The organism is Paenibacillus protaetiae, from assembly GCF_004135365.1.
Taxonomy (GTDB): domain Bacteria; phylum Bacillota; class Bacilli; order Paenibacillales; family Paenibacillaceae; genus Paenibacillus_AP; species Paenibacillus_AP protaetiae.
Window position 1 is genome coordinate 922,742 of the sequence record NZ_CP035492.1, and the last position, 57,671, is coordinate 980,412.

Below are 57,671 nucleotides of genomic sequence, written 5' to 3' on the forward strand. Positions count from 1 at the left end.
CGAACAAGTGTATATTATTTGCCGCAGCGGCGGCAGAAGCGGCAAAGCATGCGAGTTTTTGCAAGCTGGCGGCCTGTCCGTTGTTAATGTAAAAGGCGGCATGCTTGCATGGCAGGGAGACGTCGTGCAAGGCGCTTAAGCGATACCAAGTTTACGATTCAAAAGACGCTGGACCGGACATACCGGTCCCGGCGTCTTTTTTTTCGTTGAAGCGGCATTCATGAAACCGAGCAAAAAAAGCATATAGATTACAGCGGGGACATGTACGGCTATCCTTGGCGCTACGAATGGAAAGCAGGTGAGGGCTTGAACCAGGCGGAAACATCATCCGATTTTATTGTGCAGGGCATGAGCTGTACGGCATGTGCGGCCAGAATTGAAAAAGCGGTCGGCAAAATGGGCGGCGTCCGTTCCGTTGCCGTCAGCTTCCCGTCCCGCACAGCATGGGTGCAATATGATCCTGCCGCAGTTCATCCGGGTCAAATTGCAAAACGGATTGAGCAGCTGGGTTTTACAACGGCGGCGCCCGAACGGGCAAAAGAAAGCATGGAGCAGGAAAAAAGAACGCTGCTGCTGCGGCTGATCGTATCAGCACTGTTGACGCTGCCGCTGCTGGCGACGATGCTGCAGCACTGGTCATGGCCCGGAAGCATCAGCCTCCCGCCGCTGCTGGCTAATCCGTGGCTGCAGCTGCTGCTGGCTACCGTTATCCAATTCGGCATCGGACTGCCGTTTTATTTTGGAGCCTATCACGCGCTGCGGCAGCGGACCGCCAATATGGATGTGCTTGTTGCGATCGGCACATCGGCCGCTTATTTGTACAGCCATTATGTTGTATTCCAGACTGTTGGTTCCGGCACCGCTGCCGCGCAGCATACGCTGCCGCTTTATTTTGAGACGTCAGCCGTTGTCATTACCGCTGTTTTGCTTGGCAAATACATCGAAGCGGCTGCCTCCGAAAAAACACAGCAGGAAGCAACCGGCTTCAGCAAACTCCATGCACGAGAAGTAGAAATTGAAAGAGCGGGCACTATGCGTACCATGCGCATTGATGAAGTCCGTGCAGGCGATTATGCGTTTGTGCGGCCGGGAGAAACAATACCTGTGGACGGCATTATTGTTGTCGGACAGTCGGATGTCGACGAGTCGCTGCTGACCGGCGAAAGTTTGCCGCAGGCGAAACGGCCGGGCGATAGGGTGTTCGCCGGCACATTAAACGGCGGCGGGCGCTTGCGCGTCCGGACGGAAGCAGCCAGCCAGCATACGATGCTGCACCGGATCAGCGAGCTGGTGAAGCAGGCGCAGCGGTCGAAGTCGGCCATTCAGCGCCAGGTGGATGTAGCTGCAGGTTTTTTTGTGCCGATTATGCTGTTTTTTTCCGCTATTACATTTGCGTTATGGATGTTTATTGTAGAACCGGGCAACTGGCAGCGGGCGTTCAGCTGTGCGATTGCCGTTATGCTCGCTGCATGTCCATGCGCGCTTGGGCTCGCAACGCCTATTTCGCTTGTGATCGCATCCGGCGTATTGTCACGCAAAGGCATCGTCGTGAAGGAAGCGGGAGCGCTGGAGCGGTTATCGCGGCTTCATACGCTTGTGCTGGATAAGACCGGGACGCTAACGGAAGGCAAACCTCGCGTTACTGCTATTTATGCCGAGCGCGGCGGCAAAACCGCTGTGCTGCGGGTGGCGGCGGCAGCGGAAGCCGGTTCTGCCCATCCGCTGGCCAAAGCCATTCGCGATGAGGCGGCGGCAGCGGGGCTTGTTGCTCATGCTGCGGATAAAACGGTGTTTACGCCCGGCAAAGGGATTGAGGCGTCATTCGAAGGCAAACCGATTGGCGTTGGCAATGTAAAGCTCGCTGCGGAGAAAGAATGGCGGATTACGCCGCCGGCGCTTGCTTTTGCAAGGAAACGGGAAGAGGAAGGGGAGACTGTGATCTACGTGATGGAAGCGTCCGGCTGCATAGGCGTGATCGCAGTAGCGGACCCGGTGAAACCGTATGCCCGGGATACCGTCCTCAAGCTGAAGGAGATGGGGGTGGAGGTATGGCTTGCGACAGGCGATCACGCTGCCCCGGCTGCGGCTGCGGCAGAAGCGGCGGGCATTGACGGCGTGTATTCCGGCATGCTGCCCGAAGGGAAGCTGGAACTCGTCCGCCGCCTGCAGCATGAAGGCAAACGGGTAGGCATGGCCGGAGACGGCTGGAATGACGCGCCGGCTTTGGCGGCAGCGGATGTAGGCATTGCCATGGGAGACGGGACTGATGCCGCGCTGACGGCCGGCCATATGACGCTGCTGCAGCCCCGGCTGCGGGCCATTCCGGAAGCGCTCCGCATCAGCCGATTAACGATTCGCAACGTGCGGCAAAATTTGACGTTTGCATTTTTTTATAATGCGATTATTATTCCGTTTGCGGCCTGCGGCTTGCTTCAGCCTTGGATGGCCGGCACAGCAATGGCGTTAAGCTCCGTCTCCGTAGCTTTAAACGCGCTGCGGCTTAAAACCGGCCTGCTGAAAGACAGCGGGGCGCTCTAATGCTGCAGCAATGGGCGTTAGTTGTCGTGACGGGACTGCTCAGTGCGCCGCATTGCATTGGCATGTGCGGGGGGATTGTTACATCGGTGAATTTAAACGCCAGCCTTCCGGCCAGGCGGACAACACTGCTGTACAACAGCGGGCGAATTTTCTCGTATACGCTTCTTGGCACCTTGATGGGAACGATTGGATCGTTTGTAGATGTAGCGGGAAAGCTGGCCGGCGTGCAGGGGCTGGCTTCCATTATCGGCGGCGTTTTTTTGCTGTTGTGGATATGGCGCAAAATCCAGCTGCCGTTTATGACCCGCATTTCCGGCAGGCTGCACAGCCGCCTTGCGGCTTCAGGCGGGTTAAGCGCCCGCAAAGAGTCGCTTCATATTCTGGCGACTGGCGTGGCGTTTGGGTTTCTGCCATGCGGGCTGACATACGCGATGCAGATGAATGCAGCTGCCACAGGCACAGCGCTGGGCGGGGCGGCCACGATGGCCTTGTTTGGCCTGGCGACGTTTCCCGCACTTGCGCTTGCGGGATGGATGGCGGTTGCGGCCAATCGCCGCTGGAGACGAGTGATGCGAAAAGCGGGGACGGCAGCTGCAATTATTGTCGGCTTAATATCCATATTAAGAGGCCTGGAAGCGAATGGAGTCATCCCTTCCATCACGCCGTGGTTATGGTGAAGACGGGTTAACGGAACACGGTAAACGGATGAGCCGCTTCCTGCGTCTCTCCGTTGTACGTTATTTTGACATCGGCTGACCATTTGCCGTTCATAACCGGCACGAAGTCAGCTGTATATTCGCCCGGCGCGATTTCTGCCATCGGTACCGGCTTGAGGCGGTGTTTCATCTCGAGCATGTCGATGCTTAAGATCAGCTCCGCATGTTCCAGCGGCCGTCCGTCCAGCCCATGCAGCATAACGGTCATTTGCCCGGTTTGCAGCGCTTTAACCGGCTGGTCTCCGGTGCTGATCTCGGCGCTTATGCCGCCTGCCGACCACTCGGTTGGCGGTGAAGCCGCCGGCGGTTTGGCTTTGAAAATGCCCGTATACATTGCAGCAAAGATGAGCGCTGCAGCAGCAAGAACCGCTGCAGCAGCGTATACCGCTGTTTTTGGCGATCGTTTCACAAGCGTCAATCCTCCCGTTTCCATGGATGCAAACTATTGTTACCTATGCGCGGCGGGCGTCGGCAAGAACTATTAACGAGAGCTCGTGCGGCTAATAAACAGCCGCTGCGGGCGAACAGGCTGCCCGAATTTTGCGGTGGCCATGGGTAGACAACCTGTTCCTGCAGATGATATAGTACAGAGGATATTTTTGTATACAACGCAATCAGGTGCTTTGTCCGCCGCCGTCTTTAAGAAAGATCCGGCAGTCAGAGCTTAAAAGGGAAGTCCGGTGAAAATCCGGCACGGACCCGCCACTGTAAGGAGCCGGCATGCCCATGTTACGCTGCGGTATGCCAGGCAAAGCGCTACACGTCACTGTACACCGGTATGGGAAGACGCGCTGCTGCCGCTCCAAGTCAGGAGACCTGCCTGTTACTGCTTAACATCGTATCCTACGGGAATTGGGGACGTGTTGGAACCGTTCAATTCAGCCCGCCTGTATGTTCAGGCAAGCGTTTAAACGGCATTTCCGGCACTTTTGCCGGCAATGCCGTTTTTATTTTATACATTGAACTAAAGGGAGAGGAAGAAACATAATGAAACAGAAACAAAGGGGCTGGCTGAAGCAGTCGGCAGTTCTGCTGCTCATTGCGATGCTGCTCGTGCTTTCGGCATGCGGCGGAAATCACAACAGCAATAACGGCGCCGCAGCCGGGGAAGCTTCGGCTTCGCCGACGGCGGAATCAAACGCTTCTGCGCAGCCATCAAGCGATCCGGCGCAAACGGCGTACCCGTTAACAGTAAAAGATGCTACCGGCACCGAGCTGACTTTTGACGCGGCGCCGCAAAGGGTCGTTACCTTGCTGCCAAGCGAAACCGAAATTGTATATGCCATCGGTTCGGGCGACGAGGTTGCCGGCGTAGACGCCTACAGCAACTATCCGCCGGAAGCGGCAGACAAGCCGAAAATCGGCGATATGACAACGAACATTGAAGCGGTAGCCGCTTTAAATCCGGACCTCGTGCTGGCCTCTTCGACGATGAATACGGACGCAGTGCAAAAGCTGCGTGATCTTGGCTTGACGGTGTACGCGTCGGACCCGAAGACATACGACGCTGTGATCGACAAAATTAAAGTCATTGGCCAAATTATGAATAAACAAGCCGAAGCGGATCAAATTGCGAAGCATATGCAAGAGGTGAAGCAGCAGGTTGCGGATAAAGTGAAAGGCGCAGCCCCGGTCAAAACGTATTTGGAATTTTCGGAAGGTTATACGGTAGGCAAAGGCGAATTTTTGGACGAGCTGCTAACCATTGCAGGCGGTCAAAATACGGCGGGGGACCAGTCCGGCTGGTTTGAAGTCGACGCCGAAAAAATCATTCAGGAAAATCCGGCCGTAATCGTATATCCTGCGCTGCAAGACGCAAATCCAAATCCGATTCTGGAAGGCATTAAAAAACGCGCCGGCTGGGATGCCATCGACGCGGTCAAAAACAACCGGATCGTGGAAGTATCGGATGACCCGCTCGTCCGTGTAGGTCCGCGGCTGGCGGACGGCCTGCTGGAGCTGGCGAAGGCGATCCATCCGGAGCTGTTTTCTTAAATGGTCAAAACCAAATTAACGATGTATGGAGGAGCAGGCATGCTCCTTCTTGCTGTTTCCATCGTCATTAGCTTATCTATCGGTTCGGCGGGACTATCGATAGAGGACGTATGGGGCATATTGCTCCACCAGCTTCCGGGCATGAGCCCGGCGGAAAACCACTGGGGCAAAGGCGACATCGCGATTGTTACGCAGGTGCGCTTGCTGCGGGTGCTGCTTGCGGTGCTTGTAGGCGCGTGCCTGTCGCTTGCCGGAGCAGGGATGCAGGGCGTGCTGCGCAATCCGCTTGCCGATCCGTATACGCTAGGCGTTGCTTCCGGCAGCTCGGTAGGCGCTGCGTTCCTTATTTTGTTCGGGCTGCAGATGGCGGTTGGCATCTGGACGGTTCCGGCCGTTGCATTCGTAACAGGCGTGCTTACGCTGCTTGGCGTATTATGGCTCTCCCGCAGCGGGAACGGCGGCGGCATGCACCTGGAGACGATTATTTTGTCCGGCGTCATCATGCAAGCGTTCCTTGGAGCATTCGTCTCATTCATGGTGTCGCTGTCGCAGGGCGTCGTCAATCAGATCATGTTCTGGCTGATGGGGTCGTTAGCGATGCGAAGCTGGGAGCATGTGTATATGCTGCTGCCTTTTCTGGCTTTGGGGCTGCCTGTATTGCTCGTTTTCAGCCAGCCGCTCAACCAGCTCGTGTTTGGCGAAAAGCATGCGGCGCATATGGGCGTGGCGGTAGAGCGCACCAAGCTGATCGTCATGCTGGCTTCCACGCTGCTGACGGCGGCGGCTGTATCGGTTGCCGGCGTCATCGGCTTTGTCGGCCTTGTGGTGCCGCATTTGATCCGGCTGATGGCCGGACCCGACTACCGGCTTATCGTCCCGCTGTCTGCTATAGGAGGCGGCATCTTTGTCCTGTGGGCCGATACGCTCGCCCGCATGGCGCTTAGCCCAAGGGAAATTCCGCTTGGCGTGGTGACGGCGCTGATCGGCGCGCCGTTTTTTGCCTATTTGCTGCACCGCAGCAAAAAGGAGGGGAAAGCGTAATGGTTTTATTCGAAGCGGTACAGGTCGGCAAGACGGTGGGGGCGCGCCAGGTGCTGGACGGGCTCTCTTTTACCTTCCGGACCGGCCGTTTGTATGGTATTATCGGCCCGAACGGGGTCGGAAAGTCTACACTGCTCGGGTTGTTGTCCGGTGTTGACAGCCCAACGTCCGGCCGGCTGCTGTTTAACGGAGAGCTCGTCCAACGCATCCCCCGCAGGCAGCTGGCGAAGCAAATGGCCGTCCTGCAGCAGTCCGGATTGCCGCCTGCCGGCTTTACGGTTCGGGAAGCGGTTGAGATGGGCCGGTTCCCGTATCAGAACTGGCTTGGCGACGAACGGACAGACGCGGGCCCGATTATCGATAAAGCCATCGCGTCAATGGGGCTTGCTTCGCTTCAGCACCGCAAGCTGGATCAGCTGAGCGGCGGGGAGCGGCAGCGGGCGGCTTTCGCCAAAGTGATCGCCCAGGAAACGGATATTATGCTGCTGGACGAGCCGACCACCCATCTGGATATCGGGTATCAGATCCAAATGTTGGACATGGTGAAAAACTGGCAGCGTGAACGCGGCCGGACTGCCATTGCGGTACTGCATGATTTGAATCTGGCGTCGCTTTATTGCGACGAGCTGCTGGTGCTCCATAAGGGACGTGCGGCCGCATTTGGCAAACCGGCCGATATTGTGACGGCGAAGCTGATTGAAGAGGTCTATGAGACGAAAGCAGCCGTAGTTGACCATCCGCAAGACGGCAGCCCGCAAATTTTACTCGTGCCGGATTCCGCGGGGCAATGAAGCGGCAGCGGGTGCGGCTTACATCAATGAAAAGTTTGGGACAAGGGGAGACGAATAACATGCCTAACGAATATAAAGCGATTGTGGATGCGGCGATCATGCGAATCCGTCCGTTTAACGAGCAGGCTGCCGAGCAAGCGGACCGCCACTCGGACCATTTGACGAAGCCGCCGGGAAGCCTTGGCAAGCTGGAACGGATTGCCCGCCAAGCTGCCGGAATAACCGGCGAGCTGTGGCCGGATTTGTCACGTAAAGCTGTTATTGTGATGGCGGCGGACCATGGGGTATGCGAAGAAGGCGTCAGCGCTTTTCCGCAGGAAGTGACCGGTCAGATGGTCTTTAATTTTTTAAGCGGGGGCGCAGCGGTTAATGTACTGTCCCGCCATTCCGGCGCGGACGTTTTTTGCGTCGATATCGGGGTGAAAAGCGACTTGGAGCATCCGGCGTTAATCACCAGGAAAGTCCGGTATGGAACCGGAAATATCGCCAAAGGCCCGGCGATGGAGCGCGATGAGCTGATGCAGGCGCTGGCAGCCGGCATCAACCTTGTGGATGAGCTGTACGCGCAAGGTTACAGGCTGTTTGCAACGGGCGAGATGGGGATCGGCAACACGACGCCAAGCGCGGCAATTGTATCGGTATTGGCTGGACTCGCTCCCGAGCAATCCGTTGGCAGAGGAACCGGCATTAACGAGCAAAGCTGGCGGACAAAGGTCGGCGTAGTGAAACGGGCGATTGAAGTCAACGCCCCGGATGCGGGCGATCCTTACGATGTTCTGTCCAAACTAGGCGGACTGGAAATTGCCGGACTTGCCGGCGTCATTATCGGTGCGGCGGCCAACGGCTGCCCGGCTGTCATTGACGGCTATATCTCGTCTGCTGCCGCTCTTGCCGCCATGCGGATGACGGAGAGGGTGTATCCCTATATGATCGCTTCGCATTTGTCGCAGGAACAAGGACATGCCAAGCTGCTGGAGCTGATGGGTTTGACGCCGGTCATTCATATGGATATGCGGCTTGGAGAAGGAACCGGCGCTGTGTTATGCTTCCCGATCATCGACGCTGCGATCAAGCTGATGCGCGAAATGGCGACCTTTGACGGCGCCGGCATATCGCGGGAGTAAAGCGATGGCCGTACTCATTACAGGCGGCGCGCGCAGCGGCAAAAGCGCTTTCGCGGAACAATACGCGCGCCGGATCGGCAGCCGCGGCATTTATATGGCAACCTCGCGTATTTGGGATGAGGAGATGGAAGAGCGCGTTGCGCTGCATCGGAGCGGCAGGGAAACGTCGGGTTTCGAGTGGCATACGATGGAAGAGCCGCTGGAGCTGGCGGACGCGATTGCGCGTGTGGGCGCGGAGCATGCTGCCGATGATCCGCGGCTGGAGCCGGGGGCAGAGCTGGATAAGGAACTGGAACTGGAACCGGGACTGCGGGGGGAGCCGGCTGCGGAACGAAATGCGGAATCAAGTCCCGCACCGGAAGCTAAACCGCCTGTCGTGCTGGTGGATTGCTTGACGCTGTGGCTTTCCAACTGGCTGATGAAGCTGGAGGAAGAACAGCTGCCGGAGTCTGTTCTTGCCGAGCAATATGAGAAGCTGGCTGCGGCTGCGGCCGCTTGTCCTTACCCTCTGCTGTTCGTCACGAATGAAGTGGGAGACGGAGTGGTGCCTGCCTATCCGCTGGGCCGCAAATTCCGCGATGAAGCCGGCAGGCTGAATCAGCTGATGGCGAGGCAATGCGAACGGGTATTTCTGGTCACGGCGGGAATTCCCGTCGAGCTGAAAGCAATCGCTTTTCAATGGGAGAACTTGTAATGTTGTATTCATTTCATGAAATGCTGCTCATGACAGCGGCTGCGATCGCAATTGACTGGATCATTGGCGATCCAAAATGGCCAACTCATCCGGTCATATGGATAGGCCGGCTTATTCGCATCCTGGAGCGCAAACTGCTCACCGGGAGGCAGTCTCCCAAGCAGGCGAAAGCTGCCGGCATCGTGCTGGCGCTTGTTACGCTGGCAGTCTCCTGGGGCGTCATGCAGGTGATTGCAGCGGCGGCTGACTGGATCCATCCATGGCTTGGATACGCGGTAAGCGTATGGTTTATTTCGACGACCATCGCGGTCAAAGGGCTGAAAGACGCCGGCATGCATGTATACCGACCGCTTGTGGAAGGGCGGCTGGATGAAGCGCGTAAGTATGCGGGTTACATCGTAAGCCGCGATACGGATCAATTGACCCCTGCCGATACGGCGCGGGCTGCAGTGGAAACGATTGCGGAAAATACGGTTGACGCTTTTGTATCGCCTGTCGTATTTGCCCTGCTTGGCGGTGCGCCGCTTGCGATGCTGTACAGGGCTGCCAATACACTGGACTCGATGGTTGGTTACCGCAATGAACAATATATTCATTTTGGCTGGTGCTCGGCCCGGACCGATGATGCGCTTAATTACATCCCGGCACGGATTGCCGGTTTATTGATGAGCTTGGCCGCCCTGGTGCTGCCGCGTTTGTCTGCGGTTAACGCGGTGAAGGCGGCAGCGATTTTTGCGCGGCGCCATCCCAGCCCAAACAGCGGCATTCCGGAGTCGGCGGCTGCCGGTGCGATGGGTGTCGAGCTTGGCGGCGTCAACTATTATTTTGGCGTTGCAAGCGAGAGGGCGCGTATGGGCTGGAAGCGACGTGAACTGCAGCCGGACGATATTAAAGGGGCGATCCGGTTATTGTATGCAACAAGTATATTGGTATGGGCAGGGGCGTTGATCGGATGGGCACTTGGACTATAAAAATAAAAGGGCATGTACAAGCCGGCGTAGCGGCCATGCAGTTTCTGACGCGGTTTCCGATACCGATTACGGTGCCTTTTGAAGCGCAAACGCTTGCCCGGAGCGTCATCTATTTCCCGCTGGCAGGACTGGCCATCGGCGCGGTGACCGCTGCGGCGTTTAGCCTGCTTGCGCTGCTGCTGCCAGCCTGGCCGGCCGCTGTGCTGGCGCTTGCCGTATGGATTGCGCTGAGCGGCGGGCTGCATTTGGACGGCTGGATGGATACGGCCGATGGGGTACTCAGCCACCGTTCCCGGGAAAAAATGCTGGAAATTATGAAAGACAGCCGGGTGGGGGCGATGGGGGTTATAGCCGCCGTCCTGCTTCTGCTGTTCAAATTTTCGCTGCTGGCGGAATATGCGCAGGGGGATGAAGGTTTAACGTTCGGCAGGCTTGCCTTGCTGGCTGCAGTGCCGGTCTGGAGCCGCTGGTGGATGTCGGCGGCGATTGCCGGTTTCCCCAATGCGAGGCAAGGGGAAGGCATGGGGGCGCTGTTTCATGCGGTACGCCCGCGCCATGTCATCGGCGGAGGGCTCGGAGCAGCCGCCATGACGGCGGTTATATGCGCTGCGGCGCAATGGTCCTGGGCGGAAACGGCGGCGCTGACGGCCGGCGCAGTCTGCTTGTCCGCAGCTGCCGGATATGCGGGAGCCAGGTGGCTCACCCGCAGGCTGGGCGGCTTGACCGGCGATACATACGGCGCATTAAATGAACTGGTGGAAGCCGTCTTGCTGGCTGCGGTTTATTATGCTGCCTTTTGACAAGGGGAAGAGGGGAATGAGTGATGCTGGAAAAATACGGACATGGCGGCGACTTATTGACTGCTTCCTCGGCGTATGGGCTGCCGGAGGAGCAGTTTCTTGATTTCAGCTCCAATATGAACCCGCTTGGCCCGCCGCCTGCCGTGCGGGAGGAGCTGCTTCGTTATGCGGACCGGATCATGCATTATCCGGACCCTGCGGTTCGCCGTCTGCGCGCGAAGCTTGCCGCCAAACACGGCATCCGCGCCGAATCGATTCTGGCCGGCAACGGAGCGGCCGAGCTGATAGACCTTGTTGTTCGTGCGATTAAGCCGGCGAAAGCGGGAATTGCGATACCGTCTTTTGGCGAATACGGAGATGCATTGCGGAAGCACGGAAGCGGGATTATTCCTGTGCTGTTGAAGCCGGAGAACGGATTCGCGCTGGACGAGGCGGCTATATCGGACTCCCGCGAGCTTGCGGAAGCGGACTTATATATAATCGGCAGTCCCAATAATCCGACAGGACGGCTGGTCCGGCCGGAGCTGCTGTTAGCTTTAGCCGAGCAAGGCAAAACCGTCGTCGTGGACGAGGCGTTTATTGATTTTTTGCCGGACGAGACGTCGCACACCTTAATTCGCGAAGCGGAGAAACGGCTGAATTTGCTGGTTATCCGTTCGATGACCAAATTTTATGCCATACCGGGCATTCGGTTAGGCTATATCGCTGGCCATCCTGAACGTATTGCGCAGCTGCAGCAGCTGCAAATTCCGTGGAGCGTCAATTCGCTTGCCCAGCGGATCGGTGAAGCGGTATTAGACGACGAAACGTTCGCACAGCGTTCGATCCGGTGGCTGCAGCAGGAGCGGCCATGGCTGGAAAGCCGATTGCGCGGGCTTGGCGCCTCGGTATATCCGGGTGCCGCTAACTATTTGCTGGTGCGCCTGCCGGACTGGAAAGGATTGACGGCTGCTTCCCTGCAGCAAGCAATGGGGAAACAAGGCGTCTTAATCCGCGATGCTTCGAGGTTTGAAGGGCTGGACAGCCGGTATGTGCGCGTGGCGGTCAAACAGCGCCCTGATAATGAGCGTCTGCTTGCCGCGTTTAAGCTGGCGATGCAGCAAATCGCCGGCGATAGGAGCGATTGAACGGGAAAAGAGGCGAAGGAATGAGTCAGCCGTTTCGGAAAGGCGTTATATGGAACTCGCAAGTGTGGGAAGGAGCCGTATTCCGGTTTTGGCCCGACCGGATTGCAGCGGAATGCCCGGTGATGATGCGCACCTTAAGCAATGCGGTACATCTCGGCGGATTTGCCGAAGCGGACCGCATCGTCAATTGGAAAGTGCCGCTTACATATAGCGGCGGCGATCCGGCGTCCGAAACGGCCGGACAGCTGTTAGGCTGGGGCATCGCTCCCGACCGGACCGTCGGCTTGCTGACGGCGGCCAAGCTCACCCACGCATCCATTGAGGAGATGGCGGGAGACCGGTTCGCCGCCGTGTGCTGCACGACAGCCGGCACGCGCAACGCAGCTTGTGCAGGCAGTGACCGGCACACCTTTTCCGCTTACACGCCGGGAACGATCAATACGGTCTTATTGATTGACGGGCAGTTGACCGATGCCGCGATCATTAATGCGGTGATGACGGCAACGGAAGCCAAAAGCGCCGCGCTTCGCGATTTGGGCATTCGGGATGAAAGCAACGGGAAGCTGGCGACCGGAACGACAACCGATGCCCTTGTCATCGGTGTGAGCGGCAGCGGCAAGCACGGGGCCATACATGCTTATGCCGGAACAGCGACCACGCTTGGAGACGGAATAGGCCGGCTTGTGTACCGAACCGTACTCGAAGCGGCCGGAACGCAGCATGAGGATTAGACAGGGGATAGATCAAAGGATTGCGATGATCAATTTTGCCTTTTTATGCGGGTAAGCCAAAAAGCCCCATCTTCCGGAATTAGCTGCACCGTTGCAATCCGGTGCGGCGTTTCCAGTCATATGCGGCTGATGTTCCGGGAGGGGGGGGCGGGTTACCGTTCCATTCGCTCGTTTAGCAGCGCCCAGCGGGTATGGTCCTCCCATTGTCCGTTTATTTTCAAATAGTTGCGGGATACGCCTTCATGGTGAAAGCCAAGCTTTTGGACGACACGCAGGGAAGGCATATTGGCCGGCATAATGGTTGCTTCAATCCGGTGCAGGTCCATCCCGTCAAAAGCATAACGAATGACCACTTGCAGCGCTTCGGTCATGTAGCCTTTATTCCGTTCTTCCACATCCAGCTTATACCCTAGCCTGCAGGACAAAAAACAACCTCGCTCAATCTGCTCCAGTGTAATGCAGCCGATAATCGTCTGCTCCGCTTCATCCTCTTTGCGGAACAGCCATACGCGAAACAACTCGCCTGACTGTATTTTTGACATGCTTGTCCGTATCAGATCCTGCTGAAATTCCACTGTGTAATATTCATCTGCACGAAGCGGCTCCCATTGCTGCAAATTGCTGCTGTTGCGCTGCAAAAAATCAAGCACCCGCCCGGCGTATGATTCGTCAATCATTTTTAAAATAAGCCGTTCTGTTTTAATAATCGTTGATGGCTCCATCGTTCTCATCCTCTTAATCGTTCCAAATTTGATCCAGCTTGTCTGCGTAAAAAGCAATTGCCCGCCGATATTCCCGAATGCCGGGATCCGAACTTGTTTCAGACAGTTCAACCAGCAGCAGCTCCATTGCTTTGGCATGCTGGCCCAGATTGTATAAGGTCATGGCATAAAAAATCCGAAATTCGCGGCGCTCCGGATATTTGGAAACCGCTTGGCGAAACATGCTGGCAGACTGCTCGTATTGCCCAAGCGTCCGGTAGGTGCTGCCAAGTCCTAGCATAGCGCCGATTTCATCTTCCTGAGGCAGCCCAAGCCGAATGGCCTGCTCATAGTACGGGACTGCTTCGCTTTCCTGGCCAAGGGTGTCGCATGTCCAAGCCAGCTGGTATAAAATATGCGCTTGGCCGGGCTGCTCTGTATTTAATACCATTAATAATTGCTTGGCTTCTTCTTTGTTCCCTTGCTCTCGAAGTTTAACGGCATGTTGAAGTTTCATTCTGCGATCCCCCAGTTTATCCAAGCAATGATTTCATCTTCTCTTCTGTAATGACGATCGGCTCCTTGGGGAGCGCCCCCAGCTCAAACCGCTCGATCAGCTGCGAAGCCGCAATGCTTTCGCCAGGCTCCGCCAAACCGGCCAGTGCGGCAAGCCAGCCTGTAATCCGTTCCGGCGGAATCCCCTTCGCATGAAGCGCTGCGATGGACAAGTCGCCGTGCCGTTTAGCCAGCCGCTTGCCGTCTGTTCCCATAAATAAGGGGACATGCGCAAAGCGTGGGGCGGTATAGCCAAGCGCCCGGTAAAGCATAAGCTGGCGCGGGGTGGAGTCCATTAGATCGTACCCGCGAAGGACGTCGGTAATGCCCATTAACGCATCATCTACGACAACGGCAAGCTGGTAGCTGATAATGCCGTCCGCCCGTTTGACAACAAAATCGCCGCCTGCGCCTGCCGGGAAATGCTGCAGCCCGGCGATGCCGTCGTCTACCGTTACCGGCTCGTCCGGCATGCGAAACCGAAGGGAAGGCGTTTTGCTTAACGCTTTTTGCCGTCGCTCTTCGTCCGACAAATGTCTGCATGTGCCGGCATAGGCAGGACCTTCCGACGATAGGCCATGCGGAGCGCTTGCTACAGCAAGCAGTTCGGCCCGGCTGCAAAAGCAAGGATACAGCAGCCCGTTCTGCTCCAGTGTATGAAGCGCTTCTTCATAATAGGGCAGCCGTTCGCTTTGTGTGTAAGGGGAACTAGGGCCGCCTATATCCGGTCCTTCATCCCAATCCAGCCCTAGCCAGCGCAGGTCGTCCAGCGCCTGTGCGGCTAAATGGGGGCGGGACCTCGGTTTGTCGATATCTTCCATCCGCAATATAAAGGTGCCGCCCGCGCGGCGGATTTGCAGCCATGCAAGCAGCGCTGTCCACGCATTGCCGATATGCATTTCTCCGGACGGCGTTGGCGCAAACCGTCCTCGCACACGGTCAGTCATCGTAGTTCTTCCTCTCCTGTCGTTTATGCGTTCACAAGCGGAAAAACGAGCAGAAGATAAATTCTCCTGCTCGTAACGTATTCGTATAAGGTCCAAATGACTTATAAACCGATGGTATCATGCGGCTCCTGCAACATGCAACTAAATTTGATTTTGCAAGTCTATATATACGAAAATACGTATGTTAAGGTAAATAAAGGAATGGGAGGGATTGCATATGGCTAATGAAACGGTAGAGTCCTGGAACAATGAACTGGAACGGCTGCGCGACCTTCTGGCGACGCATAATCAGCTGGAGCGTAAATCACAGCAAATCCGGCAAAGGCTGTTCGATGAAAACCGGAAAGTCGCCGAGCTGTCGGAAGCGCTGCAGCAGGAAGAAGAGGATGTGCATAAGCTGCTTGGTTTATCCTGGAGCAATCTGGTCCATACGCTGCTCCGCAACAAGGAGGAACGCCTTGCAACCGAGCAGGAGGAGGCGGCTGCCGCTGCATTAAAGCTGCAAAATGCAAAAAAGACGGTAGCCGATCTGGAAAAGCAGCAGGCTGATATTTTATCCGCAATGGCCGAATCGGTTGGCGCGGAGGCGGCTTATCATGCACTGTTACAGCAAAAGGAGCAGTTTATTCGCGGCGGCACATCGGAAGAGTCGAATAAGCTTGGCGAGCTTGACGAGCAGCTGCGCTTGCTAAGATCGGAAGAAAAGGAACTGCGTGAAGCGAATAACGTATGCACTCGCCTCGTTGGTGCGTTAAGCCAAGCCGGCGACAAGCTGGAGTCAGCCAAAAACTGGGGCACCTACGATATGCTCGGCGGAGGGTTCCTCAGCACTGCCATGAAGCATTCCAGAATCGACGAAGCGCAGGATTCCGTATATGAAGCGCAGTATCTGCTGAAGGAACTTCGGTCGGAGCTCAGCGATTTGAAACGCACGACAGACATTGAAGTAAACTTAAGCGATCGCGCCCAGTTTGCGGATTATTTTTTTGACGGATTTATTGTAGACTGGATCATTCAGGATAAAATCAAATCGTCGATCGGTGAAGTGGACGACCAGCTGTCGCAGGCAGTTGCACTCAATCAGGCGTTAACCCGCCAGGTTGAAGCCTGCGTCTCCCAGCAGCAAACCGTCATCCAGCAAAGGAAGGCAATTATCGAGCAGTTTGCTTAATGCGGCTATGTAGCGGGAAGCGGGGAAGGCGCGTTATAATACGTTATAATAGAGGTTAAACCAAAGGCGGATTCCCCGCCTTGTTTTTTTGGAAGCTGATTATTTAGTAAAAGCGTGCGGCCGATGATAAAACCGTAACAATACTGCTCGGATGACCTGAAATCGAATAGGGGTCAGGGGGATGAACGTCAATAAAACGTTCAGGATGGCGCTAGGCATGGGGGATGCGCGGGAATACTCCTGACGCTGCTTGCTGGACGGCTTGGTTTATTCATAAAGGAAAATGACCGGCTGCGACAGGAGCAGCTGCTTATGATAGATAGAATAGGAGAATGTAACATCATGCATCAGCTACCCGTTGAACTTGTATTGCCCGATCTGCTTCAGGCGATGCGTCAAGGACGGAACGCCGTTCTGGTTGCCGAGCCCGGTGCAGGCAAAACAACGAAAGTGCCGCTTGCTTTGCTGGAGGAGCCATGGCTGCAGAGCAAAGCCATTATAATGCTCGAGCCGAGGCGGCTGGCCGCGCGTTCGGCCGCTGCGTATATGTCCCGCCTGCTTGGCGAACAGGCAGGCGGAACCGTTGGGTACCGCGTCCGGATGGATACGAAAGTTGGGCCAAACACGCGTATTGAGGTGGTCACTGAAGGCGTGCTCACCCGCATGCTGCAAGAGGACCCGGCTCTGGAGCGATACGGCGCGGTTTTGTTCGACGAGTTTCATGAACGGCATTTGCACGGCGATCTGGGACTGGCGCTGACGCTGCAAAGCCAGCAGCTGTTCCGTGAAGATCTGCGTCTTCTCGTCATGTCGGCGACTCTAGATGCAGGCCGTGTGTCGGAACTGCTCGGCAATGCGCCGGTGGTGCAGAGTAAAGGACGGGTATTCCCGGTCGAAACAATCTATGCCAATGCTGCGGCCAGAACGAATGAGCCGATTGAAACGGCAGCGGCCAAAATGATTAGACGTGCGCTCATTGAGCAGCCGGATGGGGATATGCTTGTTTTTTTGCCGGGCGTTCGTGAAATTCGGCGTACCGCCGCAATGCTGCGTGAAGGGGCGGGACTTGGTCCGTCCGTGCTCATAAACGAGCTGCACGGCACAATGCCGCTTGCCGCGCAGCAGGAAGCGATTGCCCCTTGTGAGCCGGGGCGCCGCAAGGTGGTGCTGTCGACGGCGATTGCCGAATCCAGCCTGACGGTTGAGGGCGTCCGCATTGTCGTCGACAGCGGCTTGATGCGCGTGCCGCGTTTTTCGCCGCGCACTGGTATGAGCCGTCTGGAGACGATACCCGTATCCCAGGCATCGGCGGACCAGCGGCGCGGCCGCGCGGGACGGACAGCGGAAGGCGTATGCTACCGTCTGTGGACGGAGCATGAACGGCTGAAGCCGTTTACGGCGCCGGAAATTCAGGACGCCGACCTCGCGCCGCTGGCGCTGGAGCTGGCGGTATGGGGCGCTGCCGGTCCGCAGGAGCTGGCGTGGCTGGATGAACCGCCGCAAGCGGCGTACCAGCAGGCGCTGCAGCTGCTGCGCCTGCTGCATGCACTCGATGCGGACGGCAAGCTAACGCCGCATGGGCGGCGGATGGCCAGCCTAGGCGTTCATCCGCGGCTTGCGCATATGCTGCTGGCGGCAGAGCTGCTTGGCGCTGCGGATGAAGCCAGCGAGCTGGCCGCCCTGCTCAGCGACAGAGACCCGCTTGTGGGCGAGCGCAGCGCGGACATTGAGCTGCGGCTGCAGGCGCTGCGCACCGGCCGCGGGATCGAGCGCGGCGCAGCGGACCGGCTGCAGCAGCTGGCGCGGCAGCTGCGGGGCATGCTGCGGGAGACTGCGCAGCCGGATAGCGGCGCAGCCTCTATAAGGGCTGCCGCTTCCGGGGCTGCTGTCAGCACAGGGCTTCTGCTCGCGTACGCCTACCCGGATCGCGTCGCGCAGAAAAGGCCGGACGGCAGCTACTTGCTGTCCGGCGGCCGGGGAGCTGCGCTTCCTTATGCGCAGCCGATTTCGCGCGCCGCGTATTTGGTCGCGGCGGAGCTGGACGATGCCGGAACGGAAAGCACAATCCGGCTGGCGGCCGAGCTTTCCGAGGAGGAATGGGCGCGCGGGCTTGCAGACGATATAGTTGTAGAAGAAACAATCGAATGGGACAAAGCGGCGCAAGCAGTACGGGCGCGCAAGCGGACAAAATTTGGTGCGCTTGTGCTGAAGGAGCAGCCGTTTGCTGAGCCCGATCCGGAACGCGTGGCAGAGGTGCTGATGGCCGCGATCCGGGAATCCGGCCACTCAGCGCTTCCATTCAGCAAGCCAGCCAAACAGCTGCTGGACCGGATGCGCCTGATGGCCCAATATAACGCGTCGTGGCCGGATGCCAATGAGGCGGCGCTGCTTGCTTCGCTGGAGCAGTGGCTGCTGCCGCATCTATACGGTATCCGAAGCTTGGCGGCGCTGCAAAAGCTGTCTATGATGCCGATTATCGAGGAGCTGCTGACCTGGCAGCAACGAAGAGAGCTGGACGAGCAGGTGCCGACCCACATTACGGTGCCAAGCGGCTCGCGTGTGCCGGTCGATTACAGCGATCCGGACAATCCGGTATTATCCGCAAGACTGCAGGAGCTGTTCGGCTGGAAGGAGACGCCGCGTATTGCCGGCGGCAAGCTGCCGGTTACGCTGCATCTGCTGTCGCCGTCCCAGCGGCCGGTGCAGGTGACGCGCGATTTGGCCAGCTTTTGGCGTGATGCGTATTTTGAAGTGAAAAAAGATTTAAAAGGCCGTTATCCGAAGCATTATTGGCCGGATGATCCGCTTATTGCGGAACCGACGAATCGGGTGCGCCCGCGCAAGCCGCAGCCGTGAAGAGCAGCCGGCAGCGCAGCTATCCGCTCAAGCGGCCTGCGGTGTCGCCGCACGCGGCTTATGCCGGACAGGTGGTCAGCCGACCAGACAAGCCAGGCGCTATACCCGCCAAGCAGCCAGCGGCGCAGGAGACGCTGCTTGCCCAGCGGATACCGTCACCGGCATCCGCTGGGAGCCTATACAAAAGCAGGGCAGCTTGCCTAAGCCAACCGGCATTAAACAAGCTGCCCTGCATTTTCTTACATTACTTAAGCGATGAACCGTTACAGTAAAAATAAATTCGTTGCCAGCAGCACATAAATAACCGCTTCGGCGATTGCAAGCCGGGGCGCCCATTTGGACGAGCGGCCGGTTGCAAACCCGCCTGCCAAGCTGGACAGTAATGACACGCAACTGAAGATGATTAGTGCTTGAATAATGAACAGCACGCCAAGCTGAATCATTTGAAACGGGACATTGCCTTTATCTTCAGCCACAAATTGCGGCAGCAAAGCAAGGAAAAACAGCGATACCTTCGGATTAATGACGTTCATCGTAATGCCGCGGCGGTACAACGCTGCAAAGCCTATTTCCCGCTGAGAAGCACCAGTCTCTTGCTCTGGCTCCGGTGTTGTGCCGCCCAATTCCTGTCCTGCGGTCCCGGCAGGCGAGCTGCTTTTTTTCCGGCCGGACCAGGTTTTCCATGCCAAATATAGCAAATAGAGCGCTCCAAGCACTTTTATGGCCATAAAAGCCTTATCAGACGACAACACAATGGCGGAAATGCCTAATGCGGCAAGCGTCGTATGGACAAGCAGCCCGGTGCATAAGCCAAGCGTAACGGCCAGCCCGCTTTTGCGGCTTTTGGTCATGCTTTGCGCCGCAACAAACACGATATCGGGCCCTGGAATAAGCGTCAGTACAACGGCTACTGCCAAAAAACCTAACATTTGATGAAAATCCAACATGATGTGAATAAGTCCTCCTTGAAAGGAAGGGTGTTCCCCTTTGAATGATTACCTAGCAATTCTTTATTTCTTAATTATAAATGCCATTTCTTTTATTACGATGGGATACGACAAGCAGCGGGCGAAGCATCACGAGTGGCGTGTCCCGGAAAAAAGGCTGTTTGGTCTTGGCGCAATCGGCGGCGCGCTTGGCGTCTGGATGGGCATGCGCGTCTGGCGCCATAAAACGAAACATCGTTCGTTTACGGTTGGCGTGCCTTTGCTGTTTCTATGGAATGTGGTGCTCGGCGCTGCTTATGTGCAATGGTCTTAACAGCGGTTGCATGCGGATACAGCCTTGGCGTATAATGGATGTTCGCTTTTCCATTATGATCAAATGTGCCTTGAGGAGGTAACTGACATGACCGTTCAAAGTGCCTTACAAGAAGAACAACAGCGTTTAGGCATGACCGTGCGCGAGATCGAAACACAGCTTGCTGCCATTGGTCCAGCCTACACGGGTAATGATTTTACCGAACAAATGCTGGATTTACAACGTGAGGAACGAAAAAAAAGACTGGAAATCGCCTATAAAGAGCCTTATTTTGGCCGGATTGATTTTCAAGAGCTGCCCGGAAACGAAGTGAAACCGCTATATATCGGCAAAGCCGGTGTTGCCAAAGACCGGACCAATGAGCTGCTTGTCGTGGACTGGCGCGCCCCGGTGGCCAGCTTGTTTTATTCGTTTACCGGCGGAGACGCGGCCGTAACTTACGATTCGCCGGACGGGGAAGTGGAAGGGCATGTGCATCTGAAGCGGAACCTGATGGTTCGCCAGCGTGAGCTGGTCCGCCTTGTAGACAGCTTTACAAGAGGGCAGGAGGAAGACGCGGTTACGGATGAATTCCTGCTGTACCGGCTGGGCGAAAACAAAGATAACCGGCTGCGCGACATTGTTTCGACCATTCAGCAGGAGCAGGATTTGATTATACGTTCCGAACGGAACAAAGTATTGTTCATTCAAGGGGTTGCAGGCAGCGGTAAAACGACGGTCGCCCTGCACCGGCTTGCTTTTTTGCTTTATCAATACGCCGGCCGGATGCGTGCCGAGCGGATGATTATTTTTGCGCCGAACCGGATGTTTCTCGAATATATTTCCGGCGTTCTGCCGGAGCTGGGGGTTGGCGATATTCAACAGACGACATTCGCCGACTGGTCGCTTGAGCTGCTGGAACATGAAGTGGCGCTGCGCGGCGCCGAGGAGCAGCTGGCATACTGGTTTGAGCAGTCCCATACCCAAGAAGAGCTTGACCGCGCGCCGGGCAGGCTGAAGGGCGGAGCGGCGTTCAAAGCGGAAGTGGATGAACGGATTGCCGAGCTGGAACGGACATTGGCGCCTGCTGCGCCTTTTGAGCCGGTAGACGGGCTGGTGCTGAAGCCGGAAACAATTCTGGAGTGGTTCAACACCGACTACGGCGAGGAGTCCGTCATGCGCAAGCGGGAGCGGCTGGCAAGCCGGATTCGCCGCTGGTTCGAGTCGGAGCTGAAGGTGCGCCGCATCGCGGACAAAAAAGTGCGCGCCAAAGCGTTAACCAGACTGAACGCGTATATTAAAAAAATTCCTTCCTATACGGCGCCGCAGCTGTATGCGACGCTGTTCCAAGGAAAGACAGCTTCCGCTATCATACCGAAGGAACTCGCGAAGGAAACGGCGGCACGGCTCAAAAACGGAGAGGTTTATCCGGAGGATCTGGCTCCGCTTGTATATATCCATCTCCGATTGTTTGGCTTATCACAGCCGATGTATGACCATATCGTCATTGACGAAGCACAGGATTATTCGCCGTTCCAGCTTGAAGCGCTTAAGCTGTGCCAGACAATTCCGTCGATGACGGTGCTTGGCGACCTGCAGCAGGGCATTCACAGCTATACCGGCATTGGCCGTTGGCAGGAGCTGATGGGACTGTTTGGCGAAGAACAGACCGGTTTTTTTGAACTGAACCGCAGTTACCGCTCTACGATGGAAATCATCGAGTTCGCCAATCGCATATTAGGCGCTATGGAAGGCGTTAAACCGGCAGTTCCGGTATTCCGGAGCGGCGATCCGGTCCAGCTGCAAGCTGTTGCAGACAACGAGTGGCTGGATGAAATCGCCCGCAGCGCCAAGGCGTTGGAGCAGGAGGGCGGACTGCAGACGATATCGGTTATCGGGCGTACGGCGGTGGAGTGCGAAATGATCCATGCGCATTTGGCAGCAGCTGGAATCGAAGCGTCGCTGATCCAAAGCAAACAGCCGAATTATAACGGCGGACTGTCTGTTGTCCCGGCGTATTTGTCGAAAGGGCTGGAGTTTGACGCGGTGCTGATTGCCGATGCGGGAGCGGAAGCTTACGGCAAGCTGGACGCCAAGCTGCTGTACGTCGGCTGCACGCGCGCCCTTCATAAATTGAAAGTATTGTACCGCGGGACGCCTTCGCCGCTTGTACAGCCGGCGTAACGGTTTAGCCAAGGCAGCATGAGTGCGGCGGTAAGGCAGGCGGTACTCAGACTCATAGGAAGGTTTAGAATGATAAAAAGGCAGCCATGCGGCTGCCTTTTATACATACGGGTTATGCTCCGGATTTCTCTCTTAATATTCCGCCATACGGCGCTCGAAGTCTATTATTTTATGACAGTATTAAGTCAATTCATATGAATCGCTTGACTTCATCTTCATATGTTACTACGCTGGTTACAGAATGCTTCCTACAGGAAAGGATGAAGCCCGTGAGTCAAAAAAAACGCGGCAAAAAATCTAAGCCGCAGCATAAGCCTTACAGCTCGAAGACGAACACATCCAGCTCCAGTAAAGGACTAGTTTGGCTGACGCTGATTATCGCGGCGGTTGTTGTCGTGATCGTACTCGGCATTAACAACCAGAACAAGCCGCAAAGCTTCGATTATAACGAACTGCCTGTGATGGGCAGCGCGGATGCGCCCGTGAAGATCGTGGAATTCGGCAACTTCAAATGCCCGAACTGCAAAGATTTTGCAACGGCGGTGAAACCGCAAATTGATAAAGATTACATCGAAACCGGCAAAGTTGCATTCTATTATATCAACTACAGCAATTTCCTCGGCCCGGATGCGTATACAGCGGCATTGGCGGCACAAGCCGTCTTCCATCAAAATAATGATGCGTTCTGGGACTATTATAAAATTTTGTTCGAGAAGCAGCAAAATGAGGACACTGAATGGGCGACGCCGGATTATTTGGTGCAGCTGGCCAAAGATGCGAAATTGCCGATTGACTACGATTTGCTCCGCAAGGACATCGACGGCCAGACGTATAAGGATGAAGTGGACGAGCAAAATGATATGGTAACGCCGAAGAAGGTTACCGGTACGCCTACTTTCTTTATTAACGGAAAGCAGTATGGCGACTCGTTTATGGACTATAACAGCTTTAAGAAAGCTATTGATAAAGCAATTGGAAAGTAGGGTTTAAATGGACGCCCGTGCATCTTGGTTTGCAAGAAACAGCTTGTATTTCGCTTGGATCGTATCGCTGGCGGCGACAGGCGGCAGCTTGTATTTCAGTGAAATTGCCAATTACATCCCGTGCAACCTATGCTGGTTTCAGCGAATCTTTATGTATCCGCAAGTGATTTTGCTCGGTATAGCCGCTTACCGCGGAGATCGGGGAATTATCCGCTATTCGCTGCCTTTAAGTATAATTGGCGGAATAATATCGGTATATCACAACCTGGAAATCTGGTTTCCGAAGCTGGCTGAGGTAGCGCCTTGCCGCGCAGGGGTGCCGTGTACGTTTAATTATGTAAATTGGTTTGGATTCATTACAATTCCGCTTATGGCATTAACGGCATTTGTCCTTATTACGTTATGTTTATCTTTTGGACGGGCAGGCAGGCAGCAGTAGCCGACAGGCCAGGAACCTTTCCTGTTTGGGGAAAGGTTCTTTTTTTGATAGAAGCGGTTGGCAACAGGGAAAGCGAGGGGTATGAATGATTGAAACAGAAACGGAACTATATGAGGAAGCGGAACGTTTTATCGCTGAATGTTACGCCGAGCTGGGGAAAACAGAAGCCGAGGCTGTACAGCGGCTTGCGGAAATCCGGGAAGAGATCCACAGCTGCGGCGCGTATACGCATACGATGGACGAGTTGCGGCACGGCGCGCGAATGGCTTGGCGAAACAGCAACAAATGTATAGGGCGGCTGTTTTGGAAATCGCTTGAAGTATTTGATGCCCGCGATGCGGAAACGGAAGAGCAGATGGCGGAGGCTGTATTTAACCATATCCGTTATGCGACGAACGGAGGCAAGGTGCGCCCGGCGATTACCGTCTTCGCCCCTCAAAAGAACGAGCAGCGCAAGCTGCGCATCTGGAACCATCAGCTGGTGCGTTACGCCGGGTATGAGCACGGCGGCAGAGTGACCGGCGATCCTGCCTCGGTGCAGTTTACCGCCGCCTGCTTGAAGCTGGGCTGGCAGGGCAAAGGCACGCCGTTTGATGTGCTGCCGCTTGTGGTGCAAATGGACGGCCGGGAGCCGCGTTGGTTTGAGCTTCCGGAAGGGCTGGTGCTTGAGGTTCCGCTTGTCCATCCCGAGCTGCCGGCTTTTGGCGAGCTTGGCTTGCGCTGGTATGCGGTGCCTTTTATATCCGACATGAAGCTGGAGATTGGGGGCTTGCACTATACGGCGGCTCCTTTTAACGGCTGGTATATGGGAACGGAGATCGGAGCGCGCAATTTGGCGGACAAGGACCGGTACAATAAGCTGCCGGAGGTGGCGAAGCTGTTTGGCTGGGATACAACAACGAATACCTCCTTATGGAAAGATAAAGCGCTGGTGGAGCTGAATGTCGCCGTGCTGCATTCGTTCAAACGGAGCGGCGTCAGCATTGTGGACCATCATACGGCGGCCGAACAGTTTATGCGTTTTGAGGAGCAGGAAGCGAAGCAAGGGCGGGAAGTTACCGGAGAGTGGTCATGGCTTATCCCGCCGATGTCGCCGGCCGCGACTCCGATCTGGAGCCGGACGTACAAGAACAAGAAAAAAACGCCGGCGTACAGCTATCAAAGCAAGCCTTACGAGCTGTCATAAAGCGGTTAATGCCGGAGAAGCCTTTCCGTTATGAAGAACATCCCTTGCCTGAAGGATGGGTTTAAACCTGATCCGGCGAGAATTAAGGGGGCTTCATTACCGGGAGGTTTTTTTTGGTTCTTCCTTCGTTTTTTACCGTATAGGTTATAGAGCGGGAGGCGTGCGGACGTTCGCTCTCCGGTTGAAGTTGTGCTATGCTAAAAAGACATAAATGTCCATCGCATGGGGAATGAAATAGTGGACTTGCGCATGCAGTTGTTATCTTTTTTTGTTATATCGACCGACGGTGAAGATTCAGTATCCGCCAAACGGTATAAGCATTATCAGACGCTGGAGGAACAAGATTACGAGGACAGCGAAATCAAGCGTTTTCTCGACGACGAGTTCAAACGGATCTTGAAACGGAAGGTCGAACGCAATCCGAATACCGATACGGCGCCGACCAAAATCGGCCGTTTCATGGTGGAGCCGGGCTACGAGCTGTCCAGCAACCAGAACTATAACCTGTTTCAGCGGCTGCGAGATGCGGACAGCAAGGAGCGCTTTATCGGCATTGCCGATGAGCTGGTCCATATTTATATGGATACCAGCGCGGTGCGCGGCGGCGCTTTTATAATAGCAAGAGCAAAACTGAATACGTATTTTGACGAGCCTTTTTTATTTTTGCTGAAATGCGATTTTGAACCGAAAATTGCCCGCATCTCGGATGAGCGCAATTTGATTTCGCATGTGGAAAATGCCATCAGCTCGCGGAATATTAAGTCGATCCAATATCCGCATATGCCGGAGGAAGGCACGCTTGAGCATTGGGAGCTGAAAATCCATCAAGCCTCCCATGCCCGGTATTTCGAAGATTTTCTCCGTTTTGTGGATTACGAGAAGCCGCTGCCGGTTGTAATGGGCGAGCAGGTGCTGGATATGGTCCAGCAATATATGGCGGACAAGTGGCAGGATGACGAAAGCGTCGAGCGCCGCGAAGAAGAAAATGCCATTGAATTGTGGGCGGCCAGTGACAAACGCGATATTCAGGAGCGTTGGACGCATGAGCAGGTTGTAGAAGCGTCCGCTGCGCTCATTGAGCAGAAACCGGATTTGCCGTTCAGCTTCAGGCTGGGAGACGTGCTGATCAAAGGGAAGCTGTCCGACTTCGGCTTGTCCGTCCATCTGGCCAAGCATAACGGCCGGTATGTCGCGGTAATAGAAGGGGATGCTTTTCAATTCGATAAGGGCGTGTCCCCGGTAGAACTGCTGCAGCCGCCTGATCTCGTTCAGCTGCTGCCTGTCATCGGCACGCATAAGAAAGAAGAACTGTCCGGACAATGGAACGGCCAGCCGGAAGGGGAAGCGGCGGCAGCGGCAGATGATGTGCCGTGGTAAAACGTTCGGACAGCTTGAAGCATGCGGATTACTATAACCTGATTTGGAGGGATGAAGTTGGATCAGCTGTTTTTTATTGAGATAGGCATGGGGACGGATTTACACGGGCAGGATGTGACCAAGGCATCCGTTCGCGCTGTTCAGAATGCGATCCGGCACAATTCGATGCCAGGACTGCGCTTGCTGCTGCCGGACGGCGACCTGAATAAGATGAAGGTGAACGTCAAACTGGCCTTGCCATGCGACCGGGAGCTGCTGGACGTCGAGCAGGTCAAAAACGTGCTGCCTTACGGGGAAGTAACGGTAGAACTGCTGGAAGGCGGCATGCTGACGACAAGCGGCATCGTATTGCCGGATAAAGCGGATAAAAACGACTTGATTTATGTTGTTGTCGCTTCAGTTGAAGTGGGCTGTTAAAGGATCAGAAGGGCAGGCTTGCGCATGGGAAATGGGTGCCGCAGGTCTGTTTCTTTTTTTATGAAGACATGAGCAGGATGAACGGGTCGCCTAGCTGCTTGCCGCATCCGGTACATACAGAAGGAGAACAGACAGAATATGGTGTGGAAGCTGATTGTGTTTGTCGTGCTGATCTTTTTTACCGCTTTTTTTGTTGCGACCGAGTTTGCGCTTGTCAGGCTGCGCGCGAGCCGGGTGCAGCAAATGGTGCAGGAGAGCCGTAAAAACGCCAAAGCTGTACAAACGCTTGTGGGCCATCTGGACAGCTATTTGTCTGCCACACAGCTTGGCATTACGATTATGTCGCTTGGTATCGGCTGGCTCGGAGAACCAACCGTCTCCGCACTGCTGGAGCCGCTGTTTAAGCGGATCGGTCTGGAAGGCGGCGCCGCGCATGCCGTGTCGTTTATTATTTCATTCGTTATCGTTACCTATCTGGAAGTTGTGCTTGGCGAGCTGGCGCCTAAGACGGTTGCAATATTAAAAGCGGAGCAGATCGCCCAGTTGACAGCTCCGGTGATGATCGGGTTCCATAAGCTGATGTATCCGTTTATTTGGCTGTTGAACGGTTCCTCCAACAAGCTGGTCGGCTTGTTCGGGATGAAGCCCGCCAAAGAGCATGAGGCGGTATCGGAAGAAGAGCTTCGCCTGTTGCTGTCGGAAAGCTACGACAGCGGTAAAATCAACCGTGCCGAATACGCGTATGTGAACCGGATTTTCGATTTCGACGAACGGCTGGCAAAAGAAATTATGGTGCCGCGGACGGACATGATTTGCTTGTATACGAATAAAACAAAAGAAGAAAACATAGAGATCGTATTAAAAGAAAAGTATACCCGTTTTCCTGTCGCCAAAGGCTCGAAAGACAATATCATTGGCATTGTTAATACGAAACAGTTCTTTTTCCATTATGCCAAACACGGTTCGGTGGATGTACGCTCCTTGCTGCAGCCGGCTGTAACCGTTCCGGAAGTGACGCCTATCAAGGTGCTGCTGCGGAAAATGCAGCTGGAGCAGGTGCATCTGGCGATACTGCTGGATGAATACGGAGGCACGGCGGGGCTCGTGACCATTGAAGATATATTAGAGGAAATCGTCGGCGAAATCCGCGACGAATTTGACGGAGATGAAGCAAGGCCTTTCGAAAAGCTGGATGAGGGCTTCTATCGGATGGACGGTAAAGTACTGCTCAGCAATTTGTATAAATGGACAGGCATCGACCTGAAAGAGGAAGAAGTGGACACGATAGGCGGCTGGCTTGCAAGCCGCAATCCCGGTTTGGATGTCCACGAAGAATGGCAGTATGGGCCGTATACGTTTGTGGTGCTGGAGAAAGACCAGCTGCGGATTCGCCGGCTGGAAGTCATTGTGAATTAGGGGGTGTCCCGTTGGCCGATTTGTGGAACGCCATTTGGATGGGGATTATAGAGGGGCTGACCGAGTTTTTGCCGGTGTCTTCAACGGGGCATTTGATATTGCTCGGGGAACTGCTGCATTTTACCGGAGACCGGGCGAAAACATTTGAGGTGGTGGTGCAGTTTGGCGCCGTGCTTGCCGTGCTCGTGTTATACCGCCGCCGCTTCGCAAGCCTGCTCAACTTTAACTTCAAGCAGACAAGCCGGCTGAATGCGCTCCATGTTTTGCTTGCCATGGTGCCGGCCGGCATTATGGGCGTTGGGCTGCACGGCGTGATTAAACATTATTTGTTCAGTCCCGCAACAGTATTGATCGGCTTGCTGGCCGGAGGGGTGCTGATGATTGGAGCGGACCGGGCGGGACGAAAAGTGACTGCCGAAGGGCTGGACGATATTACGTACAGACAGGCATTTGTGATCGGGTTTTTTCAAGTGTTGGCGTTATGGCCGGGTTTCTCGCGTTCCGGCTCCACGATTTCAGGCGGCATGCTGCTTGGGACAAGCCAAAAGGCGGCTGCCGAGTTTACATTTATTGTTTCGGTGCCGATGATGGCCGGAGCAAGCGGCATCGATTTGTTGAAAAGCCGGGAATTTCTGACTGCCGCTGATGCGCCCCTTTTTTTAATTGGCCTGCTGGCCGCTTTTATAGTAGGAACGCTTGCTTGCGTTACATTTATTAACATGATGAAAAAACTGCGTTTGTCGTGGTTTGCATATTACCGGTTTGGACTGGCCATTATATTTGCCTTTATCGTTTTGTAATGAAGAAAATAGCTCTGCAGCCGGCGCTGGCTGCAGAGCTTTCTTTTGCCGTGCAGGCAAAGGGGAAGGGAGGGCAATGCCTGGTCAAACGATAAACATGGCGGCAATCGTCGTAACGACAAGGCCGATAATAACCGGCTTCAAGTTTCGGCGGGCGAGCTCGAACGGATCTACGCCGCAGATGGCTGCCGCTGGAATGAGCGCCCATGGCACCAGCGTGCCCCCGCCAACCCAAATGGCGGCCACCTGGCCTAAGGCGGTTAACGTAGCCAAGCCATGTCCGATCGCTTCCGCAAATAGATTGGCAACGGAGCCGGCCAGCGAAATGCCGGAGAAACCGGAGCCGTCCAGTCCGGTAACGGCTCCTACGGCTGTTAGCGTTACGGAGCCGACAGCTCCGTTGACCGGCACCGCATGCGCAAGCGCAACGCCAAGATCGTTTACGATGCCTGTTGAACCGGCAGGAAGCTTATCGCCGAAAACAGCCGTAAAACCGGAATCGCCCAAGTAAAAAAACGCAGCGATCGGGATGACCGGCCCAAACACTTTAAACCCAAACAGAAAGCCGTCGATGATGTAAGAGGTTGTTTTCTCCAGCCCTTTGCCCTTATGGGTCAGCATCGTAATCACGAGCAGGATGAGCAGGGATGTGCCGCCGACCAGGGCTGTCGCGTCACCGCCGGTCAAATCGAGAACAAACATAGCGATCACATCGCCGGCAAATGCGAATGGAATGAGTGCGGCAAGCACCCGCTTAACCGGAAGGGACAACGCGGTTTGTTCCGAAGCATGCAGATCATCTTCCTGCTTGATGGCGCTGTCGGACGGGCCGGTTATAAGTCCGTCTCTCCATTTGCCGTTTTTCATATCATAACGCATCAGAATAAAAGCCGTGACTGTCGTAACGATCCCCATAATAGCTACAAGCGGGATGCTGGCTTCCATTACCTCTGCAACCGGCAGGCCGGCTGCATCCGCTGTTAATTTGGGCGCCCCTTGAATAATATAGTCGCCGGACAAGGCGATGCCGTGGCCGAACAGGTTCATCGCCATGGCGGCGCCAAGGGCCGGCAAGCCTACGCGAATCGCAACCGGAAGCAGCACCGCTCCGATTAAAGCTACAGCCGGTGACGGCCAAAAAAACCAGGAGGTCACCATCATAATCAGGCCGATGCCCCAAAAAGCAAGCCCAGGCGTCCGCAGCAGCTTCGTAAAGGGGGAAATCATTATTCCGTTAATGCCGGTCCGGATCAGCACCCTGCTCATCGCTACAATAACCGAGATGATCAGAATGGTGCCCAGCAGCTGCTGGATAGCGTAAATAAAACTGTTAAATATGCCGCTGATGGACCCGCTTAACGTTTTGGTCGCAATCCAGCTGATGGCAAAGACGCCTACGATGCAGATGAGTGATGTGTCCCTTCGCATAACCATAAAGCCGATAATGAGGACGATAAAAGCAAGATAGACATAGTGAAGCCACGACAAATCTACCTCCATCAATATCACCCTTTCCTCGCAAGCATCCGGTGTCCGGGTCAAACCGCCGGCGAGCCGGAATCGTATTCTAATGTATGCTGGCGCTGAAGCCTTCATGTCGATATAACGCGGCACCTGTCCGCTTATCCCGCATATTGTCTTGCGTCCGCCAACTATGCTTTAATAGATGAAGAATGTTCGCCGAAAGGAAAGTGGATCAATGATCAGCATTACGGTACTAGGAGCTTCCATGACTTTTACCAAGGAGGACGGCTACGTCGGCAAGGTGCAATTTGAACTGCCGGGCGACTCCAATCAATATGAGATTGCTTTACATAGCAAGAGGGGATCGGATTGGGGATACGGCTTGTTTTTTGTAAAAGAATCCGGTGATGAGGAGAAGCTGCTTGTATTAGAGGAACAGTTGGAGGAAGACGACGAGCTGTTCGATTATTTGGTGGATACGGCCAAAGCTGCGCTGGTGAAAGAATAAAGGAAGCGATCGGCAAGGCTGCAAAATCAGGCACGAAAAAAAAGCTGCTCTCGCATCCGCCTTGATGGCGGATCGCCTGGAGCAGCTTTTTTTGCTTTTTTGCAGGAATGCGTCCGCAACGTTACATATCGCGCCCTACGGCATCTTTCTGTTTTTTGGCTTTTGTTAACCGGAATCCGATATAGACAGCGGCAGCAGCAGCAAGCGCGATGACGATATATAAGCCATAGTCGTATATAAGATCTCCGATATGCTGAAGATTATCGCCCACAAGCGAACCGATCAGGAAATAGGCAAGCGTCCAGACAAAAGCCGAAGGATAAGCAAACCATATAAATTTGGCGTAGCGGGTTTTATTTGAACCAATCACAAATGGCATGGCATGCCGGACAAACGGCAGAAGCAGGCCGATCATAACGGCGTATCCGCCAAACCGGTGAATCATCTGGTCCGCTTTATCAAGAAATTTAGCCATATTTGGCTTGCGGTTAAACCAGTTAAACAGCCTGTTTCCGGCAAATCGGCCGATGGAGTAGTTAAACGTCATAGCCGAGCAGATGCCAAGCCACGTTGCGATAAAAGCAGGGACAGCTGACAGCAGCCCGGAAGCCGCCAGCGCTCCGCCGGTCATCACAACCACTTCGTTCGGAATGGGCAGCCCGATCAGCCCGAGGCACAAAACGATAAATAAAGCCGCATAGCCAACTGTATTAATAATGGAAAGCAATAAATCATATCCCAATGGGTTCACCTTTCTAACGTATATGACTTGAACAAAGGATGGTTAAAATTAACTATTTCGTAACCTATTTCGGTCTTCTGTGCCCTACAATGCAAAAGGAGCGATGGAGAGAGAAAGGGCGGTTATGCTGGAATGACCGGATTATGGCTGCAAAAAGCAGAAGAATTGCGGAAATACGAAACGGTTTGTTATCAAATCTGCTTCTCTATTTTAAATGAAACAGTAGCTGCAGAACAAGCGGCTGAGCATACATTGCTGGATTTGGCATTGGACGAACGGTTCTGGCAGCTTCCGGATCATAAGCGCCGGCCGCATATATTGCGCATGGCCTTTGGCCAATGCGTGGCTGTGCGCACGGAAGCAAAGTCCGGGGAATGGAGAAGAAAGGGTTGATATTCCGGCCGCTTATGACGATAATTAAGGACGCGTATCTTTACCCATTATGAATTTATGGTACGCCGGAAAGGGTTATGACATGAATTCCATACCGAACAGCGCCCGCAAGAAAGTGATGCTTGCTTTATGCGTAGCTACTTTTCTTGCAGCGATTGAAGGCACCATTGTCAGTACGGCAATGCCGGCGATAACTGGTGAACTTAACGGCATGAAGCAATACAGCTGGATCGTGTCCATCTATTTGCTCATGACGGTCATCAGTACGCCGATTTACGGCAAACTTGCAGATTTGTACGGCCGCAAACGGATGTTTATTGCAGGCGCTTCGATCTTCCTGCTTGGCTCGGCATTATCTGGAGCTGCGCAGACGATGAATGAACTTATCGCGTTCCGCGCGGTGCAGGGACTTGGCGCGGGTTCGCTTGCTACGATCCCGTTTACGATTATCGGCGATTTGTATTCGTTCGAGAAAAGAGCGAAGGTACAGGGCTGGATGTCAAGCATCTGGGGAATCGCGGGCATTTCCGGGCCGTTAATGGGCGGGCTGCTCGTTGATTATGTGTCATGGCGATCCATCTTTTATTTGAATCTTCCTGTCGGCCTGGCTGCGATGATCCTGCTTGCACTATCGCTGAAAGAAAATTTCGAGAAGAAAAAGCATCATATCGACTATCCGGGCATACTAACCTTTACCATCGGCATGTTTTGTTTGCTGTATGCTCTGGAGCTGCTGCATGAGGAAAGCGGCGGCGGAACGAACTGGGCGCTTATTATCAGCCTGTTTGCCGTTGCTGCAATTTCGCTGGCGCTTTTTTATTTGATCGAAAAACGTTCGCCGGAACCGATGATTCCGCTGCAGCTTTTCCGTATCCGCACAATTTCGATGGCGAATTTGGACAGTTTTATTATTTGTGTCATCAATGTCGTCATTATTTTTTATTTGCCGCTTTGGATTCAAGGCGTATTTGGCAAAACAGCCACCTTCTCGGGCATTGCAATGATGCCGCTGTCGCTCGGCTGGCCGCTCGGCTCAATTGTGGCGGGCAATGCGATGGCGAAGCATGGCATGCGCCGTTTGGCGCTTGCCGGCAGTTTTTTTGTCATTGCCGCTTGCTTGGGCTTTACGTTCATGGATGCGCAAACGCCGGTTGTGTGGATGATGGTGTGCACGTTTTTAGCAGGCATGTCGTTTGGGCTTAGCTTGACCTCCTTTACGGTGTCGGTGCAGTCTGCCGTATCGTGGGAACTGCGCGGCGCGGCAGTTGCCAGCAACAACTTTATCCGGACGTTTGGGCAGACGGTAGGCATTGCCATCTTCAGCCTGCTGCTCAACACAGGGGCAACCAATTCGCTGAACCCGGATTTGCTGTCGGATAGCCTGCATCAAGTTTTTATGGTCATTACGGTTTTATCGGCCGTTGTGCTGCTGGTTTCATTCGGGCTGCCGAAAAAAGCGGCGATTGCCGCTGCGCCTGAAACCGCGCAGACGGCGGCAGCAAAGCCGGATACGCAGCTAGAACCTAAGTAAGAAAGCGGGGCTTGCCGGATGAGCGACAAGACTGTGGATGCCCGGCTGCCCCGCGTGAGCGGGCAGCTTGCCGGCATCCGCGATAACGAACTGGACAAGCTTACAAAGCTTTTTGCGGAATGGAAGATACGGTCTGTCCTTGTCATCCGGGATGGCATGCTCGGATGGGAGTGGCATCATGATGGCAGAGACTCGCTTGGCCCGCTGTTTTCCTGCACCAAAAGCATATTGTCCGCTCTGATCGGCATCGCTGTTGCGGAAGGAGCGATCGGGCATGTCCGCCAGCCGATCACCGATTATATCAGGCATGCTGCGTTGCGGGAAGAACATGCGGGCATCACGATCGAACATTTGCTTACGATGACGCCCGGCATGGAATGGCCGGATTTCGACAAGCTGTACCGTTCGCTCCGGGACGCGGCCGATCCTATGCAATTTGTATTAAACCAGCCGATCGTGCATCAGCCCGGCCATGCGTTTACGTATAATTCCGGCGCTTCCCACTTGCTGTCGGCGATCTTGACGCAGGCGACCGGGCTGACTGCCCTGGACTATGCGACAGATAAGCTGTTCCGGCCATTAGGTTTCCGCAAAGCGAGATGGACCGAGAACGGCGGCGTTAACGAGGGGGCACCGGCTTGCAGCTGTACGCGAAAGATTTGGCACAAATCGGGCTGCTGTATTTGAACGAAGGCATCTATGGCGGCAAACAGCTGCTGAATGCGGAATGGGTGAAGCAGTCTGTAAAAATACGGCATAAAGGGCTGCTTCATTACGAGCCGCCGATTTACGGCAGTTACGGCTACCATTGGTGGATCTCGCCGCAGGGGCATAACGGCGCGTTTGATTGTTATTTTGCTTTTGGCTTCGGCGGGCAATATTTGCTGGTTGCTCCGGAAGCCCGGCTAGTTGTCGTGCTTCGCAAGCAAGCGACCGGCCGTAACCAGGCGATGCATGCCCACAATGTTATTTTCAAGCATATCGCAGCTGCGCTCATTTGAACGGTATTGCCGCATCAGCCGGCTGTCAGTATAAAAGGTCCTTTTACGCCATGTGTAAATGTGGTGTAAAGGGGCCTTTTTTCATTTTGTTTCTGCGGAAGAGGGGGCGGGAATAACGAATTTTGCGCTTTTCCATGAATAGCAAACTCGAATTGTCGGGAATGGTGCAACTTTTTGCCTGGTTTAGCGTCTATATGATGTTGGGCGTTGTCTATTTTTCTACTATACATATAAAAGGAGAGAAAAATGTTTAGGAAATTCAACTTAGCGATGCTAGCTGCAGTCCTCGTATTTTCGGCATCATCATCCTGGTCTGCGCATGCCGCAGCCGCTGGCAGCGGAACGGGGAAAGATAAGCTCGTATTACTGCAAAATTCAAAAACGATCATTCATAACGGAACTGCTTACCAGGCGGTTCAGGCGTTGTCTGAACAAAACGGCGTGACTTATGTACCGCTTCGCACGATGGCTGAACAGCTGTATTCGAACTTGGCTTATGATGCCTCCACCAAAGAATACGTTGTATCCTACGGGCAATCACAGCTTCGCTATTCGATCGGCAAAGCGGGTTATTTATATAACGGCGAATACCGGAATGACGTGCTTGGCACGCCTTATTTGCTGAATGGATCTCTTATGATTCCAGTCCGCACCTTGCTTAAGCCATACGGCATGACGCTTGCGCTTAATAAGGAAGCGAAGACGATTGAACTTGCCTGGTACGTTAAACCGATTGCGGAATTTACCGTATCTCCGGGTACGATCTACGAAGGCGAAACCGAAGTGGCTTACATGAGCAAGCCGCGCCATCCGCTTCACCTTGGCATTATTGATGAGAAGTGGGAAGGCAAACAGCAAGTATTTGATTCGAAAGGCACCTATACAGTTACCCATTGGGTTGAAGATACGAATGGCGTATGGAGCGATCCCTATTCTGTCGTAGTGAAGGTGGAGCGGCTGAACCAGCCTCCGGAAGCTCTGTTCGAAACAAACAAAGCCGTGTACCAAATGGGCGAGCCGATTACGTACACGAATAAAAGCTTCGACGAAGAAGACGGTACGGTCTTAACCGAATCGTGGTCCAATAAAGCAGATGCTTTCTTTGAACCGGGCGAGCAGACGATCTCGCTTACGGTAACCGACTCCAAGGGTCTTCAAAGCACGTATGATCAGACGATTACGATTTCGAATACAACGATGTACACCAAACCGGAATTTGACCTGCTGTTTACGAAGCAAGGAGATAAAATTGCTGTTGACGGCGCCGGTGTGCTGACGCTCCCGGTTATTACGTACGCTTCCTTGAACAACTACGGGCAACAGACACTGATCCGCGACAATGCGCCGGAAACGATTACCGAGGAAGGCGTTTATTATACGGATACGGCTAACGGCAATGTCCGCCTGTTCGGCCATCATCAGAATGAGCGAGACAATGCGGTTCGCACTTATATTGTCGTGACGAATAATAACAAGCAGGATGCCACTTTAACGGTTGACCGGACAGGCATCGGCGGCCCTTCTACTGCAGCCGGCGCCGGCAAAACGGCCGGCAATAACTATTTGAACGCCCGGACGAAACCGTCGTTAAATCAAAAAACGGTCATTCCGGCGGGGCAAAGCCGTCTTGTATTGCCGGAGCTGAGCAACAAATCGATCAATCCTGGCCAGATCATAACTTATTATGCAGATGTGAACACAACGGCGCCGCTGAAGTTCAGCATCGTCATTGTCGACAAAGATAAAGACCCGCTAGCGGCGCTTCCGAACCTTCCGGTGCTTCCTTATGACGGCAAACATTCGCGCGGAACGTTTGAGCTGGCTAACCGGACGATCAACATTTCCGATACGATTGGCGGCAAGCCTTCCCGCATGGTATTAACCGATAATAAGCTTGATTTGTTTATGAGCGGCATTGACAGCGTCAGCGGCAACCAAATGACCAATACCGGCAACTATGGCATGATGTACATCATTACGCTGCGCCAAGTGCTCCCTCATACGCTTATAGCGATTAATCCAAGGGGCGGATTCTACGCCGGTTCGTTCCTGATCAACAACAAAATGGTTTACGCGCCGAACAGCGGCGTATTGGCAACCTCTAGCGAAGCGGGCGTGTTGTACCGGACTGGCGACAACAGCGAGACGGTAACAATCGCTTTTACACCGGCATCCGGCAGCAACCTGCCGATCAGCTTCCTGTTCCTGCCGCTTCCGGACAAAAAATAAACCTGCACTTATTAAATACTTCTGTTCAAAAGCTCAATGCCATCGTGCATTGAGCTTTTTTTGTGCTGCGGGCCAATCGTTTATGTCATAAAATATTACACAAATCTATTGCGAACGGCAAGTGGGTGGCTTATTATGTAAGATAATATAACACAAATTGAATGCCATTTTGGTTGGCTGACCTTTTTGAAGCATGATTTTAAACTTTACAGGTTAACGCCCGCACGGAGGTGCCGTTTCATGTACTTTACAATTGAACAGGCATTGCAGGTACATCCATTGTCGGAAGCCAAAATCGTGGCAGGCGGCGCAGGGAAAAAACGGATCATCCGGTCCGTAAATGTGATGGATGCCCCGATATTACGGAGTGGATCAAAGAAGGGGAACTGCTGCTGACGACAGCCTATTTGCTGAAGGATGATATAGCCATGGCGAATGAGCTGCTGATTAAGCTGAATCAATGCGGCTGCGCAGGCCTTGGAATCAAGCTGGGCCGTTTCTGGCAAGCTATTCCAGAGGAGCTGGTCGATACAGCTAATCGGTTAGGTTTTCCGCTGCTGGAGCTGCCTTATCCGTTTACGTTCTCCGATCAGATGAAAGGTTTATTCCGAGCCGAAATGAAGCGCAATACCGGCATCATGCAAGAGGTGCTGGACAAACAAATGCGGCTTATGCGGTTTGCGCTAAAATCCGATAACATCGGCCAGCTGTTTGACGATGTCTCTGAAGTCATCGGCGTACCGATGGCGGTAGTAGGCTCGCGCGGACAAATGCTGTACAATTGTTCGCCTGTGCTGGATGGGCAGCTGCTTGCGAACTGGCCGTGGCCCACCCATCACAAATGGATGAAAACAAGCGAATGGCAGGCTTTCTGCGTGCCGCTTATGAAGCAGGAACGGTGTACGGGATTTGTGCTGTTTTTTAATCCGCAGCTGTTTTTGTCCAGTATGGAGGAAAGTTTATATTCACAGGCAGCGGAGCTGCTGTCATTTCATATGAACTTTAATTACGAGGATTATTTCGAGCTGTCCGTACAAAAGGATTTTGGTCTGCTGATCAAACGTTATTTGCGCAACGGCCTGCCGATTGACCAGGTAATTGATTACGCGCGCCGCTGGGAGATTGATTTGTTTGAACATTCGTACCGCTGTGTGCTGACCGATTTTCCGCAGGAAAACTTTGCGCTTTCGCGTGCCGATAAGCTGGAGAAGCTGAAGAGCGAATTTCTAAGCCATGCCCGCCTGCAGCATCAGAAAGGAATGCATCTGCTGATGGAGGAAGGGCTTCTGTCGGTATTTCCGGAAAGCGATGCCGGCAGCAAAGAAGAGGAAGAGCTGGAGGCGGCGCTCCTGGCATGCTTAACAGCCGGAACAGGGCCGGATGGCGTTATGCCTACGGCGGCGATGAGCAGCCGCAAAAAAACGCCGGAGCAGCTGTACGAAGCGTTTGACGAATGCCGGCAGTCCCGGCGGCTTTCAGCCGATTGGGGAGCGGGGCTGCCCATTATTAAATTTGAAACGATGGACCTCGCTTTTTTGTTCGAACATGTATCCAGGGAACGGATGGAAGCCTTCTGCGAGCGATGGCTGGGCGGGCTCATTAATAAAGATCCGGAATATGCCGGCGAAATGCTCCATACGCTTGAAACGTATTTGGAACAAGACGGCCAGCTGAACGAAACGGCCAAGAGGCTCTTTATCCACCGGAATACGGCAACGTACCGGATTGAGAAGCTGAGCGAAATTTTGGATGTTGATTTTAAAAAAATGAACGATTTGCTGCGGCTGAAAATTGCGTTTTTATTCCGGCGTATATTAAGCCGCGGCCAGCCGGCGAAAAAAACGAAAGAAGCCGCCGGGCAGAAAGGACGTTAAAGCGATGGCTACCACTTTAATCCGTAACGCGACGATTGTAACGATGAACCGTAATGACGACATTTTGCAGGGCGATGTAAGGATCGAGGGCGCGACGATTACGCAAATCGGCGCGGGGCTGGACGGTTCATCCGCCGATCGCATTATTGATGCAGGCGGCAAGGTGCTGCTGCCGGGTTTTGTGCAAACGCATATCCATTTATGTCAAACGCTGTTCCGCGGTCGGGCGGACGATTTGGCGCTGATCGACTGGCTGCGCAAGCGGATATGGCCGCTGGAGGCGGCGCACAGCGAGGACTCGGTGTATTATTCAGCGCTGCTCGGGATTGGGGAGCTGATTCGGAGCGGGACAACCACGATTCTTGACATGGAGACCGTCCACCACACGGAAGCTGCTTTTCAAGCTATTCTCGAGAGCGGAATCCGTGCTTTTTCCGGCAAAGTCATGATGGATTACGGCACGGAGGTGCCGCTGGCCCTGCAGGAGAAAACATCCGATTCGCTGGAGCAAAGCGTCCGTCTGCTGGAGCAGTGGCACGGCAAAGGGAGCGGAAAAATCCAATACGCGTTTTGCCCGCGATTTGTCGTGTCATGCACGGAGGAGCTGCTGGTTGGCGTAAGGGATTTGTCGGAGCAATACGGCGTGAAGGTGCATACCCATGCCTCGGAAAACCTGGGCGAGATCGAAATCGTCGAATCGGAACGCGGCATGCGCAACGTAGTTTATTTGGATCATATCGGCTTGGCAAAGCCTAATTTGATATTAGCGCATAGCATTTGGCTTGATGATGAGGAGAAACGGATTATTAAGGAGCGGGGGGTGAAAGTCACTCATTGCCCGGGTTCCAACTTGAAGCTCGCCTCCGGCGTCGCCCAAATTCCGGCATTGCTCGAAAGCGGCGTTACAGTAGGCATCGGGGCGGACGGAGCGCCCTGCAACAACAACCTGGATATGTTTCAGGAAATGCGGCTGACCGCTTTTATCCAAAAAGTACAGCATGGACCTACGGTTATGAACGCAAAACAAGTGCTGCGGATGGCCACGATGGGCGGGGCTGAGGTGCTTGGGATGGAGAAGCAGATCGGCAGCATTGAAGTGGGCAAGCTGGCTGACCTGCAGCTGCTGGATCTGGAAGATTTCCACGTATACCCGTCATTTGATGCGGATTGGTATTCCCGTATCGTCTATGCGGCGACACGCGGCGACGTGGATACCGTCTTGATTGGCGGAGATGTTGTAATGCAGAACCGGATAATGACTACCATTGATAAACCGCTTGTACTGAAAGAAGCCGACCAAGCGCTCCGCAGGCTGCTCGAAAGGCTGTAGGCTGCAAGCTGCTTGGCAAAGCCAAGCAGAGCCGGCTGAAGGCATTGTCTGCGACGGTTCCATTGCGGATTAGACTTCTGTGAAAGAGGGGAGAAAGGTCTATGGATATGCACCGGCTTTTGCAGGAGTTGGAACGAACCTCGCAGCCTGGCGTTCTGGCGACCATAATCGGGGTTGCAGGGCACGCATACCGGAAACAGGGAAGCGCGATGCTGCTTCTGGCCGATGGTTCCAAACGGGGAAGCATCAGTCCGGGCTGCTTGGAAAATGATCTGCAAGCGCGTGTGCCGGAGCTGCTCGATGCCGGGCTTCCGTACAAGATCCGCTATAATATGCAGCCGGAAGAAGATGCCGTATGGGGCGAGACGGTTGGCTGCGGCGGCGTGATTGACATTTTGCTTGAACCCCTTCAAGAACCGCTGCCTGTCTTGCTGAAAGACGCTAAGCAAAGGCTGGATTGCGGAGACATTGTCCGATTGTCTCGAACGATCGGCGAAGCCGGCATCCGTTATCGGCTTTCCAGCTTGCCTGCGGATGGGACGCCAATGGCGGCTGTATACGCAGAACGCAAAGCGGAACAAAGCTTGCAGCCTCATGGAGGCGAAAACTTGCTGCAAGGCGAAGGCGAAGAGGAGCCGGCAATGTCCTTGGATCACTCCTCGGCTGTCGCCGAGACGGAGACAGTTGTCACGCTGGATTGGAGACCGCAGCCCCGGCTAATCATGTTTGGGGCAGGGGACGATGCCATACCCGTTCACCGGCTTGCCGCTTTAAGCGGATTTCGGGTCACGGTCGTAGACTGGCGGCCGTCTTTAGTAACAGAAGAGCGTTTCCCGGATGCCGAACGTATCACAGCCGGGTTATATACAGACGCAGCCGTCATAATCAAACCATCCGATTTCGTGCTGATTTGCAGCCATCAGCTCGAACGGGACCGTTTATTTATCCAGACGGCTCTTGAAGCGGGCGTTTCGTATATCGGAGTAGTCGGGTCGCGCAAGCGTATTGCCATGCTGTTTGGAGACGGAAAGCTGCCATCAGCCGTTCATGCGCCGGTTGGACTCCCGATTGGCGCGGACGGTCCTTCTGAAATTGCAGTCAGCATTGCTGCGGAGCTGATTTCCGTTTATCGCGCTTCACAAGCTGCTTGGAGAAAGGAGGCGAATGGCCGTGAAATTGTCCGTCATCTATTTGGCGGCCGGTCAAAGCCGGAGGATGGGGAAGCCGAAGCTGAACTTGGAGCTGGCGGACGGCGTGACGCTGGGCAGTTTGGCGCTTCATGCTCTCTCGGTTAATGCTTCCTCCACAGCCGGATTGCCGGACGCCGTTATTCCAACTGCCGCCCACTCGGGCTGCACAGCAGGATCTAGCGTCTTATCCGCGGGTGCTCCCTCTGTTAATAGCTTATCCGACCTCATTATCGTCGCTAGACCTGATGACGATATGCGCTGGCTTCCATCAATCTATCGTAATGGGATATATTCATGTCAGACAAATACCTATCCGCAATTGGGAGTAAAATTGCATAAATCAGTCAGCTATATGGGAGATATTGATGCTGAGCTTCTGCTGCCGCAATATGCATCTGTCCGTATTATCCGCTGCCCGGATGCGCATTTAGGCATGTCGCATTCGATCCGAAGCGGCCTGGCAGCCGCAGCGGAGGGGCAGCCTGATGCGGTTTTAATAGCGCTGGCCGATCAGCCGTTTATTCCGCATCGGCACATCGAAATGTTGATTGAAGCGTTTAATGATTCCGGCGCTCATTTTGCAGCTACTGCAAACCGGGAAGGAATTGCGATGCCGCCCGCCATATTCGGCCGACGGCTGTTTCCGGCGTTGGAGCGGCTGGAGGGCGATGCCGGCGCACGGAAATTGTTATCTGACGCGAGCAATGCCGGTGTTTTTGTTCCCGCTCTGAAAGATGAATGGCTGATGGACATTGATGATCCTGACAGCTTCAAACTGGCAGCAGATCTGTATTCCAAAAGCATGCAAATCCCCGATTCATAACCGTGAATCGCCTCGGATCAGTTATTAATGCTATTTACGCCAAAGCAGCGCCGCCAAACCGGAAGCGCTGCTTTTTTATTTGCGGAAGTAACTTGCTCATTTTTGCCAGCGCTCAATTAAGTGTGCGGAATTCTAACATAAAGTGCATGACGCACAATGAACAAGGATCGTTTTATACACCAAAAACAATATAATGTAAGGTTAGTTGACGCGTGTTGCCTTCCACCTTATATTGGGAATACATCAACGGCTGAGGCCAAGGTGAAATAAAGAGAATCGGGGAGGAACGGTATGAAACGTCTTCGTAAACGATGGACAATGGGGTTCTCACTATTATTGCTGACAGTGCTTGTATTATCGGCCTGTTCGAACAGCAATTCCGGCAGCGGCGGAAACAGTTCAGCATCGCCGTCGCCGACAGCATCGGCAGAAGCATCTGCGGATACATCGGCTTCACCATCCGGGGAACCGGGCAAAGGAATTGCTAATCCGCGAGTAGCATTCGTGTACATCGGGCCTCCGGGCGACGGCGGCTGGACGTTCGAGCACGACAACGGACGGAAGTACATGGAGGAGCAGCTTGGGGTTAAAGCGGACACCGTAGAAAACGTGCCGGAAAGCGCGGACGCAGAGCGTGTCATTACTGAGCTCGCGCAAAATCATGACATTATCTTTACGACGAGTTACGGCTATATGGATCCAACGCTGAATGTCGCCAAAAAGTTCCCGAAAGTCATCTTTATGCATGCCGCAGGCTATAAGACTGCGGACAATATGGGCACATACTTCGGCAAAAACTATGAAGGCAGCTACTTAAGCGGTATTGCAGCCGGCAAAACGACGAAATCGAACAAAATCGGTTATGTCGGCGCTTTCCCGATTCCGGAAGTAATTTATAACATCAACGCCTTTACGCTTGGCGTACAAAGTGTAAACCCGGACGCCACCGTAAGCGTCGTTTGGACCAATACATGGTACGACCCAACGACGGAACGGCAAGCGGCTGTCAGCTTACTTGACAAGGGCGCTGATGTATTGCTCGCTTACCAAGATTCACCAGCGACGCTGCAAGCAGCAGCTGAACGTGGAGCCAAAGCTGGCGGCAATGATTCTGACATGACGAGATTTGCACCTGACGCTTATCTGACAAACCCGATTTGGAACTGGGGGCCATATTACACGAAGGTAGTGAAATCCGTCATGGACGGCACTTGGACCAACGAACAATATTCCGGCGGATTTGAAGACGGAATGGTTGATATCGCGCCGCTTGGACCAAGCATTCCGGAAGAAACGAAAAAACTGGTGGAAGATGCGAAAACCAAAATCAAATCCGGCGAACTGAATGTGTTCTCAGGTCCGATTTATGACCAATCCGGCGCGGTGAAAGTCGAAGACGGCAAAACCCTTTCGCTGGACGACATCCTGGTGATGGACTGGTTCGTAAAAGGCGTTGACGGCAAAACCCAGCAATAATAACCGGTTAGCCATGATACAGCAGCAGCCGCCAACAAATCCCTTATCCAAGGGATTTGTTGGCTTACTTATGAAGGAGAGGGGCGCTTATCCATGTATAAGCAAGCCGGACATTCGCTTGAGATGCACCGGATTGTGAAACAATTCGGGTCTGTCATCGCAAACGATCAGATCGATTTTGCGGTTAAAGCCGGTGAAATTCACGCGCTGCTCGGGGAAAACGGGGCGGGTAAAAGCACGATGATGTGCATGCTCTCCGGCGTTTACCGTCCCACCAGCGGGGACATCGTGCTGAACGGGCGAAAGGTCCATATCCGATCGCCTAAGGATGCGATGGAGCTTGGCATCGGAATGGTGTTCCAGAACTTCAGGCTCGTGCAGACGTTAACGGCGGCGGAAAACATTGTGCTCGGCGAGAAAACGTCTTTTTGGCGGGGACCGCGCTGGATGAAGCAAAAACAGCAGGAAATCGAAACGATTGCCCGGCATTTCGGTCTGACATTTCCAGTGGATCGCCCGATCTGGCAGCTATCGGTCGGGGAACAGCAGCGAGTGGAAATTGTGAAAACTTTGTACCGCGGCGCGAGCATTATCATTCTGGATGAACCGACATCCGTACTGACGCCGGGCGAAGCAGACCAGCTGTTCCGCACGCTAATCCGCATGAAGGAGGAAGGGAAAACCGTCATTATAACGACGCACAAGCTGAAGGAGGTTATGGCTGTTTCCGACCGGATTTCCGTTATGCGCAAAGGGAAGCTGACTCATACGATGGACAAAACGGACACGAATGAACGGGAGCTTGCCCAGCTGATGGTCGGCAAGACGGTATCCGAAGCGCGCCACTTGCCGGAGCGGCCGCAAGGCAAACCGCTGCTGACCGTAGAGCAGGTTGATGTTTATGCCGACCATGGCCGCAAAGCGCTCGACAACTTTTACCTGCAAGTAATGGAAGGCGAAATTGTCGGGGTAGCCGGCGTGGCAGGCAACGGGCAGAAGGAGCTGGCAGAGATGTTGTCCGGCCTTCGCAGCTGGAAGAGGGGCAAAGTGTATTTCGACGGCAAGGAGCTTAAAAACGGGTCGGTACGCGGTGCGATTGAGGCCGGTATTTCCCATGTGCCGGAAAACCGGATGAAAAGCGGGCTTGCCGGCAGTCTCGGCATTGTAGATAATTTGCTGTTCAAGTCGTACCGGACGAAAGAGCGTTCGAAATACGGCCTGCTCCGAACGGCCGGCAACCGGGTTTGGTCAGAGGAGCTGGTGGCGCAATTCGATGTCAAAACACCAAGCCTGGATACGCCGGTGCGCCATTTGTCCGGGGGCAATCAGCAGAAGCTGCTGTTTGCGAGGGAAGTACACCAGAATCCGCGGCTGATGGTGGCGGTCCACCCGACACAAGGCCTGGATGTCGGCGCAACGGAAGGCGTTCACCAGCTGCTGACCGATCTGCGCAACCGGGGACGCAGCGTCTTGCTTATATCAGAAGATTTGGATGAAGTTATGCTGCTGTCGGACCGCATTCTCATTATTTACAATGGCCGGATTATCGGCGAGATGAGACGGAATGAGGCGGACCGGGACCGAATCGGCATGCTGATGGCCGGTCTTCAAGAAGCGGAGGAGGAAACCGGATGAACGCAGCGGAAAGCAGGCTTGCGACAGAGAAGAAAAAGGGGTTTGTGTTTCCTTACCGGCTGGAGTGGGATGCTTCCCGCAAGGAAAGCCCCTGGTGGATGACCATCGTGTCGATTGTGCTGGCGCTCGTATTTTGCGGTATTTTCATATGGGCAAACGGCATGAATCCCCTTACGGTATACGGCAAAATGCTGAATGGCGCGTTCGGCACGCAATTTGGCATAACCGAAACGCTCGTTAAAGCGATTCCGCTGCTGCTGTGCGGCTTGGGCGTGGCTGTCGCTTACCGGATATCCATCTGGAATATCGGGCGGAAGGGCAGTTCGCCATTGGGGCAATGGCGGCAACTGCGGTTACGATCTATTTTCCGAATATGCCGTCTTACCTTGTTATACCGGCCATGATCGTGTTCAGCATCGCCGGCGGAGGCTTATGGGGCTGTTAACCGCCATTCCCAGAACTTATTTCCGCGTCAACGAGCTGATTACTTCGTTAATGCTCAACTATGTAGCGCTTCTGGCTTTGGATTATGTCGTGTTCGGGCCATGGAAAGATCCAAAGGGCTTTAATTTTCCCGGCACGCCGATGTTTACGGATGCGCAGTCGCTGCCGTTAATCGGCACGACCCGGCTGCATTACGGCTTTATATTCGCCATTGTGGCGGTTGTGCTTTATTACTTGATGATGAAGTATACCCGCTGGGGTTATGAGCTGAAGCTGATCGGCGCCAATCCGGAAGCGGCGAAAAATGCCGGCATCCGCATCAGCCGCCATATTTTGCTCGTGATGCTCATTAGCGGAGGGTTGGCCGGACTCGCCGGAATGGCGGAGGTGTCCGGCGTTTCACACCGGCTGATGTACGGCATATCGCCCGGGTACGGTTATACGGCAATTATTGTCGCTTGGCTCGCCAAGCTGAATCCGATTGGGCTCGTTGTGTCTTCGGTGTTATTCGGCGGACTGATTGTTGGCGGCTACAGCGTGCAGACGATTGGCCTGCCGTCATCCATTTCGAGCATGCTGCAGGGAGCCATCTTGTTTTTCCTGATCGGAGGAGCAACGGCAGGCAAGTTCCGGCTGCGGAAATACCAATAGAGAAGGGGAACGCAAATGGATATGATGACGCTGCTTGCCGCGGCGATCTCATCGGGCACACCGCTGCTGTTTGCCGTATTGGGCGGCATTCTGATCGAACGGTCGGGTATTATTCAGCTTGGCGCGGAAGGGCTTATGCTGATGGGGGCCGTACTGTCATGCCTGACCTATTTGCATACGCACAGCCTGCTGCTTGCCCTGCTTGCATCGCTTGCTGTATGCGGCTTGCTGGGCATCGTACACGCGTTTCTCTGCGTGACGCTTCGGACGAATCAAATTGTGAGCGGGCTTGCGATGACGTTGTTTGGCACCGGCCTCAGCGCCTATTTGGGCAAACCGGTAAGCGGCCAGCCGCTTCCAGGCACCGTGCCGAAGCTGGATTTGCCTTGGCTGGACGGCGTTCCGTTCTTCGGCAAGCTGTTTGGCCATCTGGACGTGCTGACATGGTTCAGTTTTGCGCTTGTCCTTGTAATGCATTTGTACATTCACCGCACTTCATGGGGCTGCATTTGCGGGCAATCGGCGATAATCCGCCTACAGCGGATGTGATGGGCATACCGGTACAACAGTTCCGCTACGGTTACGTTGTGATCGGCTCGATGCTGATCGGCCTCGCCGGCGCCGACATGCTGCTTGTTTACTCCCCGACCTGGACGGAAGGGATGACAGCCGGACGCGGCTGGATCGCCGTTGCGCTAATCATTTTTGCAAGGTGGAATCCGCTGCGCGCTTTGTTTTGCGCCTATTTGTTTGGAGCGCTCGATTCGATCGGCTTCCGGATTCAGCTGACCGGCAGCGCAATTCCTTCGTACTTTCTGAAGATGATTCCGTACATCGTTACCATTCTGGTGCTTATGTTTCTGGGCTGGCGTAATCGGAACAAACCGTCCGGATCGCCGGAATCGCTCGGAACGCCTTATGTTCGAGAGCAACGATTTTAGCAGAAAAGGAGAGAATGGCCATGAGCTTGCAGGAACGGGAGCATTCTTCCTTCGTCATTCAGCCGGCAACGGCTGAAGAGGCGGCAAAGCTGCTGCAATCGCTGGAAGGGGAAGCGGCAATTGTTGCCGGAGGAACCTTGCTGCGAACCCATTGGGAAGCAGGAACGGCCGCTATACCGCGTTATATGATTGATCTGGGCGGGCTGCCGGGCATTACCGGAATTACCAATAGCGACAGCGGACTGATGATCGGCGCGATGACGCCGCTTTCGGTTTGCCGGGCGAGCAGCCTGATCCAGAACGCTTTTCCGCTGTTAACGGAAGCTTGCCGCAGCATTGCAGCGCCGTCTATCCGCAATTTGGCGACGCTCGGCGGAAATATCGTATCCGCGATTGGCGATGCCATTCCGGCACTGCTCGTATACGAGGCTGTACTGTGCTGGCATGACGGTATGCAGGAGCAGCGCGAGCTGCTGGCCGACTGGCTGCGCCAGCCGCGCAAAGGGCGCATATTGCTGCGCGTGGAGCTTCCGTTTTCATACACGGAAGAGATGAATTCGAACATGAAGCGGTTTACCGCTTTTCATAAAATCGGGCGGCGGGAGGCGTTTACGCCTTCTGTCGTAACGGCTGCCGTCGATGGCTGGCTGGATACATCGACAGGCTGCTGGGGGAAGTTCGCATTGCGCTTGGCGGGGGCCAAACGACAGCGTCCAGGATGGAAACGATCGAACAGCTGCTGCAGGGGAACAAGGCTGGAACAGCACTGCTTTCCCAAATGTACACCAAAATTTTGCATGAATTTGAGCCGGTAGGCGACGCATTTGCGCCGGTCCAATACCGGACCAAAACAGCGGCGAATGTCGTAGCTGCACAATTGTGGAAAGTGATGAAGCAATATGAGCCGGAAGGGGGCGGGGGTTATGCTGCTGAATCGTGAAACTAGCGGCAGCCGATGGCGCATCAGGCCGGACGGACCGGGCAAAGTTACCGGAAGCTTGGCTTACTTGACGGATATGGCAGCCCCGGGGATGCTTTACGGCCTGATCGCGAGAAGCCCTCATCCACATGCGAATATCGTCTCGATCCGGACGGAAAAAGCGGAAGCCCTGCCCGGCGTATACGCCGTTTTGACCTATCGCGATGTGCCTGGACTGAACCGGTACGGCATTGCGCACCCTGATCAGCCGGTATTATGCGAGGATAAAGTCCGGTATATCGGCGATGCGGTGGCGGCTGTTGCAGCGGATTCGCTGGACGCCGCCAGGCAAGCGCTGGCGCTGATCGAGGTGGAATACGAGCTGCTTCCGGTTGTGGATGACGCGGAGGAGGCGCTGCGCGAAGATTCGCCTAAGCTCCATCCGCAAGGCAATCTGCTCCATCATGCGGACTATTACCGCGGTGCTCGGCTGGAAGAAGGTTTCGCCCAATGTGCCTATGTTGTCGAACAGACCTATCGCACACCGCGCCAAATGCACACCTATATGGAGACGGAAGGCGGGTTGTTTGTTCCTGAGGATGACGGGCGGCTGACCGTATATTCGCCGACGCAGCACGGCCGGATGGACCGGTTTCAGCTGTCCCGTATTCTCGATTGGCCGGAAGAGCAGATCCGGATTATTTCCAGTCCGATTGGCGGCTCATTTGGCGGCAAGGACGAATTGAATGTACAGCCTTACGGCGCGCTGCTGGCCGTTCGAACGGGCCGTCCGGTAAAAATCCACCAATCCCGCTGGGATTCCGTAAGAGCCGGTTTAAAGCGGCATCCGATGAAAATTACGATGAAAACGGGCTGCAGCGCGGATGGTCGGCTGATCGCCCATGAAGTGCGTATTGTGGCCGACACCGGACCGTACGCCACGCTTGGCGCGGAAGTGCTGAACTTTGCAGTCGAGCATGTTATCGGACCTTACCGGTATGACTTTATAGCGGTGAACGGTTATTCCGTTTTTACCAATAACGGAATGTCCGGCGAGTTCCGGGGCTTTGGCGGCAATCAGGCCATCTTTGCGCTGGAAGGGCAGTTGGACCGTCTTGCAGCGGCAACCGGCATTGATCCGTGGACGTTTCGAAAAATCAATATGCGGCACGCTGACGATCTCGGTCCCTTTGGCCAGCCTATAGCGCTCACGAACGGCGCTGAGCAGGTATGGACGGAACTTGAACAAAGCCCGTTATGGCAGGAGCGGATGGCCCGGAAGGCCGCTGCGAAGAAAAAGCGGCCAGCTGAAAATGAAGGGGAACGTCCCTTTGTCCAGCCGGAGAACAGCATGGCGGCTGCGCTGCAGCCGCCATGGATCAAGACGGGGATCGGCGCCGCCTTCACTATGCACGGCGCAGGACTTGGAGCAGGGCTGCCTGATCCGGCCGGCGGCCGGCTGAAGCTGCGTGAAGACGGCAAGATCGAAGCGGCGTTTGGCTACGAGGAATTTGGCCAAGGACTGATCGCTTCACTGATGCAAATGCTGATCGAACAGTTCGGCTTCGCCTCTTCGGATATTGCGATTGTCATCGGCGATACCGATCTCGTGCCGGACAGCGGCTCTACGACCGCTTCCCGGGCAACAAGCATGATGTGGAAGTCGCTGCAGCGCATGAAGCAGCCCTTTACAGAGCTGCTTCTGTCCCGCGCTTCCGAGCTGCTCGGAGAGCCAAAAGCGTCGCTGCGCCTTGGCGAAGGCGGCATTTGGCGGGGGAACAGCGGCGAAGCGGGCGGCTTCGTACCCGCATTGTCCTATGCGGAGCTTGCGGAAAGGAGCGGTGATCATGAGCTTCAGACCGATACGGCATTCCGCTTTCCGGCAACATCGTTTGACCGCGTAGGCGCTCATTTTATGTACACGTATTCGGCAGTTGCGGTCAAAGTTGAGGTTAACGAACTGACAGGTCGGGTGACCGTAATCGACCAATTTCATACGGTGGCCGCCGGCCCGGTTATTAATCCGCAAGGCTTCCTCGGCCAGATTGAAGGCGGAAGCAATATGGCATTAGGTTTCACGATTACAGAGGATGCCGTTATGGACAAAGGCTTCTATTTAACGCGCAACCTCGATACGTATCTCGTGCCGACCATTGCGGATTCCCGCGGAACGGTTACGGTATCTGCCATTGACCAGCTGCCGGAAGGAGACGATTACGGTCCTCGCGGCATTGGCGAGGTAGGTTCCGTTACACTCGCTCCAGCCATTGTTCAAGCGATATTTGAAGCAACCGGAAAATGGGTGTCAAAGCTGCCGATTGATCCGGAGCTGCTGCAGGAAAAGTTCTGTGATGGAGAGGCGGCGGGGGCGAATGAATGATCATATGCCAGCTGAAGGAGCAGCGGTGCAGCTGAGCGGGCTCAAGGAAGTTCAATTTACGCTGAATAATGAATTAATTGCATTAACTATTAATCCTGCTAAACGTCTGCTGGATGTGATTCGGGACGAACTTCGTTTGACCGGGACGAAACGTTCCTGTGAAATTGGCCGCTGCGGAGCCTGCATGGTGCTCGTAGACGGCAAGCAAATGAACAGCTGCCTTCTGATGGCTTATCAATGCGAAGGAAAATCCATTACAACGATCGAAGGCCTCCATCCCGAGCAAGGCGAATTCGATTGCATCCAGCAAGCGTTTCTGGAGGAAGGCGGTTATCAATGCGGCTACTGTACGCCGGGCATGGTGTTATCCGTTAAGGCGCTGCTGGATCAAAACAGCAGTCCGACACCGGACGAGGTGGAAGAAGCGCTGTCCGGCAACTTGTGCCGGTGTACCGGTTACGGCGGCATTTGGCGGGCTGTTCAACGAGCTGCGGAAATGAGGCGACAAAGTGATGAAGCTGGATGATTTGAATCAACTCGAGCATAAACCTTTTACTGCAGCGCTTGGCGCTATTTTCGAACATTCTCCATGGATAGCGGAGCTTGTATGGGCGAGGCGGCCTTTTACATCCGCTGCACATTTGCATCAAGAAATGATGGGTATTGTCCGCAATTCCTCGCCGGACCTAGTCATGGGCCTGCTCCGGGCTCATCCGGATTTGGCGGCGCGCATCCAGATGGCGGATCATTCCGTGAAGGAGCAGCAGGGAGCCGGCCTCGACCGGTTAAGCCCTGAGCTGTTCGAATGGTTTCAGACGCATAACCGGCTTTATGCCGAAAAATTTGGTTTTCCGTTTATATTCGCAGTTAAAGGTAAAACGGTCGCCGATATCCAAGCCGCCATGTCATCACGTATTTCTCATACAGCGGAGCAGGAGACGGAACAGGCGCTGGCGGAAATTGGCCGTATCACCGGTTTTCGTCTGGCGGAATTGCTGGAGGAGCCGCTGTAATTCCTGACATTTAAACGATTGGAAGCCAAAAGGAGGGGTCGGATGAGCAGTGACGGGCGGTTAACAACCCATGTACTGGATACGTCTTTGGGCAAGCCTGCTGCGGGGATGCGGATCGAATTGAAAAGACTGGAGCCGGACGGCGCGGAGCGGCTGCTCCGAATTGCCGTTACGAACAGCGACGGGCGGGTGGATGCTCCGTTGATATCAGGAGGACAGATGGAAGCCGGCGTCTATGAGCTTATATTCGAAGCCGGGGATTACTTTCGCGAGCACCGTCATTTACCGGCAGAGGCGATCGTGTTTGACCGGATCCCGATCCGGTTCCGGGTGGCGACGGAACAATCGCATTATCATATTCCGCTGCTCATTGCGCCGGGCGGCTACAGCACGTACAGGGGCAGCTGACCATCATCAGAAGAGGAGGAATCGGCTATGGCGCTGGATCTTATTATTCGCGGCGGGAGCGTCGTCCTGGCGAACGAGGTCCGCAAGGCGGATATCGGGGTTCGGGACGGGCGGATTGCCGTTCTGGCGGATTCGCTTCAGGATGAAGCGTGCATCACTTGTATAGATGCCGAAGGTAAACTTGTTTTTCCCGGCATGGTTGATATTCACGTTCATTTTAACGAGCCGAATTTCGGCCATTGGGAGGGCTTTGCAACCGGCTCTGCAGCACTGGCGGCCGGCGGCTGCACGACTTATGTCGATATGCCGCTCAACGGCAATCCTCCTACGGTTGATGCCGAAGCGCTGCGCATGAAGCTTGATTTGGCGAAAGGCCAGTCGTCGGTTGATTATACGGTATGGGGCGGATTAGTTCCAGGCCATTTGAACCGGCTCGAAGAACTTGCCGCCGAAGGCGTTCGGGGATTTAAAGCATTTATGTCCAATCCGGGCGGGGAAGGCGAAGGACGTTTCCGCGAAGCGGACGATTGGACGCTGTATGCAGGCATGAAGCGGATCAAGGAGCTGGGCGGTTTTGTTGCCCTTCACGCGGAAAGCGATTCAATTACGTCTAGGCTGGCTGGTGAAGCTGTTGCGGCCGGACGGACGGATGCGGGGGCGTTTGCCGCCTCGCGTCCCGTAATCGCCGAGCTGGAGGCGGTAAATAAAGCACTGCTGTTTGCGGAGGAAACAGGCTGTCAGGTCCATTTTGTCCATATTAGCAGCCCGGCCGCCATTCGGCTGATCGATCAGGCGAAACGGCGCGGCGTCCCGGTTACAGCCGAAACCTGTCCGCATTATTTGGTGTTAACGGAGCAGGACATGGCTGATAAAGGACCGGTTGCCAAATGCGCGCCGCCCTTGCGCAGCAAGGATGCCCAGGAGGAGCTGTGGACGCTGCTGGCGGAAGGCAAGCTCGATGTAATCGCATCGGATCATTCCCCGTGCCCGCCCGAGCTGAAGCTGGACGGCAGGCTGACGTTTTTTGAAGCATGGGGCGGCATTTCCGGCGCACAAAGCAGCCTGGAGCTGATGCTGGATGAAGGCTGGCTGAAGCGAGGCATACCGCTGCCGCTTCTGGCCAGGCTGCTGAGCACCGGACCGGCTAAACGGTTTGGCCTTCATCCGCGCAAAGGCGAAATCACCCTTGGGGCGGATGCGGATTTTGCAATTGTGGATACTGACGAGCCGTATGTGCTAACTGAAGAACAGCTGTATTACCGGCACAAAATGAGCCCGTATGCAGGGCGTCAATTCAACTGCAAAGTTACAGCCACCTATGTGCGGGGCAAACTTGTATACTCGGCGGATGCCGGTATCGTGGCGCCGGGCAGCGGCCAGCTGTTATTGCAGCCTGTGAAAGTTGGCTGAAGCGCTGCGGCGCAAAACTTTAAGCGTATGCTTACGAAGCGAAGTTTTGCTGAAGCAGGTTCAGGAAGAAGGAACACCGCAAAACTTTAAGCGTATGCTTACGAAGTTAAGTTTTGCTGAAGCAGGTTCAGAAAGAAGGAACACCGCAAAACTTTAAGCGTATGCTTACGAAGTTAAGTTTTGCTGAAGCAGGTTCAGGAAGAAGGAACACCGCAAAACTTTAAGCGTTATGCTTACGAAGCGAAGTTTTGCTGAAGCAGGTTCAGGAAGAAGGAACACCGCAAAACTTTTTAGGAGGCTGTGACATGAGTATGCCTATGAAGCAGGAGGCCGCCTCCTTGGTTATTCAGCTTCTTGAGGAGCTTGGCGCGATTGGGGCTGACCCGGATGGCGGTGTGACGCGGCTTCTGTATTCGCCGGAATGGCTGCAGGCGCAGCTGTTTTTGGCGGAGCGGATGAAGCAGCTTGGCTTGGAAGTGCGGTTCGACCGGGTCGGCAATTTATACGGGAAGCTGCAAGGCAGATATCAGGGCAGCCCTGTCATTTTGACTGGCTCCCATATTGATACGGTTCGTTCAGGCGGCTATTATGACGGTGCGTATGGCATTGCCGCAGGCATTGCGGCTTTAACTTATTTGAAAGATACGTACGGCGAGCCGAACTATACGCTGGAGGTGGTATCGTTTTGCGAAGAAGAAGGAAGCCGGTTCCCGCTGACCTATTGGGGCTCCGGCAATGTGAGCGGTCTGTATTCGTGGGACGGGTGCCCTCCTATTACCGACAGGAATCAAATCTCCTTGAAGGAAGCAATGGAATCATCCGGCTTCGGCAAAGCTGAACTTCCGGAAGCGGTCCGCGATGATCTGGCGGCTTTTGTGGAGCTCCATATCGAACAAGGGCCGGTATTGGAAAAAATGCGCAAGCATATCGGCATTGTAGAAGCTATAGTCGGGCAGCGCCGTTATGGCATTACGGTTCGCGGAGAAACGAATCATGCCGGCACAACGCCAATGCCAATGCGCAAAGATGCGCTTGTCGGCGCAGCGGAAATGATGATGCAGCTGGAGGCGGATGCTTTATTGTACGGGGAGCCGCTCGTGGCGACGGTTGGCCGGGTTGAGGCAGTGCCGAATGTGCCGAATGTCGTGCCGGGCGAGGTCGCTTTTACCGTTGATATCCGTCATCACGACGAGCAAGTGCTGGAGGAATTCAGCAGCCAGATACTAGGCAAATTCAAGGAGATTGCTAAATGGCGCGGGCTGGAAATGTCCGAGGTTTCGTGGCTGGAAGCCAAACCTGCTCCTATGCATAAAGCGCTGGGAGACCGCCTGGAGAAAATATCCGGCGATTTATCGCTTTCTTACCGCCGGCTGGTCAGCGGCGCCGGCCATGACGCCCAGCTTTTCTCCGCCGTTTGCCCGACAGCGATGTTGTTCGTGCCAAGCAAAGGAGGCGTCAGCCACTCGCCGGAAGAATATACGGCTCCGGAGGAGCTGGCGGAAGGCGTGTCGGTGCTGGCTGCACTGCTATACGAAATGGCTTATGAGGAGAAATTGCCATGACTAAGGAATTTTCGCCTTCGCCGCGCACGATAATGACACCAGGGCCGGTTGAAGTAGATCCTAGAGTATTGCGAGCGATGTCGTACCCGATATTAGGACAATTCGATCCTGAGTTCACATCGCTTATGAACGAGACGATGGTAATGCTGCGCGAGCTGTTTCAGACATCCAACCAATGGGCGTATCCGGTGGACGGCACTTCGCGTTCCGGCATTGAAGCGGTACTCACCAGCCTGATCGAGCCGGGCGACCGGGTACTTGTTCCGATTTACGGCCGGTTTGGCCATTTGCTGTATGAAATTGCGGAGCGCTGCGGCGCCGAAGTGATTGCCATGGAACAGGAATGGGGCGCCGTGTTTGAACCGCAGCAAGTAATCGAAGCTATCCGCAAGGAAAAACCGGCGATTGTCGCTATGGTGCACGGCGAAACATCTACGGGACGCATCCAGCCGCTTGAGCAGATTGGCAAAGCTTGCCGCGAGCTTGATGTGCTGCTTGTCGTCGATGCGGTGGCTACAATCGGCGGCGTTCCGGTTGAAACCGATAACTGGTGCCTCGATGCGGTCATCGGCGGCACGCAAAAATGTTTGTCCGTTCCCGCCGGAATGGCGCCTGTCACGTATAACGAACGGGTTGAACGTAAAATTTTGTCGCGGAAAAGAGTCGAGCGAGGCTTGCGCACCGGCTTGGTTCCGGAAGCGTACGCCGATGAAACGAAACTTATCCGGAGCAACTATTTGGATTTAAGCCAGCTGCAGGATTATTGGAGCCCGGCGCGGCTGAACCATCATACCGAAATGACATCTATGCTTTACGGACTGCACGAAGGGCTTCGCCTTGTTCTGGCTGAAGGGCTTGAAGCACGGTTTGCAAGGCATCGGCGCCATGAACAGGCGCTGACAGCGGGCCTTACGGCGATGGGATTAAGCTTGTACGGTGACTGCGCCTGCAAGCTGCCGGTCGTCACCTGTGTCGATATTCCGGATGGGGTGGACGGCGAAGCGGTTCGACGGATGCTGCTCGACCGGTTCGGCATCGAAATCGCCAGCTCGTTTGGCGCGCTGAAGGGGAAAATATGGCGTATCGGCACGATGGGTTACAGCTGCAGCATGAAAAATGTGCTTCATTTGCTAGGTGCGCTGGAAGCGGTTCTGCTTCGCTTTGGGGCCGCCGTACATCCGGGGGCGGCACTGGCAGCCGCGCTGGATGCATATGACGAATCCGCCGCCGGCGAGCCGGCGCACGCTGTAAAGTAACCGATTCGACAAATACCGCCGCATCCGTACAAGCCGGGTCGGCGGTTTGCCTTATATTGTGATAAAATACGGGGATATGAAAGGGGAGCCACGATGACCGAATGGAATGAACAGCTGCTGAAAGCATTGCCGAAAATTGATTTGCATGTCCATTTGGACGGGAGCGTGAAGCCGGAAACTTTAAGAGAGCTGGCGGATGCCCAAGGCATGCCTTTGCCGGAAGGAGAACTGACCGGCAGCATGCAAGTGGATGAACAATGCGAAAGCCTCGTTGATTATTTAAGCAAGTTCAGCTTTGTGCTGCCTTTTTTGCAAACGGCTGAAGCGCTGGAGCGCGTCGCCTACGAAGTTGTGGAACAAGCCAAGGAGCAAAACTGCCTATACATTGAAGTCCGCTTTGCACCGCTGCTCCATACACAGCAAGGATTGTCTGCGGCAGAGGCAATCCGCCTCGTTGTCGCCGGCCTTCAGCGGGCGGAAGCCGAGCTGGGCGTTCCGGCGCGGGCGATTGCGATTTGCATGCGTCACGATACGCCAGAGCGCAGCAAGGAAGTTATTCAAGCGGCTGCCGAGTGGCACGGCAAAGGTGTCGCTGCGGTTGATTTGGCCGGAGACGAAGCCGGCTACCCGCCTGAGCTGCACCGGGAACTGTTTGAACTGGCGCGCAGGCTGAAGCTGCCGGTTACCATCCATGCAGGAGAAGCGGGGGGCGCAGACAATGTCCGGACGGCAATCGAACAGCTTGGCGCGCTGCGGATTGGCCACGGTGTCCGGATGCAGGAAGACCCGTCCGTTGTCGAGCTCGTCCAACGCCGCCGCATACCGCTAGAGATGTGCCCGCTTAGCAACATTCAGACGAAGGCAGTAAGCGGCTGGGAAGTTTATCCGATTCGTTCCTATATGCAGCAAGGCATTCTCGTAACTGTTAATACGGACAACATGACCGTATCCGGCACAACGATGACGAATGAATATGCGCTTTTGGCGGAGAAGCTTGGTTTCAGCGGGAAGGAGCTGGCCCAATTAAGTTTGAATGCGGCGGATGCGGCTTTTCTCGAAGAACCGGCCAAATCGGCGCTGAAGCGGCAAATGATGCAAAAGCTTGCCGAACTGGGGCTGGAGCCGGCGGAGATTTAAGTTTTGCAATTGTTTAATGGCGTTAACTATATAAAATTATTAACGTCATTAATTATAGGGTCTATAAAAAGCAGCCTCACCCTAATATGCTTTGCAAGCAGCAGGGAGGCTGCTTTTTTCACGTTGGAGACTTGAGAAAGGGGATGCTCGAGTGCCGGGGGGGACGACGGCCGGGCTGCACACTCATGCGTATCTTGACGCAGCGGGTGTCCCTTCCATCATGGCCGTTTGGCAAAAACATAACAAATCCGTCTGGCGCAATTGGAAAAATGTGAGTACAATCAAAGGGAAAAGGAAAGCGAAAGACAAAAGGAAAGCGGCTGCATGCTGGAATGAAAACGTTTGCTAAAGAGGCGATAAGACATGAGAGTGCATGAATTTATGGTCAATCATACGCTTGAACGGGAAGACCTGATGGCTATTTCGCAGAAAGCCGCCCGGTTTACAGCAGACATTATCCTGAAGTTTCAATTTTCGGATGTAGAGCATTCCGTTGATGTGAAAAGCTTGCTGGGCATTATGCTTCTTCCAATTCACCAAGGCGTTACGGTTCGG

Annotated in this window: 56 protein-coding genes, 1 pseudogene and 1 riboswitch (2 of these 58 running past the window's edge); of the genes and pseudogenes, 49 read left to right on the forward strand and 8 right to left on the reverse strand. The window is 54.6% G+C overall.

Translation table 11 applies throughout. The features are described from left to right. The 3 genes from ET464_RS04065 to ET464_RS04075 form a co-directional block, all read left to right on the forward strand. Positions 1–139: the 3' end of a rhodanese-like domain-containing protein gene (locus ET464_RS04065; RefSeq protein ID WP_129438477.1), read on the forward strand. It extends 173 nt beyond the left edge of the window; only the last 139 of its 312 coding nucleotides appear in the window; the start codon falls outside the window, past its left edge; its stop codon occupies positions 137–139. A 167-nt stretch (positions 140–306) separates the two neighbouring features. Continuing rightward, positions 307–2,538 (forward strand): heavy metal translocating P-type ATPase, encoded by a 2,232-nt coding sequence (locus tag ET464_RS04070; RefSeq protein WP_165279886.1) that lies wholly within the window; start codon positions 307–309, stop codon positions 2,536–2,538. Then, a complete protein-coding gene (locus ET464_RS04075; protein ID WP_129438481.1) occupies positions 2,538–3,215 on the forward strand; it encodes a sulfite exporter TauE/SafE family protein in 678 nt (225 codons plus the stop codon). The genes ET464_RS04070 and ET464_RS04075 overlap by 1 nt, the downstream gene beginning before the upstream one ends. A gap of 7 nt (positions 3,216–3,222) precedes the next feature. Here the strand turns inward: ET464_RS04075 and ET464_RS04080 are convergent, their stop codons facing one another. Next, a complete protein-coding gene (locus ET464_RS04080) occupies positions 3,223–3,663 on the reverse strand; it encodes a FixH family protein (RefSeq protein ID WP_165279887.1) in 441 nt (146 codons plus the stop codon). A gap of 190 nt (positions 3,664–3,853) precedes the next feature. Next, positions 3,854–4,092: riboswitch (cobalamin riboswitch) on the forward strand. A gap of 149 nt (positions 4,093–4,241) precedes the next feature. Between ET464_RS04080 and ET464_RS04085 the strand changes: the two genes are divergently transcribed. The 9 genes from ET464_RS04085 to ET464_RS04125 are packed head-to-tail and all read left to right on the forward strand — an operon-like array spanning position 4,242 to position 12,528. Then, positions 4,242–5,249 (forward strand): ABC transporter substrate-binding protein, encoded by a 1,008-nt coding sequence (locus ET464_RS04085; RefSeq protein WP_129438485.1) that lies wholly within the window; start codon positions 4,242–4,244, stop codon positions 5,247–5,249. Then, positions 5,250–6,290: a FecCD family ABC transporter permease gene (locus ET464_RS04090; protein ID WP_244226649.1), complete on the forward strand. Its 1,041-nt coding sequence runs from the start codon at positions 5,250–5,252 to the stop codon at positions 6,288–6,290. It begins immediately after the preceding gene. Beyond that, positions 6,290–7,081 carry an ABC transporter ATP-binding protein gene (locus ET464_RS04095; RefSeq protein WP_129438487.1) on the forward strand — a complete coding sequence of 264 codons (792 nt, stop codon included), beginning with the start codon at positions 6,290–6,292 and terminating at the stop codon, positions 7,079–7,081. The genes ET464_RS04090 and ET464_RS04095 overlap by 1 nt, the downstream gene beginning before the upstream one ends. A gap of 59 nt (positions 7,082–7,140) precedes the next feature. Continuing rightward, a complete protein-coding gene (gene cobT, locus ET464_RS04100) occupies positions 7,141–8,205 on the forward strand; it encodes a nicotinate-nucleotide--dimethylbenzimidazole phosphoribosyltransferase (RefSeq protein WP_208543890.1) in 1,065 nt (354 codons plus the stop codon). A 4-nt stretch (positions 8,206–8,209) separates the two neighbouring features. Then, entirely contained in the window at positions 8,210–8,899 is a 690-nt protein-coding gene (locus ET464_RS04105; protein WP_129438489.1) for a bifunctional adenosylcobinamide kinase/adenosylcobinamide-phosphate guanylyltransferase, read from the forward strand. Beyond that, a complete protein-coding gene (gene cbiB, locus ET464_RS04110) occupies positions 8,899–9,870 on the forward strand; it encodes an adenosylcobinamide-phosphate synthase CbiB (RefSeq protein ID WP_244226650.1) in 972 nt (323 codons plus the stop codon). The genes ET464_RS04105 and cbiB overlap by 1 nt, the downstream gene beginning before the upstream one ends. Beyond that, positions 9,852–10,670, forward strand: a complete 819-nt coding sequence (cobS, locus tag ET464_RS04115) for an adenosylcobinamide-GDP ribazoletransferase (RefSeq protein WP_129438491.1) — start codon at positions 9,852–9,854, stop codon at positions 10,668–10,670. Before cbiB ends, cobS begins: the two co-directional genes overlap by 19 nt. Positions 10,671–10,693: 23 nt before the next feature. Further along, entirely contained in the window at positions 10,694–11,797 is a 1,104-nt protein-coding gene (cobD, locus tag ET464_RS04120) for a threonine-phosphate decarboxylase CobD (RefSeq protein WP_129444059.1), read from the forward strand. A 20-nt stretch (positions 11,798–11,817) separates the two neighbouring features. Continuing rightward, entirely contained in the window at positions 11,818–12,528 is a 711-nt protein-coding gene (locus ET464_RS04125; RefSeq protein WP_129438493.1) for an adenosylcobinamide amidohydrolase, read from the forward strand. A gap of 152 nt (positions 12,529–12,680) precedes the next feature. On the opposite strand, the gene ET464_RS04130 is transcribed toward ET464_RS04125, so the two are convergent. The 3 genes from ET464_RS04130 to gluQRS are packed head-to-tail and all read right to left on the reverse strand — an operon-like array spanning position 12,681 to position 14,731. Next, a complete protein-coding gene (locus ET464_RS04130) occupies positions 12,681–13,250 on the reverse strand; it encodes a GNAT family N-acetyltransferase (RefSeq protein ID WP_129438495.1) in 570 nt (189 codons plus the stop codon). 13 nt (positions 13,251–13,263) lie between these two features. Further along, positions 13,264–13,746 (reverse strand): tetratricopeptide repeat protein, encoded by a 483-nt coding sequence (locus ET464_RS04135; protein WP_129438497.1) that lies wholly within the window; start codon positions 13,744–13,746, stop codon positions 13,264–13,266. A 16-nt stretch (positions 13,747–13,762) separates the two neighbouring features. Then, complete coding sequence (gluQRS, locus tag ET464_RS04140; RefSeq protein WP_129438499.1) at positions 13,763–14,731, reverse strand: tRNA glutamyl-Q(34) synthetase GluQRS; 969 nt, start codon at positions 14,729–14,731, stop codon at positions 13,763–13,765. 217 nt (positions 14,732–14,948) lie between these two features. Between gluQRS and ET464_RS04145 the strand changes: the two genes are divergently transcribed. After that, the gene (locus tag ET464_RS04145; protein ID WP_129438500.1) at positions 14,949–15,902 is read left to right on the forward strand and encodes a hypothetical protein; all 954 of its coding nucleotides are present in this window, start codon (positions 14,949–14,951) and stop codon (positions 15,900–15,902) included. Positions 15,903–16,244: 342 nt separating this feature from the next. Beyond that, positions 16,245–18,758 (forward strand): ATP-dependent helicase HrpB, encoded by a 2,514-nt coding sequence (gene hrpB, locus ET464_RS04150; RefSeq protein WP_129438502.1) that lies wholly within the window; start codon positions 16,245–16,247, stop codon positions 18,756–18,758. A gap of 263 nt (positions 18,759–19,021) precedes the next feature. Here the strand turns inward: hrpB and ET464_RS04160 are convergent, their stop codons facing one another. Then, entirely contained in the window at positions 19,022–19,705 is a 684-nt protein-coding gene (locus ET464_RS04160) for a LysE family translocator (protein ID WP_244226651.1), read from the reverse strand. 100 nt (positions 19,706–19,805) lie between these two features. Between ET464_RS04160 and ET464_RS04165 the strand changes: the two genes are divergently transcribed. The 9 genes from ET464_RS04165 to ET464_RS04205 all read left to right on the forward strand — a co-directional run bounded on the left by ET464_RS04165 (position 19,806) and on the right by ET464_RS04205 (position 28,799). Beyond that, complete coding sequence (locus ET464_RS04165; protein ID WP_129444062.1) at positions 19,806–20,018, forward strand: DUF1294 domain-containing protein; 213 nt, start codon at positions 19,806–19,808, stop codon at positions 20,016–20,018. Positions 20,019–20,105: 87 nt separating this feature from the next. Continuing rightward, entirely contained in the window at positions 20,106–22,181 is a 2,076-nt protein-coding gene (locus ET464_RS04170) for a HelD family protein (protein WP_129438505.1), read from the forward strand. A gap of 269 nt (positions 22,182–22,450) precedes the next feature. Beyond that, the gene (locus ET464_RS04175) at positions 22,451–23,164 is read left to right on the forward strand and encodes a DsbA family protein (RefSeq protein ID WP_244226652.1); all 714 of its coding nucleotides are present in this window, start codon (positions 22,451–22,453) and stop codon (positions 23,162–23,164) included. A 7-nt stretch (positions 23,165–23,171) separates the two neighbouring features. Next, positions 23,172–23,603 carry a disulfide oxidoreductase gene (locus tag ET464_RS04180; RefSeq protein ID WP_129438509.1) on the forward strand — a complete coding sequence of 144 codons (432 nt, stop codon included), beginning with the start codon at positions 23,172–23,174 and terminating at the stop codon, positions 23,601–23,603. Positions 23,604–23,688: 85 nt separating this feature from the next. Continuing rightward, entirely contained in the window at positions 23,689–24,789 is a 1,101-nt protein-coding gene (locus tag ET464_RS04185; protein ID WP_129438511.1) for a nitric oxide synthase oxygenase, read from the forward strand. 237 nt (positions 24,790–25,026) lie between these two features. Continuing rightward, positions 25,027–26,166, forward strand: a complete 1,140-nt coding sequence (locus ET464_RS04190) for a DUF3900 domain-containing protein (RefSeq protein ID WP_425271741.1) — start codon at positions 25,027–25,029, stop codon at positions 26,164–26,166. 57 nt (positions 26,167–26,223) lie between these two features. After that, positions 26,224–26,583: a Lin0512 family protein gene (locus ET464_RS04195; protein WP_129438514.1), complete on the forward strand. Its 360-nt coding sequence runs from the start codon at positions 26,224–26,226 to the stop codon at positions 26,581–26,583. A 138-nt stretch (positions 26,584–26,721) separates the two neighbouring features. Further along, entirely contained in the window at positions 26,722–27,999 is a 1,278-nt protein-coding gene (locus ET464_RS04200; RefSeq protein ID WP_129438516.1) for a hemolysin family protein, read from the forward strand. A gap of 11 nt (positions 28,000–28,010) precedes the next feature. After that, a complete protein-coding gene (locus ET464_RS04205) occupies positions 28,011–28,799 on the forward strand; it encodes an undecaprenyl-diphosphate phosphatase (protein WP_129438518.1) in 789 nt (262 codons plus the stop codon). 84 nt (positions 28,800–28,883) lie between these two features. Here the strand turns inward: ET464_RS04205 and ET464_RS04210 are convergent, their stop codons facing one another. Then, a complete protein-coding gene (locus ET464_RS04210) occupies positions 28,884–30,299 on the reverse strand; it encodes a hypothetical protein (RefSeq protein ID WP_129438520.1) in 1,416 nt (471 codons plus the stop codon). 229 nt (positions 30,300–30,528) lie between these two features. On the opposite strand from ET464_RS04210, the gene ET464_RS04215 reads away from it, so the two are divergent. Next, positions 30,529–30,771, forward strand: a complete 243-nt coding sequence (locus tag ET464_RS04215; RefSeq protein WP_244226653.1) for a hypothetical protein — start codon at positions 30,529–30,531, stop codon at positions 30,769–30,771. Positions 30,772–30,892: 121 nt separating this feature from the next. Here the strand turns inward: ET464_RS04215 and ET464_RS04220 are convergent, their stop codons facing one another. Further along, positions 30,893–31,513: a DedA family protein gene (locus ET464_RS04220; RefSeq protein ID WP_129438522.1), complete on the reverse strand. Its 621-nt coding sequence runs from the start codon at positions 31,511–31,513 to the stop codon at positions 30,893–30,895. Positions 31,514–31,645: 132 nt separating this feature from the next. On the opposite strand from ET464_RS04220, the gene ET464_RS04225 reads away from it, so the two are divergent. The 4 genes from ET464_RS04225 to ET464_RS20535 all read left to right on the forward strand — a co-directional run bounded on the left by ET464_RS04225 (position 31,646) and on the right by ET464_RS20535 (position 34,438). Further along, complete coding sequence (locus tag ET464_RS04225) at positions 31,646–31,906, forward strand: hypothetical protein (protein WP_129438524.1); 261 nt, start codon at positions 31,646–31,648, stop codon at positions 31,904–31,906. Positions 31,907–31,988: 82 nt separating this feature from the next. After that, positions 31,989–33,437, forward strand: coding sequence for an MDR family MFS transporter (locus ET464_RS04230; protein WP_129438526.1), 1,449 nt, complete (start codon positions 31,989–31,991; stop codon positions 33,435–33,437). Between the two features lie 18 nt (positions 33,438–33,455). Beyond that, positions 33,456–34,124 (forward strand): serine hydrolase domain-containing protein, encoded by a 669-nt coding sequence (locus tag ET464_RS20530; protein ID WP_129438528.1) that lies wholly within the window; start codon positions 33,456–33,458, stop codon positions 34,122–34,124. Next, the gene (locus tag ET464_RS20535; RefSeq protein ID WP_129438530.1) at positions 34,076–34,438 is read left to right on the forward strand and encodes a serine hydrolase domain-containing protein; all 363 of its coding nucleotides are present in this window, start codon (positions 34,076–34,078) and stop codon (positions 34,436–34,438) included. Before ET464_RS20530 ends, ET464_RS20535 begins: the two co-directional genes overlap by 49 nt. Positions 34,439–34,452: 14 nt before the next feature. Here ET464_RS20535 and ET464_RS19725 read toward each other — a convergent pair whose 3' ends face one another. Continuing rightward, a complete protein-coding gene (locus ET464_RS19725) occupies positions 34,453–34,827 on the reverse strand; it encodes a hypothetical protein (protein WP_165279888.1) in 375 nt (124 codons plus the stop codon). Positions 34,828–34,861: 34 nt separating this feature from the next. Between ET464_RS19725 and ET464_RS04245 the strand changes: the two genes are divergently transcribed. The 21 genes and pseudogenes from ET464_RS04245 to ET464_RS04340 all read left to right on the forward strand — a co-directional run. Then, positions 34,862–36,667 (forward strand): stalk domain-containing protein, encoded by a 1,806-nt coding sequence (locus tag ET464_RS04245; protein ID WP_165279889.1) that lies wholly within the window; start codon positions 34,862–34,864, stop codon positions 36,665–36,667. 407 nt (positions 36,668–37,074) lie between these two features. Beyond that, positions 37,075–38,541: a PucR family transcriptional regulator gene (locus ET464_RS04250; protein WP_244226655.1), complete on the forward strand. Its 1,467-nt coding sequence runs from the start codon at positions 37,075–37,077 to the stop codon at positions 38,539–38,541. A 4-nt stretch (positions 38,542–38,545) separates the two neighbouring features. Then, the gene (locus ET464_RS04255; protein ID WP_129438534.1) at positions 38,546–39,871 is read left to right on the forward strand and encodes a 5'-deoxyadenosine deaminase; all 1,326 of its coding nucleotides are present in this window, start codon (positions 38,546–38,548) and stop codon (positions 39,869–39,871) included. A gap of 101 nt (positions 39,872–39,972) precedes the next feature. Beyond that, positions 39,973–41,166, forward strand: a complete 1,194-nt coding sequence (locus ET464_RS04260; protein WP_129438536.1) for an XdhC family protein — start codon at positions 39,973–39,975, stop codon at positions 41,164–41,166. A gap of 226 nt (positions 41,167–41,392) precedes the next feature. Then, on the forward strand, positions 41,393–41,884 hold the full coding sequence (locus ET464_RS20680; protein WP_341869743.1) for a nucleotidyltransferase family protein: 492 nt from the start codon (positions 41,393–41,395) through the stop codon (positions 41,882–41,884). Positions 41,885–42,175: 291 nt separating this feature from the next. Further along, complete coding sequence (locus tag ET464_RS04270) at positions 42,176–43,360, forward strand: BMP family ABC transporter substrate-binding protein (RefSeq protein ID WP_208543893.1); 1,185 nt, start codon at positions 42,176–42,178, stop codon at positions 43,358–43,360. 93 nt (positions 43,361–43,453) lie between these two features. Beyond that, the gene (locus ET464_RS04275) at positions 43,454–44,995 is read left to right on the forward strand and encodes an ABC transporter ATP-binding protein (RefSeq protein ID WP_129438540.1); all 1,542 of its coding nucleotides are present in this window, start codon (positions 43,454–43,456) and stop codon (positions 44,993–44,995) included. Further along, positions 44,992–45,399 (forward strand): hypothetical protein, encoded by a 408-nt coding sequence (locus ET464_RS20200; protein ID WP_244226656.1) that lies wholly within the window; start codon positions 44,992–44,994, stop codon positions 45,397–45,399. The genes ET464_RS04275 and ET464_RS20200 overlap by 4 nt, the downstream gene beginning before the upstream one ends. A gap of 28 nt (positions 45,400–45,427) precedes the next feature. Then, the gene (locus ET464_RS20205; protein ID WP_244226657.1) at positions 45,428–46,090 is read left to right on the forward strand and encodes an ABC transporter permease; all 663 of its coding nucleotides are present in this window, start codon (positions 45,428–45,430) and stop codon (positions 46,088–46,090) included. 24 nt (positions 46,091–46,114) lie between these two features. Beyond that, positions 46,115–47,031, forward strand: a pseudogene (locus ET464_RS04285) (ABC transporter permease). A 20-nt stretch (positions 47,032–47,051) separates the two neighbouring features. Further along, positions 47,052–47,846, forward strand: a complete 795-nt coding sequence (locus ET464_RS04290) for an FAD binding domain-containing protein (RefSeq protein WP_165279891.1) — start codon at positions 47,052–47,054, stop codon at positions 47,844–47,846. Further along, a complete protein-coding gene (locus tag ET464_RS19940; protein ID WP_244226658.1) occupies positions 47,750–47,971 on the forward strand; it encodes a hypothetical protein in 222 nt (73 codons plus the stop codon). The genes ET464_RS04290 and ET464_RS19940 overlap by 97 nt, the downstream gene beginning before the upstream one ends. After that, a complete protein-coding gene (gene pucD, locus ET464_RS04300) occupies positions 47,955–50,330 on the forward strand; it encodes a xanthine dehydrogenase subunit D (RefSeq protein ID WP_129438546.1) in 2,376 nt (791 codons plus the stop codon). The genes ET464_RS19940 and pucD overlap by 17 nt, the downstream gene beginning before the upstream one ends. After that, entirely contained in the window at positions 50,323–50,856 is a 534-nt protein-coding gene (locus tag ET464_RS04305) for a (2Fe-2S)-binding protein (protein WP_129438548.1), read from the forward strand. Before pucD ends, ET464_RS04305 begins: the two co-directional genes overlap by 8 nt. Continuing rightward, the gene (gene uraD, locus ET464_RS04310) at positions 50,843–51,343 is read left to right on the forward strand and encodes a 2-oxo-4-hydroxy-4-carboxy-5-ureidoimidazoline decarboxylase (RefSeq protein WP_129444068.1); all 501 of its coding nucleotides are present in this window, start codon (positions 50,843–50,845) and stop codon (positions 51,341–51,343) included. Before ET464_RS04305 ends, uraD begins: the two co-directional genes overlap by 14 nt. Positions 51,344–51,385: 42 nt before the next feature. Further along, positions 51,386–51,751 carry a hydroxyisourate hydrolase gene (gene uraH / locus ET464_RS04315; protein WP_129438550.1) on the forward strand — a complete coding sequence of 122 codons (366 nt, stop codon included), beginning with the start codon at positions 51,386–51,388 and terminating at the stop codon, positions 51,749–51,751. A 27-nt stretch (positions 51,752–51,778) separates the two neighbouring features. Next, positions 51,779–53,161 carry an allantoinase gene (locus ET464_RS04320; RefSeq protein ID WP_129438552.1) on the forward strand — a complete coding sequence of 461 codons (1,383 nt, stop codon included), beginning with the start codon at positions 51,779–51,781 and terminating at the stop codon, positions 53,159–53,161. Between the two features lie 305 nt (positions 53,162–53,466). Beyond that, positions 53,467–54,723 carry an allantoate deiminase gene (gene allC / locus ET464_RS04325; RefSeq protein ID WP_129438554.1) on the forward strand — a complete coding sequence of 419 codons (1,257 nt, stop codon included), beginning with the start codon at positions 53,467–53,469 and terminating at the stop codon, positions 54,721–54,723. Continuing rightward, the gene (locus ET464_RS04330) at positions 54,720–55,979 is read left to right on the forward strand and encodes a pyridoxal-phosphate-dependent aminotransferase family protein (protein ID WP_129438556.1); all 1,260 of its coding nucleotides are present in this window, start codon (positions 54,720–54,722) and stop codon (positions 55,977–55,979) included. Before allC ends, ET464_RS04330 begins: the two co-directional genes overlap by 4 nt. A gap of 93 nt (positions 55,980–56,072) precedes the next feature. Further along, positions 56,073–57,116: an adenosine deaminase gene (gene add, locus ET464_RS04335; RefSeq protein WP_129438558.1), complete on the forward strand. Its 1,044-nt coding sequence runs from the start codon at positions 56,073–56,075 to the stop codon at positions 57,114–57,116. A gap of 363 nt (positions 57,117–57,479) precedes the next feature. Next, on the forward strand, positions 57,480–57,671 hold the 5' portion of the coding sequence (locus ET464_RS04340; protein WP_165279892.1) for an HPr family phosphocarrier protein. It continues 69 nt past the right edge of the window; only the first 192 of its 261 coding nucleotides appear in the window; its start codon is at positions 57,480–57,482; the stop codon falls past the right edge of the window.

What these genes read in the sequence shown, in the direction of transcription:
- ET464_RS04075 (WP_129438481.1), top strand. Translation starts at nt 2,538, where the DNA reads ATGCTGCAGCAATGGGCGTTAGTTGTCGTGACGGGACTGCTCAGTGCG.
- ET464_RS04085 (WP_129438485.1), top strand. Translation starts at nt 4,242, where the DNA reads ATGAAACAGAAACAAAGGGGCTGGCTGAAGCAGTCGGCAGTTCTGCTG.
- ET464_RS04090 (WP_244226649.1), top strand. Translation starts at nt 5,250, where the DNA reads ATGGTCAAAACCAAATTAACGATGTATGGAGGAGCAGGCATGCTCCTT.
- ET464_RS04095 (WP_129438487.1), top strand. Translation starts at nt 6,290, where the DNA reads ATGGTTTTATTCGAAGCGGTACAGGTCGGCAAGACGGTGGGGGCGCGC.
- cobT (WP_208543890.1), top strand. Translation starts at nt 7,141, where the DNA reads ATGCCTAACGAATATAAAGCGATTGTGGATGCGGCGATCATGCGAATC.
- ET464_RS04105 (WP_129438489.1), top strand. Translation starts at nt 8,210, where the DNA reads ATGGCCGTACTCATTACAGGCGGCGCGCGCAGCGGCAAAAGCGCTTTC.
- cbiB (WP_244226650.1), top strand. Translation starts at nt 8,899, where the DNA reads ATGTTGTATTCATTTCATGAAATGCTGCTCATGACAGCGGCTGCGATC.
- cobS (WP_129438491.1), top strand. Translation starts at nt 9,852, where the DNA reads ATGGGCACTTGGACTATAAAAATAAAAGGGCATGTACAAGCCGGCGTA.
- cobD (WP_129444059.1), top strand. Translation starts at nt 10,694, where the DNA reads ATGCTGGAAAAATACGGACATGGCGGCGACTTATTGACTGCTTCCTCG.
- ET464_RS04125 (WP_129438493.1), top strand. Translation starts at nt 11,818, where the DNA reads ATGAGTCAGCCGTTTCGGAAAGGCGTTATATGGAACTCGCAAGTGTGG.
- ET464_RS04130 (WP_129438495.1), bottom strand. Translation starts at nt 13,250, where the DNA reads ATGGAGCCATCAACGATTATTAAAACAGAACGGCTTATTTTAAAAATG.
- ET464_RS04135 (WP_129438497.1), bottom strand. Translation starts at nt 13,746, where the DNA reads ATGAAACTTCAACATGCCGTTAAACTTCGAGAGCAAGGGAACAAAGAA.
- gluQRS (WP_129438499.1), bottom strand. Translation starts at nt 14,731, where the DNA reads ATGACTGACCGTGTGCGAGGACGGTTTGCGCCAACGCCGTCCGGAGAA.
- ET464_RS04145 (WP_129438500.1), top strand. Translation starts at nt 14,949, where the DNA reads ATGGCTAATGAAACGGTAGAGTCCTGGAACAATGAACTGGAACGGCTG.
- hrpB (WP_129438502.1), top strand. Translation starts at nt 16,245, where the DNA reads ATGCATCAGCTACCCGTTGAACTTGTATTGCCCGATCTGCTTCAGGCG.
- ET464_RS04160 (WP_244226651.1), bottom strand. Translation starts at nt 19,705, where the DNA reads ATGTTGGATTTTCATCAAATGTTAGGTTTTTTGGCAGTAGCCGTTGTA.
- ET464_RS04165 (WP_129444062.1), top strand. Translation starts at nt 19,806, where the DNA reads ATGGGATACGACAAGCAGCGGGCGAAGCATCACGAGTGGCGTGTCCCG.
- ET464_RS04170 (WP_129438505.1), top strand. Translation starts at nt 20,106, where the DNA reads ATGACCGTTCAAAGTGCCTTACAAGAAGAACAACAGCGTTTAGGCATG.
- ET464_RS04180 (WP_129438509.1), top strand. Translation starts at nt 23,172, where the DNA reads ATGGACGCCCGTGCATCTTGGTTTGCAAGAAACAGCTTGTATTTCGCT.
- ET464_RS04185 (WP_129438511.1), top strand. Translation starts at nt 23,689, where the DNA reads ATGATTGAAACAGAAACGGAACTATATGAGGAAGCGGAACGTTTTATC.
- ET464_RS04200 (WP_129438516.1), top strand. Translation starts at nt 26,722, where the DNA reads ATGGTGTGGAAGCTGATTGTGTTTGTCGTGCTGATCTTTTTTACCGCT.
- ET464_RS04210 (WP_129438520.1), bottom strand. Translation starts at nt 30,299, where the DNA reads ATGGAGGTAGATTTGTCGTGGCTTCACTATGTCTATCTTGCTTTTATC.
- ET464_RS04215 (WP_244226653.1), top strand. Translation starts at nt 30,529, where the DNA reads ATGACTTTTACCAAGGAGGACGGCTACGTCGGCAAGGTGCAATTTGAA.
- ET464_RS04225 (WP_129438524.1), top strand. Translation starts at nt 31,646, where the DNA reads ATGACCGGATTATGGCTGCAAAAAGCAGAAGAATTGCGGAAATACGAA.
- ET464_RS04230 (WP_129438526.1), top strand. Translation starts at nt 31,989, where the DNA reads ATGAATTCCATACCGAACAGCGCCCGCAAGAAAGTGATGCTTGCTTTA.
- ET464_RS20530 (WP_129438528.1), top strand. Translation starts at nt 33,456, where the DNA reads ATGAGCGACAAGACTGTGGATGCCCGGCTGCCCCGCGTGAGCGGGCAG.
- ET464_RS19725 (WP_165279888.1), bottom strand. Translation starts at nt 34,827, where the DNA reads ATGATCGTTTTTGAATTTTGCAGTAATACGAGCTTATCTTTCCCCGTT.
- ET464_RS04255 (WP_129438534.1), top strand. Translation starts at nt 38,546, where the DNA reads ATGGCTACCACTTTAATCCGTAACGCGACGATTGTAACGATGAACCGT.
- ET464_RS04260 (WP_129438536.1), top strand. Translation starts at nt 39,973, where the DNA reads ATGGATATGCACCGGCTTTTGCAGGAGTTGGAACGAACCTCGCAGCCT.
- ET464_RS04270 (WP_208543893.1), top strand. Translation starts at nt 42,176, where the DNA reads ATGAAACGTCTTCGTAAACGATGGACAATGGGGTTCTCACTATTATTG.
- ET464_RS04275 (WP_129438540.1), top strand. Translation starts at nt 43,454, where the DNA reads ATGTATAAGCAAGCCGGACATTCGCTTGAGATGCACCGGATTGTGAAA.
- ET464_RS20200 (WP_244226656.1), top strand. Translation starts at nt 44,992, where the DNA reads ATGAACGCAGCGGAAAGCAGGCTTGCGACAGAGAAGAAAAAGGGGTTT.
- ET464_RS20205 (WP_244226657.1), top strand. Translation starts at nt 45,428, where the DNA reads ATGGGGCTGTTAACCGCCATTCCCAGAACTTATTTCCGCGTCAACGAG.
- ET464_RS04290 (WP_165279891.1), top strand. Translation starts at nt 47,052, where the DNA reads ATGAGCTTGCAGGAACGGGAGCATTCTTCCTTCGTCATTCAGCCGGCA.
- ET464_RS19940 (WP_244226658.1), top strand. Translation starts at nt 47,750, where the DNA reads ATGGAAACGATCGAACAGCTGCTGCAGGGGAACAAGGCTGGAACAGCA.
- pucD (WP_129438546.1), top strand. Translation starts at nt 47,955, where the DNA reads ATGCTGCTGAATCGTGAAACTAGCGGCAGCCGATGGCGCATCAGGCCG.
- ET464_RS04305 (WP_129438548.1), top strand. Translation starts at nt 50,323, where the DNA reads ATGAATGATCATATGCCAGCTGAAGGAGCAGCGGTGCAGCTGAGCGGG.
- uraD (WP_129444068.1), top strand. Translation starts at nt 50,843, where the DNA reads ATGAAGCTGGATGATTTGAATCAACTCGAGCATAAACCTTTTACTGCA.
- uraH (WP_129438550.1), top strand. Translation starts at nt 51,386, where the DNA reads ATGAGCAGTGACGGGCGGTTAACAACCCATGTACTGGATACGTCTTTG.
- ET464_RS04320 (WP_129438552.1), top strand. Translation starts at nt 51,779, where the DNA reads ATGGCGCTGGATCTTATTATTCGCGGCGGGAGCGTCGTCCTGGCGAAC.
- allC (WP_129438554.1), top strand. Translation starts at nt 53,467, where the DNA reads ATGAGTATGCCTATGAAGCAGGAGGCCGCCTCCTTGGTTATTCAGCTT.
- ET464_RS04330 (WP_129438556.1), top strand. Translation starts at nt 54,720, where the DNA reads ATGACTAAGGAATTTTCGCCTTCGCCGCGCACGATAATGACACCAGGG.
- add (WP_129438558.1), top strand. Translation starts at nt 56,073, where the DNA reads ATGACCGAATGGAATGAACAGCTGCTGAAAGCATTGCCGAAAATTGAT.